Origin of the sequence: Lentibacillus populi, assembly GCA_014642895.1 — a bacterium.
GTDB lineage: Bacteria > Bacillota > Bacilli > Bacillales > Amphibacillaceae > Lentibacillus_C > Lentibacillus_C populi.
On the sequence record BMJD01000002.1, the window covers coordinates 1 to 57,671 of the forward strand.

General features: G+C 40.2%; 57 protein-coding genes and 1 pseudogene. 51 read left to right on the forward strand and 7 right to left on the reverse strand.

All coding sequences use genetic code 11. From position 1 onward, the window contains the following. Positions 1–89: 89 nt before the first annotated feature. Positions 90–854, reverse strand: coding sequence for a class I SAM-dependent methyltransferase (locus tag IEX12_RS01860; protein WP_188724597.1), 765 nt, complete (start codon positions 852–854; stop codon positions 90–92). A gap of 117 nt (positions 855–971) precedes the next feature. Here IEX12_RS01860 and IEX12_RS01865 point away from each other — a divergent pair, with 117 nt between their 5' ends. Both IEX12_RS01865 and IEX12_RS01870 read left to right on the forward strand, forming a co-directional pair. Beyond that, entirely contained in the window at positions 972–1,832 is an 861-nt protein-coding gene (locus tag IEX12_RS01865; protein ID WP_088050117.1) for a LysR family transcriptional regulator, read from the forward strand. Positions 1,833–2,222: 390 nt separating this feature from the next. Further along, complete coding sequence (locus IEX12_RS01870) at positions 2,223–2,645, forward strand: organic hydroperoxide resistance protein (protein ID WP_088050118.1); 423 nt, start codon at positions 2,223–2,225, stop codon at positions 2,643–2,645. 153 nt (positions 2,646–2,798) lie between these two features. Here the strand turns inward: IEX12_RS01870 and IEX12_RS01875 are convergent, their stop codons facing one another. Beyond that, a complete protein-coding gene (locus IEX12_RS01875; RefSeq protein WP_088050119.1) occupies positions 2,799–4,514 on the reverse strand; it encodes an Rqc2 family fibronectin-binding protein in 1,716 nt (571 codons plus the stop codon). Positions 4,515–4,642: 128 nt separating this feature from the next. On the opposite strand from IEX12_RS01875, the gene IEX12_RS01880 reads away from it, so the two are divergent. The 15 genes from IEX12_RS01880 to spoVM all read left to right on the forward strand — a co-directional run bounded on the left by IEX12_RS01880 (position 4,643) and on the right by spoVM (position 20,980). After that, on the forward strand, positions 4,643–7,294 hold the full coding sequence (locus IEX12_RS01880) for a calcium-translocating P-type ATPase, SERCA-type (protein ID WP_088050120.1): 2,652 nt from the start codon (positions 4,643–4,645) through the stop codon (positions 7,292–7,294). A gap of 102 nt (positions 7,295–7,396) precedes the next feature. Next, the gene (locus IEX12_RS01885) at positions 7,397–8,278 is read left to right on the forward strand and encodes a YicC/YloC family endoribonuclease (protein ID WP_088050121.1); all 882 of its coding nucleotides are present in this window, start codon (positions 7,397–7,399) and stop codon (positions 8,276–8,278) included. A gap of 315 nt (positions 8,279–8,593) precedes the next feature. After that, a complete protein-coding gene (gene remA, locus IEX12_RS01890; RefSeq protein WP_088050122.1) occupies positions 8,594–8,854 on the forward strand; it encodes an extracellular matrix/biofilm regulator RemA in 261 nt (86 codons plus the stop codon). Between the two features lie 18 nt (positions 8,855–8,872). After that, a complete protein-coding gene (gene gmk / locus IEX12_RS01895; RefSeq protein ID WP_088050123.1) occupies positions 8,873–9,493 on the forward strand; it encodes a guanylate kinase in 621 nt (206 codons plus the stop codon). Next, positions 9,490–9,684 carry a DNA-directed RNA polymerase subunit omega gene (gene rpoZ, locus IEX12_RS01900; RefSeq protein ID WP_088050124.1) on the forward strand — a complete coding sequence of 65 codons (195 nt, stop codon included), beginning with the start codon at positions 9,490–9,492 and terminating at the stop codon, positions 9,682–9,684. Before gmk ends, rpoZ begins: the two co-directional genes overlap by 4 nt. Before the next feature lie 137 nt (positions 9,685–9,821). Further along, complete coding sequence (gene coaBC / locus IEX12_RS01905; RefSeq protein WP_088050981.1) at positions 9,822–11,030, forward strand: bifunctional phosphopantothenoylcysteine decarboxylase/phosphopantothenate--cysteine ligase CoaBC; 1,209 nt, start codon at positions 9,822–9,824, stop codon at positions 11,028–11,030. Beyond that, on the forward strand, positions 11,027–13,435 hold the full coding sequence (priA, locus tag IEX12_RS01910; protein ID WP_155554498.1) for a primosomal protein N': 2,409 nt from the start codon (positions 11,027–11,029) through the stop codon (positions 13,433–13,435). Before coaBC ends, priA begins: the two co-directional genes overlap by 4 nt. A gap of 16 nt (positions 13,436–13,451) precedes the next feature. After that, positions 13,452–14,390, forward strand: a complete 939-nt coding sequence (gene fmt / locus IEX12_RS01915) for a methionyl-tRNA formyltransferase (protein ID WP_155554497.1) — start codon at positions 13,452–13,454, stop codon at positions 14,388–14,390. A gap of 5 nt (positions 14,391–14,395) precedes the next feature. Continuing rightward, on the forward strand, positions 14,396–15,742 hold the full coding sequence (gene rsmB / locus IEX12_RS01920; protein ID WP_155554496.1) for a 16S rRNA (cytosine(967)-C(5))-methyltransferase RsmB: 1,347 nt from the start codon (positions 14,396–14,398) through the stop codon (positions 15,740–15,742). An 88-nt stretch (positions 15,743–15,830) separates the two neighbouring features. Further along, complete coding sequence (locus IEX12_RS01925) at positions 15,831–16,592, forward strand: Stp1/IreP family PP2C-type Ser/Thr phosphatase (RefSeq protein ID WP_088050128.1); 762 nt, start codon at positions 15,831–15,833, stop codon at positions 16,590–16,592. Beyond that, complete coding sequence (pknB, locus tag IEX12_RS01930) at positions 16,586–18,637, forward strand: Stk1 family PASTA domain-containing Ser/Thr kinase (RefSeq protein WP_088050129.1); 2,052 nt, start codon at positions 16,586–16,588, stop codon at positions 18,635–18,637. Before IEX12_RS01925 ends, pknB begins: the two co-directional genes overlap by 7 nt. Continuing rightward, positions 18,638–19,519, forward strand: a complete 882-nt coding sequence (gene rsgA / locus IEX12_RS01935; RefSeq protein WP_088050130.1) for a ribosome small subunit-dependent GTPase A — start codon at positions 18,638–18,640, stop codon at positions 19,517–19,519. It abuts the gene before it with no gap. Between the two features lie 4 nt (positions 19,520–19,523). Then, positions 19,524–20,186, forward strand: a complete 663-nt coding sequence (gene rpe, locus IEX12_RS01940) for a ribulose-phosphate 3-epimerase (RefSeq protein ID WP_088050131.1) — start codon at positions 19,524–19,526, stop codon at positions 20,184–20,186. Between the two features lie 5 nt (positions 20,187–20,191). Then, positions 20,192–20,866, forward strand: a complete 675-nt coding sequence (locus IEX12_RS01945; protein ID WP_088050132.1) for a thiamine diphosphokinase — start codon at positions 20,192–20,194, stop codon at positions 20,864–20,866. Positions 20,867–20,896: 30 nt separating this feature from the next. Next, positions 20,897–20,980: a stage V sporulation protein SpoVM gene (spoVM, locus tag IEX12_RS01950; RefSeq protein WP_088050133.1), complete on the forward strand. Its 84-nt coding sequence runs from the start codon at positions 20,897–20,899 to the stop codon at positions 20,978–20,980. A 152-nt stretch (positions 20,981–21,132) separates the two neighbouring features. Here the strand turns inward: spoVM and rpmB are convergent, their stop codons facing one another. Then, positions 21,133–21,321 carry a 50S ribosomal protein L28 gene (gene rpmB, locus IEX12_RS01955; protein ID WP_088050134.1) on the reverse strand — a complete coding sequence of 63 codons (189 nt, stop codon included), beginning with the start codon at positions 21,319–21,321 and terminating at the stop codon, positions 21,133–21,135. A 256-nt stretch (positions 21,322–21,577) separates the two neighbouring features. On the opposite strand from rpmB, the gene IEX12_RS01960 reads away from it, so the two are divergent. From IEX12_RS01960 to IEX12_RS01970, 3 genes are all read left to right on the forward strand, one after another. Further along, on the forward strand, positions 21,578–21,940 hold the full coding sequence (locus tag IEX12_RS01960) for an Asp23/Gls24 family envelope stress response protein (protein WP_088050136.1): 363 nt from the start codon (positions 21,578–21,580) through the stop codon (positions 21,938–21,940). A 123-nt stretch (positions 21,941–22,063) separates the two neighbouring features. Continuing rightward, on the forward strand, positions 22,064–23,725 hold the full coding sequence (locus IEX12_RS01965; protein ID WP_102415297.1) for a DAK2 domain-containing protein: 1,662 nt from the start codon (positions 22,064–22,066) through the stop codon (positions 23,723–23,725). A gap of 388 nt (positions 23,726–24,113) precedes the next feature. Beyond that, positions 24,114–24,428, forward strand: coding sequence for a hypothetical protein (locus tag IEX12_RS01970; protein WP_088050138.1), 315 nt, complete (start codon positions 24,114–24,116; stop codon positions 24,426–24,428). Between the two features lie 41 nt (positions 24,429–24,469). On the opposite strand, the gene IEX12_RS01975 is transcribed toward IEX12_RS01970, so the two are convergent. Further along, a complete protein-coding gene (locus IEX12_RS01975) occupies positions 24,470–25,756 on the reverse strand; it encodes an NCS2 family permease (protein WP_088050139.1) in 1,287 nt (428 codons plus the stop codon). Positions 25,757–25,892: 136 nt separating this feature from the next. Between IEX12_RS01975 and sdaAB the strand changes: the two genes are divergently transcribed. The 17 genes from sdaAB to IEX12_RS02060 all read left to right on the forward strand — a co-directional run bounded on the left by sdaAB (position 25,893) and on the right by IEX12_RS02060 (position 42,199). Continuing rightward, positions 25,893–26,555 carry an L-serine ammonia-lyase, iron-sulfur-dependent subunit beta gene (gene sdaAB, locus IEX12_RS01980; RefSeq protein ID WP_155554495.1) on the forward strand — a complete coding sequence of 221 codons (663 nt, stop codon included), beginning with the start codon at positions 25,893–25,895 and terminating at the stop codon, positions 26,553–26,555. A 24-nt stretch (positions 26,556–26,579) separates the two neighbouring features. Further along, the gene (sdaAA, locus tag IEX12_RS01985; protein ID WP_088050141.1) at positions 26,580–27,467 is read left to right on the forward strand and encodes an L-serine ammonia-lyase, iron-sulfur-dependent, subunit alpha; all 888 of its coding nucleotides are present in this window, start codon (positions 26,580–26,582) and stop codon (positions 27,465–27,467) included. A 6-nt stretch (positions 27,468–27,473) separates the two neighbouring features. Then, complete coding sequence (gene recG, locus IEX12_RS01990) at positions 27,474–29,507, forward strand: ATP-dependent DNA helicase RecG (RefSeq protein WP_188724598.1); 2,034 nt, start codon at positions 27,474–27,476, stop codon at positions 29,505–29,507. A gap of 167 nt (positions 29,508–29,674) precedes the next feature. Further along, on the forward strand, positions 29,675–30,235 hold the full coding sequence (fapR, locus tag IEX12_RS01995; RefSeq protein WP_088050143.1) for a transcription factor FapR: 561 nt from the start codon (positions 29,675–29,677) through the stop codon (positions 30,233–30,235). A gap of 48 nt (positions 30,236–30,283) precedes the next feature. Continuing rightward, positions 30,284–31,291, forward strand: a complete 1,008-nt coding sequence (plsX, locus tag IEX12_RS02000) for a phosphate acyltransferase PlsX (protein WP_188724599.1) — start codon at positions 30,284–30,286, stop codon at positions 31,289–31,291. Continuing rightward, positions 31,288–32,223, forward strand: coding sequence for an ACP S-malonyltransferase (gene fabD / locus IEX12_RS02005; protein WP_188724600.1), 936 nt, complete (start codon positions 31,288–31,290; stop codon positions 32,221–32,223). The genes plsX and fabD overlap by 4 nt, the downstream gene beginning before the upstream one ends. Positions 32,224–32,228: 5 nt before the next feature. Continuing rightward, positions 32,229–32,969, forward strand: coding sequence for a 3-oxoacyl-[acyl-carrier-protein] reductase (gene fabG, locus IEX12_RS02010; RefSeq protein ID WP_188724601.1), 741 nt, complete (start codon positions 32,229–32,231; stop codon positions 32,967–32,969). A gap of 180 nt (positions 32,970–33,149) precedes the next feature. Next, positions 33,150–33,386, forward strand: coding sequence for an acyl carrier protein (acpP, locus tag IEX12_RS02015; RefSeq protein ID WP_088050147.1), 237 nt, complete (start codon positions 33,150–33,152; stop codon positions 33,384–33,386). 96 nt (positions 33,387–33,482) lie between these two features. Beyond that, positions 33,483–34,166, forward strand: coding sequence for a ribonuclease III (gene rnc, locus IEX12_RS02020; protein WP_188724602.1), 684 nt, complete (start codon positions 33,483–33,485; stop codon positions 34,164–34,166). Positions 34,167–34,900: 734 nt separating this feature from the next. Further along, complete coding sequence (locus IEX12_RS02025; RefSeq protein WP_188724603.1) at positions 34,901–36,115, forward strand: radical SAM/SPASM domain-containing protein; 1,215 nt, start codon at positions 34,901–34,903, stop codon at positions 36,113–36,115. Further along, positions 36,108–37,046, forward strand: a complete 939-nt coding sequence (locus IEX12_RS02030) for a S41 family peptidase (protein ID WP_155554963.1) — start codon at positions 36,108–36,110, stop codon at positions 37,044–37,046. The genes IEX12_RS02025 and IEX12_RS02030 overlap by 8 nt, the downstream gene beginning before the upstream one ends. Further along, entirely contained in the window at positions 37,043–38,629 is a 1,587-nt protein-coding gene (locus IEX12_RS02035; protein ID WP_155554962.1) for an ATP-binding cassette domain-containing protein, read from the forward strand. The genes IEX12_RS02030 and IEX12_RS02035 overlap by 4 nt, the downstream gene beginning before the upstream one ends. 67 nt (positions 38,630–38,696) lie before the next feature. Next, complete coding sequence (locus IEX12_RS02040) at positions 38,697–39,482, forward strand: helix-turn-helix transcriptional regulator (protein ID WP_102415290.1); 786 nt, start codon at positions 38,697–38,699, stop codon at positions 39,480–39,482. A gap of 62 nt (positions 39,483–39,544) precedes the next feature. After that, a complete protein-coding gene (locus tag IEX12_RS02045; protein WP_159457765.1) occupies positions 39,545–39,904 on the forward strand; it encodes a VOC family protein in 360 nt (119 codons plus the stop codon). Between the two features lie 191 nt (positions 39,905–40,095). After that, positions 40,096–40,584, forward strand: a complete 489-nt coding sequence (locus tag IEX12_RS02050) for an SRPBCC family protein (RefSeq protein WP_088050152.1) — start codon at positions 40,096–40,098, stop codon at positions 40,582–40,584. 435 nt (positions 40,585–41,019) lie between these two features. Continuing rightward, positions 41,020–41,730: a hypothetical protein gene (locus IEX12_RS02055; protein WP_230856119.1), complete on the forward strand. Its 711-nt coding sequence runs from the start codon at positions 41,020–41,022 to the stop codon at positions 41,728–41,730. Between the two features lie 277 nt (positions 41,731–42,007). Next, positions 42,008–42,199, forward strand: a complete 192-nt coding sequence (locus IEX12_RS02060; RefSeq protein WP_140392716.1) for a hypothetical protein — start codon at positions 42,008–42,010, stop codon at positions 42,197–42,199. Between the two features lie 185 nt (positions 42,200–42,384). Here the strand turns inward: IEX12_RS02060 and IEX12_RS02065 are convergent, their stop codons facing one another. Then, positions 42,385–42,549 carry a hypothetical protein gene (locus tag IEX12_RS02065; RefSeq protein ID WP_155554961.1) on the reverse strand — a complete coding sequence of 55 codons (165 nt, stop codon included), beginning with the start codon at positions 42,547–42,549 and terminating at the stop codon, positions 42,385–42,387. Here IEX12_RS02065 and IEX12_RS23235 point away from each other — a divergent pair. The 3 genes and pseudogenes from IEX12_RS23235 to IEX12_RS02075 form a co-directional block, all read left to right on the forward strand. Beyond that, a pseudogene (locus tag IEX12_RS23235) lies at positions 42,522–42,690 on the forward strand (GNAT family N-acetyltransferase); the annotation flags it as partial. The gene IEX12_RS02065 and the pseudogene IEX12_RS23235 overlap by 28 nt on opposite strands. 251 nt (positions 42,691–42,941) lie before the next feature. Next, positions 42,942–44,639: an alpha/beta hydrolase gene (locus tag IEX12_RS02070; RefSeq protein ID WP_102416326.1), complete on the forward strand. Its 1,698-nt coding sequence runs from the start codon at positions 42,942–42,944 to the stop codon at positions 44,637–44,639. A gap of 614 nt (positions 44,640–45,253) precedes the next feature. After that, on the forward strand, positions 45,254–45,796 hold the full coding sequence (locus IEX12_RS02075; RefSeq protein ID WP_088050157.1) for a GNAT family N-acetyltransferase: 543 nt from the start codon (positions 45,254–45,256) through the stop codon (positions 45,794–45,796). 301 nt (positions 45,797–46,097) lie between these two features. Here IEX12_RS02075 and IEX12_RS02080 read toward each other — a convergent pair whose 3' ends face one another. Both IEX12_RS02080 and IEX12_RS02085 read right to left on the reverse strand, forming a co-directional pair. Then, positions 46,098–47,123: a DUF3231 family protein gene (locus IEX12_RS02080; RefSeq protein ID WP_235000392.1), complete on the reverse strand. Its 1,026-nt coding sequence runs from the start codon at positions 47,121–47,123 to the stop codon at positions 46,098–46,100. Positions 47,124–47,338: 215 nt separating this feature from the next. Then, the gene (locus tag IEX12_RS02085; protein WP_088050159.1) at positions 47,339–47,563 is read right to left on the reverse strand and encodes a DUF1128 domain-containing protein; all 225 of its coding nucleotides are present in this window, start codon (positions 47,561–47,563) and stop codon (positions 47,339–47,341) included. 244 nt (positions 47,564–47,807) lie between these two features. Between IEX12_RS02085 and smc the strand changes: the two genes are divergently transcribed. The 11 genes from smc (at position 47,808) to rplS (ending at position 57,480) form a co-directional block, all read left to right on the forward strand. Further along, positions 47,808–51,374, forward strand: a complete 3,567-nt coding sequence (gene smc / locus IEX12_RS02090) for a chromosome segregation protein SMC (protein WP_188724604.1) — start codon at positions 47,808–47,810, stop codon at positions 51,372–51,374. Positions 51,375–51,489: 115 nt separating this feature from the next. Beyond that, positions 51,490–52,485 carry a signal recognition particle-docking protein FtsY gene (gene ftsY, locus IEX12_RS02095; protein ID WP_088050161.1) on the forward strand — a complete coding sequence of 332 codons (996 nt, stop codon included), beginning with the start codon at positions 51,490–51,492 and terminating at the stop codon, positions 52,483–52,485. A gap of 49 nt (positions 52,486–52,534) precedes the next feature. Then, complete coding sequence (locus IEX12_RS02100; RefSeq protein WP_102415284.1) at positions 52,535–52,864, forward strand: putative DNA-binding protein; 330 nt, start codon at positions 52,535–52,537, stop codon at positions 52,862–52,864. A gap of 13 nt (positions 52,865–52,877) precedes the next feature. Further along, positions 52,878–54,221 (forward strand): signal recognition particle protein, encoded by a 1,344-nt coding sequence (gene ffh, locus IEX12_RS02105; RefSeq protein ID WP_102415283.1) that lies wholly within the window; start codon positions 52,878–52,880, stop codon positions 54,219–54,221. Positions 54,222–54,403: 182 nt separating this feature from the next. Beyond that, positions 54,404–54,673 carry a 30S ribosomal protein S16 gene (gene rpsP, locus IEX12_RS02110; protein ID WP_088050164.1) on the forward strand — a complete coding sequence of 90 codons (270 nt, stop codon included), beginning with the start codon at positions 54,404–54,406 and terminating at the stop codon, positions 54,671–54,673. Between the two features lie 17 nt (positions 54,674–54,690). Continuing rightward, positions 54,691–54,918 carry a KH domain-containing protein gene (locus IEX12_RS02115; protein ID WP_088050165.1) on the forward strand — a complete coding sequence of 76 codons (228 nt, stop codon included), beginning with the start codon at positions 54,691–54,693 and terminating at the stop codon, positions 54,916–54,918. A gap of 71 nt (positions 54,919–54,989) precedes the next feature. Next, positions 54,990–55,379, forward strand: a complete 390-nt coding sequence (locus IEX12_RS02120; RefSeq protein WP_088050166.1) for a YlqD family protein — start codon at positions 54,990–54,992, stop codon at positions 55,377–55,379. A 12-nt stretch (positions 55,380–55,391) separates the two neighbouring features. Further along, entirely contained in the window at positions 55,392–55,907 is a 516-nt protein-coding gene (rimM, locus tag IEX12_RS02125; RefSeq protein ID WP_088050167.1) for a ribosome maturation factor RimM, read from the forward strand. Then, complete coding sequence (gene trmD, locus IEX12_RS02130; RefSeq protein WP_088050168.1) at positions 55,907–56,647, forward strand: tRNA (guanosine(37)-N1)-methyltransferase TrmD; 741 nt, start codon at positions 55,907–55,909, stop codon at positions 56,645–56,647. Before rimM ends, trmD begins: the two co-directional genes overlap by 1 nt. Positions 56,648–56,767: 120 nt before the next feature. Further along, positions 56,768–56,974, forward strand: coding sequence for a hypothetical protein (locus IEX12_RS02135; RefSeq protein ID WP_088050169.1), 207 nt, complete (start codon positions 56,768–56,770; stop codon positions 56,972–56,974). Positions 56,975–57,135: 161 nt separating this feature from the next. Continuing rightward, positions 57,136–57,480 (forward strand): 50S ribosomal protein L19, encoded by a 345-nt coding sequence (gene rplS / locus IEX12_RS02140; protein ID WP_088050170.1) that lies wholly within the window; start codon positions 57,136–57,138, stop codon positions 57,478–57,480. Positions 57,481–57,671: the final 191 nt, after the last annotated feature.

Sequence of the window (57,671 nt, forward strand, 5' to 3'; positions counted from 1 at the left end):
AGAGGAATTGCCCTCAAGTCTGGCTTAGTAAGGTGGAAAACCCTGAAACCCGAGGACAAGAAGGCAATATCTAACTCCTGTTTTCTACTCTACTTCTGGCGAAACAAAACCATCCATTCATCGATCGCAAATGATTGCACATGAGCTTCTTTTCGTTCAACCTGAAAATATTCTTGAATTTCTTCTGCAGCATTCAGTAAATACTTTTCTACCCTGTCCATTTCTGTATCTGAATCCAAGGTTCGTGCTACCCATTCTCGAAACGGCAATCGTTTCTTCCTGCGTTTCTCCTTAACAATCTGTAAACATTGTCTGTTAAAAATGGTTGTCCATTCAGCAATTGTCCGTGATCGTACATGGCTGTAATCCCGCATTTTCTCTAATGTATTGTTAAACTGATCAAGGGATGTATTTTCTGGTGCAATATTATCGATGAAAAGAAATTGTCCGTCTGGCCTTAACACGCGGGCGACTTCTGCAACAAACTTGTCCGGATCCGGAAAGTGGTGTGCCGCGATTCTGCACGTAACAATATCGAACATGTCATTAGCAAACGGCAAATCCTCAGCATCAGCAACGGTAAACGTTATATTTTCACAGGATTGTAAATGCTTTGCCGTATTCCGCAACATCTCTTCTGTCAGATCAGTAGCAATAACTTCGTTTACGTGTGCTGCCAATTGTTTTGCAACATGTCCGCCACCTGTAGCAATATCAAGTGCTATCATGTCTGGGGCAAGCTTTAGCCACTCGATCATGTTAACTAAATCATTCCCGTTTGCATGTGTAGAACTGTTGATATAGGCGTCTTTGTTTTTTGAAAATACCTGTTTTACATAATCCTTTTCACGCATGTGGCTCTCCTCCAGTATATTTTGTTACCTTAATCATATGCTTTCTAATGCAATAAGTAAAATACTAGTTTATAATCAAAAGTAATAATAAATACTTATTCAACGGAGGACATCTACATGAAGATCGATGATTATGCCTTATTACTTAAATTGCATGAGATTGGAACGATTCGCGGGACGGCAAAGGCCATTCTAATTTCACAGCCTGCAGTTACCCAGCGGCTTAAATATATCGAGGAATATTTCGGTCAAACGATTTTTATCCGTACATCTAAAAGTTTGGTTCTGACCCCTGCCGGTGAAATCATTATCGAGCATGCGAAAGGTGTTATGGAACGGGAGGAAGTGTTGAAAAATCAACTGGCACAATCAAGTGACGATGTACAAGGAACGATCTCAATTGCTTGTTCGTCCCTGATCAGTCAGCGTTTTTTGCCGGCTATTTTAGCACAATTCACCCGTGCCTATCCTAAAGTTGCAATTGACCTTGTGACAGGTTTAAGTGAGGATATCAAGCGTGATCACAAGAATTACCATGTATGTATTATTCGTGGCGAAACATTTAAGGAATCAACGTGCAAACGATTGTTTGACGATCCATTATACATTTTCGATACAGAGCCTTTTCCTGACAATAAATTGAAAGAACGTCCATTGATTTCGTTTAAAAGTGATGATAGTATGCACGAGTCTGTTGACAACTGGCTTTATTATCATCAGGATCAAATCAAACCATTAAAGACGATCACAGTGGATCAGATTGAGACATGTAAACAGTTTATGAAAGAAGGATTAGGGATGGCTGTACTGCCTGAAAGCGTCTCAGATAAAATGATGGATGAATATCCCCATATCCCGTTGAAATTAAATGGAGAAAGTGTAACGCGGGATACCTGGATATGCTACCAGGAAGGCGTACGGAAATTACCTCAGGTTGATCGGTTCATTCAAACTATTATTGATAAAACATTTCTTTAGTTTGATAGGGTTGTCTTGTTGTGTGACTGAACATGGGCGAAATCAATAGTAAAAGCGGGATCATCAATAGAAATCGAGAGAACATCAATAATAAAAGCGGGAACATCAACAGAAATTGAGAGAACATCAACAGTAAAAGCGGAATCATCAATAGAAATCGAGAGAACATCAACAGTAAAAGCGGAATCATCAATAGAAATCGAGAGAACATCAACAGTAAAAGCGGAAACATCAACAGAAATCGAATGGACATCGACAGTAAAAGCAGAAACATCAACACAAATCGAACATCAATAATAAATTCGAAACATCTCTTGCACAACCCAAAGGTTTAACAGCTTGTATTTTGAGGAACAAATAACTATAAACATGTAAAGGAGTGTTCCAATAATGAGCAATGTACTATTTACCGCAAGCGCAACAGCAAAGAATGGACGTGATGGACATGTGAAGTCTGATGATGGTTTAATTGATTTAAAATTGGTAAATCCGGCAAAAAACAAAGAAGATAAAGGGTCGAACCCGGAGCAGCTATTTGCAGCAGCATATTCCGCTTGTTTTGACGGAGCGCTGAATCTTGTTGCATCCAAGCAAAATAAGAAAATTGATTCAGAGACAAACGCGGAGGTCAGTTTTTGCAAAGATCCGGCAGATAATGGATTTAAAATTGCGGTTACGTTAAATATTAAGATAAAAGGTGTTAACCCTGAAGATGCTCAGCAGCTAGCGGAAGATGCGCATCAAGCTTGTCCGTATTCAAAAGCTACTAGAGGAAACATAGAGGTCACCTTAAATCCTGAAGCTGTTGAATAAAGAATGACATGCTGTGGCGCTGCAGGTAGCGCACTCTAATTAGGAGCGGGCTTAAACTCCAAAGTTCCGCGTTCACTGGCTTGGACTGCGTGCTTGTTCAGGCTGGATCCATTCAACAAATACCAAAAGAAAAACGGATGATCTTGGTGAGGATCATCCGTTTTTCTTTTTACGCAATTTCTCAACAATTGCTTTATCTGGTGTGACAAAAAGTGTTTTCTGATTATCATAGGTAACATAACCAGGCTTAGCACCGTTTGGTTTCTTGACATGGCGAATCGTTGTATAATCAACTGGCACGGAAGATGATTGCTGTGATTTACTGAAATAAGCAGCTATTTGTGCCGCCTCCAGCAATGTCTCTTCACTTGGTGTGCGGCTGCGGATAATAACGTGTGACCCGGGTATATCCTTCGTGTGCAGCCAAATGTCATCACGGTGTGCGACCCTGGTTGTAACATATTCATTCTGCTTATTGTTTTTCCCGACAAGAATTTCTGTACCGTCAGAAGATACATATTCTTCCGGTTGAGGTTTACCTTGCTTTTTCTGTTTTCTCTGCTGCCGTTGTTTTTTTAAGTAGCCCTCGTCACGAAGCTCATCACGTATTTCCTCTATATCCGCTTCACGGGCGGTGTCAAGTTGCTGCAACAACTGATCTAAATAGGCAATTTCCTCATTTGTTTTGACCATTTCCTTTTCCACCATACGTTTGGAGGTTTTCAGCTTTTGGTACGTTTTAAAAAAGCTTTGGGCATTTTCACTCGGTGTCTTGTTCGGATTAAGATCGATTATTAAACTGTTTTGTTCCGGGTCGTAATAATCAATGACGGAAACGGATGCATCCCCAGGTTTTACCATGTGCATGTTCGCTGTCAATAATTCCCCGAGCCGCTGAAATTTTTCAGCACCTTCAGCCTTTTTCATTGTTTTCGCATGCTTTTTCAGCTTGCGTTCATTTTTGTCTTTTTCATTTTTGATAAATCGGTATAAGTCCTTTGCCTGTTGTTTGACCCGGTCACGCTCAGCCTTTCCCGAAAAAAATGTATCGAGCATGGAATTGGTTGTCGAAAATAATTCTTCTTTACCCTGGAAGGACGTGATCGGAAGTACATGAAAGTCTTCTTTTTTCCCTTGATAAATTGCCGGTGTATAGTTGTTTGTTTTGAGCAATTCCTGAATAGCAATAAACTTTTCCTTATATATTTTTGCCGAACCTAGTCTTGCCTGATGAACGATTTCGCTGGCAATGAGTGGGGAAAAGCCGACAAGTGTTTGCACAATTTGCTTCTCTAGTTTACCAGTATTAAAATCGAGTTTTTTGATAAAATTTTCCCCGTCAATTTCAAGGGGATTTGCTTTATTTTGTTCAGGTGGTAGCTTATACGTCTGTCCAGGCAGAATAGTTCGATAGCGATTTTGCGCGGCCGAGACGTGTTTCAAGCTATCGATGATATGCCCTTTTTCCTTATCAACCAGCATGACATTACTGTGTTTGCCCATTAATTCAATAACCAAGGACTTACGTGTTAGATCACCGATTTCATTGCGCGTCTTTATCGTGAAGGTTACAATCCGTTCCATGCCATATTGGTTAATGGCTTCGATCGTCGCTCCCGACAGGTGTTTGCGGAGCAGCATACAAAACATCGGCGGTTCTTTCGGATTTTTGTAATCATCATCGGTCAGGTGAAATCGTGCATATGTCGGATGTATCGATAATAATAATGTATGGTTTATACCTTGGCTGCGAACCGTTAAAACAAGTTCCGTCATCGTAGGTTGATAAATTTTTGTTATTTTTCCTGGTATAATTTTTGCGTTTAGCTCGTCCGTTACTGCCCTTGTAACAATTCCATCAAATGGCATACGATCACCTCTTTAATGCAATTATAGCATTTTTCCGGTCAAGTCTGCATAGAAATGAATAATGGTTTTACATGTACAAGCATTGTGCAGTGTAAAAATGAGTGCAGGTGAATGTGGAGGAATGCGGTATGAAATGGTATCAATTGGACGTAGATCAAGTAGCGGAAAAATTAAATGTGACAATGGATAACGGTTTGCCTGTCAAGCAAGTAGCCGATCGTCGCAAAAAATTCGGTGCCAATGTACTGGAAGAGGAAAAAAGCACGCCACGGTGGCTACTGTTTCTTAAACAATTCCAAGATTTCATGGTAATTGTGTTACTTGCGGCAACATTGATTGCTGGACTATTAGGTGAGTTTGTCGACGCCATCGCGATTATGGTAATTGTCCTTGTCAATGGTTTTATCGGCTATTTCCAAGAGCAAAAGGCGGAAAAATCACTAGCCAAATTAAAGGAATTATCTGCACCAATTGCAACCGTCCTGCGTGATCGTGAATGGATAAAAGTGCCGTCACAAGAGATTGTTGTCGGTGATGTTATCCGGCTTTCAAGCGGTGACAGGATTCCAGCTGATGTTCGAATTATCAAATCAATTGGCATGGAGGCAGAGGAGTCAGCATTAACTGGGGAATCACTGCCGGTTATGAAGCATACGAACGGGATTTCCAGGGATCATGTAGACCCGCAGGACCAAAGCAATATGGCATTTATGGGAACGCTAATAACAAGAGGATCTGCAACGGGGATTGTTGTTGGGACGGGCATGAATACGGTAATGGGACAAATCGCTTCCTTGATGGTGAAAACGAAAAAAATAACAACCCCATTGGAAAATAAGCTTGCAGAACTCGGAAAAATCCTCATTTTTGTTGCATTGGCTTTAACGGCATTAGTAGTCGTTGTAGGTGTTTATCAGGGGCACCCAGTTTATAATATGTTTTTGGCCGGTGTATCTCTAGCAGTTGCGGCAATTCCGGAAGGGCTGCCGGCGATAGTAACAGTTGCCTTATCATTAGGTGTGCAGCGGATGATCCGGAAAAAGGCAATCGTCCGGAAGCTCTCAGCTGTTGAGACATTAGGATGTGCGTCCGTTATTTGTTCCGATAAAACAGGGACGATGACGGAAAATCAAATGACCGTTAAAGAAATTTACTTGAATGGCAAGCATTTATATGTTACTGGTGACGGCTATGATATTCGTGGTGATTATTTTCTCAATAAAACAAAGGTCAACGAAACATTCCCAAATTTGCAATCCATGCTGTTATATGGCATGCTGTGCAATCACGCTGAATTACATGTTAAAAAAGGGAAATATTATGTTGACGGGGATCCGACTGACGGCGCGTTGCTGGTTGCGGCTCGAAAAATCGGTTTAAAGCCGGAGCACAACGAATACCGTATTGTGAAAGAAATTCCGTTTGATTCCGATCGCAAACGCATGAGTGTCATTATCGAGGATAACAATAAACGGCGCTTTGTGGTTACAAAGGGCGCACCCGATGTTTTACTGCCGAGATCTTCGTTTTTCATGGGTGAAGACGGCAGGAAATTGCTGAAAAAAGAAGATAAAAGCCATATTGATCATGCTATCAATCAAATGGCCGAAAAAGCATTGCGGACAATTGCCATTGCTATGAAGCCTTTGTCCAAGCAGGATGCACTGGACACTACGTTTATCGAAAATGATTTGACGTTTATTGGTCTGTACGGGATGATTGATCCGCCGCGCAAGGAAGTAAGAGCGGCAATTGCAGAATGCAGAAATGCAGGAATCAAGACGGTCATGATAACAGGCGATCATGTCAAAACGGCAAGGGCGATCGCTGAAAATTTACAACTGCTGCCTGAGAACGGTCTAGTATTGGATGGAAATCAATTAAATCAAATGTCAACGGATGAATTACGGGAAGTGATCGACCAGGTTTATGTTTTTGCCAGGGTAACCCCGGAACATAAATTAAAGATTGTCAATGCATTTCAGGAAAAAGGGCATATTGTAGCAATGACCGGTGACGGGGTAAATGATGCCCCGGCAATTAAGGCAAGTGATATCGGAATTAGCATGGGACAAAGTGGTACAGATGTAACGAAAGAAGCTTCGTCGCTCGTATTAATGGATGATAATTTTGCAACAATAAAAGCTGCGATAAATGAAGGGCGAAACATTTATGAAAATATTCGCAAATTCATTCGTTATTTGCTGGCATCCAACGTTGGTGAAATTCTCGTAATGTTGTTTGCGATGCTGCTGGCGTTACCATTACCGCTTGTACCTGTACAAATATTATGGGTAAACCTGGTCACAGATGGGCTGCCGGCGATGGCGCTAGGACTTGATAAGCCGGAGGAAGATGTGATGCGGCGGGCACCACGCAGCCCAAGGGAAGGTGTGTTTGCCAGAGGACTTGGGTTTAAAATTGTCAGCAGGGGTATAGTAATCGGCCTTGTGACGTTGCTTGCCTTTATGCTGACCTATCAGAATGATCCGGATAATCTTGTCTATGGGCAAACGATCGCTTTTACAACATTGGTCATGGCTCAGCTTATTCATGTATTTGATTGCCGCAGTGAACATTCGGTCTTTACCCGGAATCCATTTGAAAATATGTATTTGGTTTTAGCCGTCATTTCGTCCTTATTGCTGCTCCTCGTTGTTATCTATTTTGAACCATTACAAGTTGTCTTCCATACGACATTTTTGAGTTTGCGAGATTGGCTGCTTATCATTGTCTTTAGTTCATTACCGACGGTTTTGTTTGGCTTTACAAAAAAATAGAATTTATCACAGCTTCTGCTATTTTATTTGCGGAAGCTTTTCATTTTTCCCTGATCACTGCTATAATTAGAGAGTTAAACGAATGTAATGGATGTGGTAAGTATGGTAAGAAGCATGACGGGGTATGGAAGAGATGTGGTCCATATCGGGAAAACAACGGTAACTGTTGAAATCAAAAGTGTTAACCATCGTTTCCTTGATTTTAATATCAAGATTCCGCACACCCTTTTACTTTTGGAAGAGAAAATAAAAGAAATTGTTCGCTCCTTTTTTAACCGGGGACGAATTGAATTGTATATAAGTGTGGATGGGGAAGGTTTTGCGCAAAACATACTCGAAACCGATTGGAAATTGCTGGATCAATATATGGGCCAGCTTCAGCAAGTGAAGGAACGCTACCAGTTAACTGGCGAAATTCCAATGAGTACGCTTTTATCAATTCCCGAATTGTTTTCGGTCCGGCAGACTGCAGAACAGTCTGAGTTAGAGCTTGATATGGTTATAAAAAGTATTGAAGCTGCCTGTGTACAAGTTAAACAAATGCGTGAGAATGAGGGAGAAAAGCTGCTTACAGATATAGTTGCCCGCATGAACATCATCAGGGAATTGGTTTCCTCTTTAAAAACACGCAGAGAACACGTCATCGATGAATATCGGGAACGAATCAGTGCGCGCATAGAGGATCATTTGGATGGGGCAATGGATATAGATAAAAGCCGTTTGTACCAGGAAATCGCCCTGTTGGCGGAAAAAGGGGATATTACCGAGGAAATTACAAGATTAGGAAGCCATATCGATCAATTTTTTACAACAATTGAAAAGGATGGGCAAGTCGGCCGGAGACTGGATTTCATCCTGCAGGAAATGCATCGTGAAACAAATACAATCGGCTCCAAATCTACAGATCCCAAAATAAGCGAATGGGTTGTATCGATAAAAAGTGAATTGGAGAAAATGAAAGAACAAGTGCAAAATATAGAGTAATCGCTTGTTTTTGCATTTCTTTTTTCCTATACATATAATAGATAGTAGTAATAGTGGTGTTCAAATGTCGCTGAATCTGAGTCTTGAAGGTCGAGGCGGCGCAGCTGCTGAGTACAGGAAGTGCTGACTTCTGCTGTTAGGGCGGTTTTAGCAGAAGATTCTTTACCGCAAACGCCTTAGTTCACCGCTTTTTATTTGGTGACTTCTTGAACATCCTCTATAAGTGTAGACGGAATGCAGTAGTCATGGGTAGCGCCCGGTACGTCAGATCCTCATCCGAATCGGACGCTGCTTGAATTTTAAGGGGGAACCAGTTTGAGTTTACGACTAATTAACATTGGATTTGGCAATGTTGTTTCTGCTAATAGAATTATTTCTATTGTTTCACCAGAATCAGCGCCAATAAAACGGATTATTACCGTTGCACGTGATAATAATAAGTTAGTAGATGCAACGTACGGACGTCGGACAAGAGCTGTCATCATTACCGACAGTGATCACGTCGTGTTATCTGCAGTTCAGCCGGAAACAGTAGGGCAGCGCGTATTAAGCCATGAAGAAGATTCGGATGAATAAAACGGGAGGTTAGCTGTTTTGATAGAAGAGAAAGGGATTTTATTTGTTCTTTCCGGTCCCTCAGGTGTTGGGAAGGGTACAGTGAGAAAAGAGCTGTTTCAACATGATACAGCATTAAGATATTCGATCTCGATGACAACCAGGGAGAAAAGGCAAGGTGAAACAGATGGTGTCGATTATTTTTATAAAACAAATGAAGAATTTGAATCATTAATTGCCCAAAACAAGTTATTGGAATATGCTAAATATGTCAATAATTATTATGGTACACCACGGGATTATGTGGAAAAGACATTAGCAGAAGGGCATGATGTTTTCCTGGAAATTGAAGTGCAAGGCGCATTACAGGTTAAGGAAAACTTCCCGGAAGGTGTGTTCATCTTTTTATTCCCGCCAAGCTTGGAGGAATTAAAGAACCGGATCGTGAATCGTGGCACGGAAACGGAAGAATTAGTGTTAAACCGGCTAAAAGCAGCGAGAGACGAAATTGAAATGATGGATGCCTATGATTATGTTGTCGTAAATGATCAGATCAAACATGCAGTAGCCAAGGTGAAATCGATCATTCAAAGTGAACACTGTAAACGGGAACGGATTGCGAAACAATATAAGCAGCTATTGGAGGATGATATAAAATGATGTTAGAGCCATCAATTGACGCACTACAGGGAAAGATTAAATCAAAATATACACTTGTTACTTTATCGGCAAGACGTGCAAGAGAGATGCGCCATGCAAAAAACTGTCAGGTGGAAAATCCAAAATCTGAAAAATATGTCGGCATGGCACTTGAAGAAATTCTGGCAGAAAAATTATTTGTTAAGGAATAATCCTCTCAGACAACTCGGGTCCAATACCCTCGCATTATTTTGGCGAGGGTATTATTATTTGTTTTATACTTGCTTGATTATGTATGATTGAAATGAGTTATACAATGCAGATCGAAACCGGAAAGGCGGTAATAGAAATGCTACAGAATAAAAATATTCTATTAGGGGTTTCTGGCGGGATAGCGGTGTACAAGGCCTGTGCATTAACGAGCAAATTAACACAGGCGGGTGCAAATGTAAAGGTAATGATGACGGAGAACGCAACCAAATTTGTATCACCATTAACATTTCAGGCTTTATCCAGAAATCCTGTATATACGGATACATTTGATGAAAAAGATGTTAGAAAAATTGCTCATATCGATGTCGCAGACTGGGCAGATATTGTAATCATAGCCCCAGCTACAGCAAACATCATTGGAAAACTTGCCAATGGGATTGCCGATGATATGCTATCGACAACACTATTAGCTACACAGGCCAGTGTTTATATTGCCCCTGCTATGAATGTCCATATGTATGCCCACCCGGCTGTTATGCAAAATATGCAGCGCCTGGAAAAATGGGGCTACCACTTTATCGAACCCGGATCAGGGTATTTAGCGTGCGGCTATGTTGGGAAGGGACGATTAGAAGAACCAGAAAGTATTATCGAAACAGTCAAAACCCATCAAGACAAAAATAAGATCCTTGCCGGAAAAAAGGTGCTGATTTCAGCAGGACCAACACGCGAACAAATTGACCCGGTGCGATTTTTTACCAATCATTCATCAGGGAAAATGGGTTTTGCTCTTGCTGAGGCAGCAGCTGACCTTGGTGCCGAGGTTACCCTTGTTGCCGGACCAACCGATATGGAATTAGTGAATAAGCAGATCAAGCGTATTAATATTACAACTGCTGAGGAAATGTATCATGCAATGCATCACAATTTTCTAACGAGTGATATTGTCATTAAGGCAGCAGCTGTTGCGGATTACCGCCCAAAACAGGTCTATGAGGAGAAAATGAAAAAACAGGATGGTGTCTGGAAAATCGAAATGGAAAGGACAAAAGATATTTTGCAATCACTTGGAGAGGCAAAAACGGGTCAATTTTTAGTCGGGTTTGCTGCTGAAACGGAAAATGCTCTGGAATATGGAATGAAGAAATTGCAAAAGAAACGCTTGGATGCAGTTGTAATTAATGACGTATCGACGGCTGGCGCCGGGTTCGGCGGTGATACGAATATTGCCACATACTTGAACAAACACATGGAGAAAGAGGAAATTGCCTTATCATCAAAACGGGATATGGCGGATAAGATTATGATGTTGATTGACCGGGATATGAAGGATGAGTCCAAGTGAATATAGCTAAAGTAATTGTTGATGTGCAAGCCCGTTCGATTAATCAAACCTTTGATTATCTTATTCCAGACCGATTTCTTGACGTGTTGCAAAACGGTATGCGGGTGATCGTTCCGTTTGGTCCGAGGAAAATAATGGGTTATGTTGTCGGCCGAGTTTCAGAATCGGCTTATGATGAATTAAAAGAAATTATCGACATTCTCGATTTAACCCCCGCCTTAACAGAGGAGCTGCTTGAACTCGGGAAGTGGCTGGCGGATGAAACACTAAGTCTTTATATTACAACGTATCAGGCTATGCTGCCGCAAGTATTGAAATCACAATATAAAAAGGAGCTTGTCCGCCTGACAGATGCCAAGCTGGCAGATGATTTAGAGGTTTTATTTGCCGGCCGTGATTACGTGCCATATGAGGAATTGAACAATCGGCAGATCCGGTATTCCCACGTTCAAAAAGCAATCCAGGTTGGGGATATTATGATTAACTATCTCGTTAAATCTAAAATCACCAAAAAATATACCACCATAGTAAAGCCTAACAAGGATGCTTATTTACTTGAAGAAGCGATCCAGGATTTAGCAAAAAATGCAGCGAAACAACGGGAAATACTAACCTTTTTCATTGAAAATCCAGAGGCAATAGAACAAACGAAGCTGTTAAAAAACTTACAGACCACACAGCAGACAATTAAAAAATTAGTTGATAAAGGGCTGCTTGTTTCAACGAGGATGGAGGTTTTTCGTAATCCTTATGACGACGACCAGGTTGTTAAGACAACAGCACTAAAGCTTACAGAACAGCAGGAGCAAGCGATTAGTCCGATCAAACGGAAAATTGCCGAAAACCAGCACGACGTATTTTTGCTACATGGTGTGACTGGCAGCGGCAAGACAGAAATTTATTTACAAGCGATTCAGGACGTCATCGAAAAAGGGCAGGAGGCAATTGTCCTCGTTCCGGAAATTTCCTTGACTCCGCAAATGGTTCATCGCTTTAAAGGGCGGTTTGGTTCAAATGTTGCGGTGTTACATAGTGCCTTATCAAGTGGGGAAAAATATGATGAATGGCGGAAGGTTCAGCGAAAAGAAGTACAGGTTGTCGTTGGGGCCAGGTCGGCAGTTTTTGCCCCGTTCGAGAATATCGGGATTATTATTATTGACGAAGAACACGAAACAAGTTACAAACAGGAGGACCAGCCCCGGTATCATGCCAGAGATGTAGCCATTTATCGCGGCGAAAAGCATCAATGTCCGGTTATCCTTGGGAGTGCGACACCTGCACTAGAATCATACGCTCGTGCCCAAAAAGGCGTTTACCAACTAGCTACATTAACAAAAAGGACAAATAATAAAGGGATGCCTGATGTTCAGATAGTCGATATGCGAAAAGAACTTCACGCCGGCAATCGTACGATGTTTTCACGCAGATTAAAGAAACAAATCGAACAATGCATTGCGAAAAAAGAACAGGTTGTTTTGCTGTTGAACAGGCGAGGCTATTCAACATTTGTGATGTGCCGGGAATGTGGACATGTAAAAGAATGCCCACATTGCGATATTGCCTTGACATACCATAAAAATAGCAATCAATTAAAATGTCATTATTGTTCTTATGAGGAAAGCGTTCCTTTACATTGCCCGGAATGCAACAGTGATTTAATCCGTTACTTTGGTACCGGAACACAGCGTGTAGAGGAAGCTTTAACACAGCTAATCCCGGAAGCAAGGGTTGTCCGAATGGATGTCGATACGACAAGGCGAAAAGGCGCTCATGAAAAACTATTAAAGCAATTTGCCAATCAAGAAGCAGATATTTTATTAGGAACGCAAATGATCGCAAAAGGACTTGATTTTGAAAATGTCACCCTTGTTGGTGTATTGACCGCTGACTCGATGCTGCACTTGCCGGATTTTCGCTCTTCGGAAAAAACCTTCCAGCTGCTGACGCAAGTAAGCGGCAGGGCTGGCCGGCATGAATTGCCAGGTGAGGTGATTGTCCAGACGTATACTCCTGACCATTATAGTATCGAACTAGCAAGCACCTATGATTATGCACAATTTTATCGGACCGAGATGAACACACGTAAGACGTTTCAATACCCGCCATATGTTTTTTTGGCATTATTGACGGTTTCCCATCGGAATCAGGTAAAAGCTGTCCAGACAACACAAAAAATCGTGCAATTGCTGCTGAATCATGTAAACGATAAAACGGTAGTCCTTGGTCCGACACCATCACCAGTCACACGCATGAAAGATAGATATCGTTACCAATGCATGGTAAAATACAAGCAGGAACCACAGTTACGGAACCTGATCAGGAAAATTGTCCAGCAATTTGATGATGATGTGCGAAAGGATGACCTGCTGATTACAGTGGACATGCAGCCATATCAATTGATGTAGGAAGTAGGGATAGTATATGAAACGAATCGTATTTATGGGGACACCAGACTTTTCTGTCCCGATATTGGAGAACCTCGTCAAGGCCGGATATGAAGTGGTGTTAGTCGTCACCCAGCCCGATCGGCCCAAGGGAAGGAAGAAGATACTGACAGCTCCTCCAGTGAAACAGACAGCAGACAAGTTAAACATACCGGTTTTCCAGCCGGAAAAATTGAAAAATGATTACCAGCCTATTATCGATTATCAACCAGACTTAATTGTAACGGCCGCATATGGGCAAATCCTGCCATCGGAACTGTTGAACGTTCCCGAATATGGCTGTATCAACGTCCATGCTTCTCTATTACCGGAGCTCCGTGGTGGTGCACCAATCCATTACGCCATTTTACAGGGTAAAAAAGAAACTGGTGTGACGATCATGTATATGGTAGAAAAACTTGATGCCGGTGATATTTTGACGCAAGTGAAGGTGCCAATTGCCGACGATGACAACGTTGGCATCTTGCATGAAAAATTAGCGAGCGCTGGTGCTGATTTATTATTGGATACATTACCAAAACTGGCTACACATTCGATTACACCTCAAAAACAAAATGATCAGGAAGCAACATTCGCCGCAAATATTAAACGGGAGCAGGAGAAAATTGACTGGGCAAACAGCAATATCGCGATTTACAATCAAATCAGGGGACTAAACCCTTGGCCTGTTGCATTTACAACTTATAATGGCAGTAGGATGAAAATATGGTGGGGAGAACCCGATAACACGACATATCAGGGAACACCCGGAGAAATTGTCCGCGTTAGTGACGAAGGGTTTACCGTTATTTGCGGGAATGGACAAGGGATAACGATTAAAGAAATCCAGCCTGCTGGTAAAAAGCGAATGACGGTTTACGATTATTTGCGTGGCGCGTCAGACCGAATCAAATCTGGTACAAAATTGGGTGATTGATCAACATGAGTAACTACCGATTAAGAAAAACGATCCTGGATATATTGGAAAGAATGGAAAAAGACGGATCCTATAGTCACTTGTTAATTGACCATGAGCTTAAAACAGGCAAAATAAAGGCTAAAGATGAAGGTCTGCTAACAGAAATTGTTTATGGCACATTCCAGAGAAAACTTACATTGGATTATTATTTGGACGCATTTATTGAGTCAAGGAAAAAAATCGCTCCATGGGTACGAATGTTGCTTCGGATGTCCGTTTATCAAATGGTTTTCCTCGACAAAGTACCCGATCATGCGATTATTCACGAAGCGGTAGAGATTGCCAAAACGAGAGGGAACAAAGGGATCGCCTCATTAGTAAACGGTGTGCTTCGCAGTATCCAGCGAAAAGGTGTTCCAGACACAGCTAATATTAAGAACTCGGCTGAGCGGATCGCCATTGAAACAAGTCATCCGGAGTGGCTTGTAAACAGGTGGATTGCCATGTACGGGGAGCAAATAACCCGTGAGATGTGTGAAGCAAACGTAACCCGCAAAGCCCTAACTGTACGGGTTCAGCCATTAAAAATTTCCCGGCAGGAAGTGATCCGCCTATTAACAGCACAAGGACTGGAAGTAAGGCCATCCGTTTTTTCCAGTCAGGGGATCGTTATTGATAAGGGAAATGTTTTAAAAACGGATTTGTTTAAAGAAGGTATTGTTACTATCCAGGATCAAAGCTCCATGCTTGTTGCGGAAATGTTGGCAATAAAACCGGGGATGGAGGTACTTGACGCTTGCAGTGCTCCGGGAGGAAAGGCAACACATATTGCTGAAAAAATGCAAAATAAAGGAATGCTCTATGCTTATGACCTTCATGCAAAGAAAGCTAAATTAATCAGTCAAAAAGCAAGAGACCTGGACTTGACGATTATCGTTGCTAACGAAGCAGATGCGAGAAAATTGCAGGAATTGCACGAAATCGAAAGCTTTGACCGTATCTTGGTTGATGCCCCATGTTCTGGGCTGGGTGTAATCCGTGGCAAACCAGAGATTAAATACAATAAAAATGCTACAGATATTAAGCGGTTGGCAGAAATTCAGCTGGAAATACTGTTGCATGTTGCACCGTTATTGAAAAAAGACGGGTTACTGATTTACAGTACATGTACAGTTGAGCAAACGGAAAATGAAGGTGTCGTAAAAAGCTTCCTGCAACAGCAACCTGATTTTATCATCGATCAGCGCTTTTTTACGGAATTACCGGCGGGCTTTGAGCATTCTCCGGGAAGAACGGAGAATGGATTGCAGATTTTCCCGCAAACCTTTCAAACTGACGGCTTCTTCCTTACCCGTTTCCGAAAAAAATGAAGAAAAATATTCTATTACAGGTTATTTCGTGTCATAATGTAGGTAATAAATGGTGAGGTAACTATTGGGGCCAAAGGGGTGAATCAATTTGCAAGGACAATTTCTGACCGATCGTGGCAGAGTCCGGGACCATAATGAAGATTCCGGGGGTATCTATTATAATCGTAATGGGCAATTTCTGGCTGCTCTTGCCGATGGAATGGGTGGACATCGGGCTGGTGATGTAGCCAGTCAAATGGCTGTCGCACACATACAGGAAAAATGGGAGGAAAGTAACCAGCTTTCATCACCAGATGAAATCGAGTCTTTTTTATCTGAGGCTATTGAGGAAATGAACAAAGCAATATATGACCATGCGGTGAAAAATGAGGCATGTCAAGGAATGGGTACGACCATCGTGATTACGATCTGTACACAGGATTTTTTTACGGTAGCTCATGTTGGTGACAGTCGCTGCTATCTTGTAAATGATAATGAGTTTAAGCAGATTACCGAAGACCATTCCCTCGTAAATGTTCTTGTTAAATCCGGTCAAATTTCGCATGAAGAGGCACAGAATCATCCTAGGAAAAATGTTGTTCTAAAAGCTGTTGGAACAGAAGAACATGTCGAATCAGATGTTCGCAGCCTTGGCTGGGACAAGCATGATCAATTATTATTATGTTCCGATGGCCTGACAGATAAATTACCGGATGATAAATTGTCCGAGCTCATGCGGTTGGAGAATAGCCTGAAGGAAAAAGGACAGAAGATGATTGATTTGGCCAATGAATTAGGCGGCGAGGATAATATCTCGGTTATCCTCATCCAGCATGATCGTTCCAGGGAAGAGGGTGAAACTGCGTGCTGAATGGTCACCTGTTATATGAACGATATCGTATCGAGGGAACAATTGGCGGCGGTGGCATGGCGAATGTATATTTGGCAAGAGATATTATCTTGGACCGTGACGTTGCCATCAAGGTTTTGCGTTTGGAATATGCAAATGATGAAGAATTTATTGCCAGGTTTCACCGGGAAGCTCAATCAGCTACAAGTCTTTCACATCCAAATATTGTAAGTATTTACGACGTTGGGGAAGAAGATCACATTTTATTTATGGTAATGGAATATGTAGATGGCATGACTTTAAAGGAATACATACAGAAATACGGCCCTATTGAAGTCCAGGAATCATTGGATATTATGAAACAAATCAGTTCGGCAATTGCTCACGCACATGCAAATGATATTGTGCATCGTGATATAAAGCCGCAAAATATTCTGATGGATACATATGGACAAGTAAAAGTGACTGATTTCGGAATTGCGGTTGCATTAAGTGCGACGTCATTAACGCAAACCAATTCGATTTTAGGCTCGGTTCATTATTTATCACCTGAACAGGCACGTGGGGGCATGGCAACGAAAAAATCGGATATCTATTCGCTAGGAATCGTCCTGTTCGAGCTTTTAACCGGACGTCTGCCTTTTTCCGGTCAGTCACCAGTATCCATCGCATTAAAGCATTTACAAAATGATACACCATCTGTCAGGAGGTTTAACCAGGATATCCCGCAAAGCGTTGAAAATATTGTCCTGAAAGCAACAGCAAAAGATCCGTTTCATCGGTATGACACGGTATACGATATGGAAGACGCACTTGAAACAGCCTTGGACCCCAGCCGGATAAACGAGGAAAAATATGTACCACCAGTTGAAGCGGGGGAAGAAACGAAGGCTATTCCAATCATTACCGATAATCAAATGGGGGATACAGTTAATCAGGATACGATTGTGCATCAGACAAATGGCAGTACAAAGCCATATAACGGGAACGAAGCAGATGAAGCCACTGAAAAGCCGGCAAAAAACAAGAAAAAGGAGCTAAAGAAAAAAAAGAATGGTAAAAAAAAGAATGGCAAAAAAAAGAAGAAGAAGTGGATCATTATTGCTGTCATTTTATTTATTTTACTTGCGGCTGGTGCAGCAGCATTGTTTATTGTTCCGAGTTTATTGCAGCCTAAGGAAGTGGATGTACCTGATGTTGCGGATATGGAATATGAGGATGCAGTAAATAAGCTGGAAGAATTCAATTTGAAGCATAAAAAGGAAATGATGTATTCAGAGGATGTTGAGGAAGGCATCGTTGTCAAAACAGATCCTCGTGCAGGAAATACGGTTAAGGAAGAAACCAGTGTCACGGTTTTTGTCAGTCAAGGCAAAGAAAAGGTGACATTTGCAGATCATGTCGGCGAGGATTTCAGTCAGGTAAAACGGTTGCTGGAAGAGGAAGGGTATGAGGTTATTGGTTATGAGAAACACTCGGATCAACCAGTAGGAGAAATAATTACGCAAATTCAGCCGACACCGGATTCGGAAGTTGTTCCAAGTGAAACACGAGTCATTTTCGAATATAGTAATGGCCCGGATCTGGTTTCCTTAAATAATTTAAAGGGGATGACGGAGGACGAGGCTAAAGCTTACCTGGATGAACAAAATTTAACGATGAATGTTTTAGAAGAACATTCCGATTCTGTACCTGAAGGAGAAGTGATCAAGCAGGATCCGGAACCAGGGACAAAACTGGGAGAAGGCTCGACAGTTGATGTCCATATCTCAACCGGGCCGAAAGAGAAGCCACCGGCATCAAAAAAGGTGACCTTTACTGTTCCGTATAATCCTGATCAGCCAACAGACGAAGATTCGGGTAAAGTGAAGGAACAAACAGTAAAAATATATATTGCTGATATGAACCGGTCTATTTCAGAAGTTGCGGAGCAGGAAACGATCACGAAGGATACAGAATTTACTATTACATTAACGATAGCACCGGATGACAAGGCAGAATATAAAGTGATCAGGGATAACGAGGTTGTTATAAATAAGACAGTTTCCTATGAAGAGGGTGACTAAATGGCAAATGGCAGGATTATCAAAGCGTTAAGCGGGTTTTATTATGTTCAGACACAAGACGGAATTTACCAATGCCGAGGACGTGGGGTTTTTCGCAACAAGAAGATTACCCCGCTTGTCGGGGATTTTGTATCGTTCGATGTAGGTAATCCCGATGAAGGGTATATTCAGGAAATTAAACCGAGAGAAAATGAGCTGAAACGCCCGCCTATTGCCAATATTGATCAGGCAATTATTGTTAGTTCTGCTGTTATGCCGGATTTCAATCCGTTACTGTTGGACCGGTTTCTAGCACTCATTGAAGCAAAAGGAATAAAACCGGTTATCTTTATTACGAAAATGGATGCCGTTGATGAAAATGAAAGAATCGAAATGCAACGTTATCAAAGGGATTACCAGCAGATAGGTTATCCAGTTGAATTGCTGTCAGCAAAACAACCAGATGATTTGGGGCGATTAGAAGTATATTTTACCGGAAAAGTAACCGTTATTGCCGGACAATCGGGGGTTGGAAAGTCATCATTAATTAATGCGTTAAAGCCCTCCCTTTTACTAAAAACAGCAGATATTTCCAAAAGCTTGGGACGTGGAAAACATACGACAAGACATGTTGAGTTAATCAACGTCCATGACGGGTTGGTTGCTGACACCCCGGGGTTCAGTTCGCTTGACTTTAGTGAAATAGACCTTGCTGAACTGGCTGACTGCTTTCCGGAATTTCGTGTGCGGAAAGAAAACTGTAAATTTCGGGGCTGCATGCATTATCGAGAACCAAAATGCGCGGTGAAGCAAGCCGTTGAAACTGGCGAGATCACAAGGTTTCGCTATGAACATTATTTAAATTTTTACGAAGAGATTAATTCGAGAAAGGCGAGGTACTAATTCAATGACTAAAATTGCACCTTCGATATTATCAGCAGATTTTGCAAAGCTGGGACAAGAAATTATTGATGTGGAAAAAGGTGGAGCCGATTATATTCATGTGGATGTGATGGATGGCCATTTTGTTCCAAATATAACCATTGGTCCGCTCATCGTTGAAGCAATTAAACCAATCACATCGCTACCATTAGACGTTCATTTGATGATTAACAATCCGGATACGTATATTTCCAGTTTTGCAAAAGCAGGGGCGTCCATTATTACCGTCCATCAGGAAGCGTGTGTACACTTGCATCGAACTATCCAATTAATTAAGGATCAGGGTGTAAAGGCTGGTGTTGTCATTAACCCGGCAACCCCAGCTGAAATGATTAAAACAATCCTCCCTGATGTTGATTTGGTATTACTGATGACGGTAAATCCTGGCTTTGGCGGTCAATCCTTTATTCAAGCCGTTACCGAGAAAATCAGACAAGTTGCCGTATGGCGCGAAGCACTAGGGCTTACCTTCGAGATCGAGGTCGACGGCGGGGTTAATACGGATACCGCAAAGCTTTGTACAGAAGCTGGTGCGGATGTGTTAGTAGCAGGCAGTGCGGTGTTTACCAAGGATGATCGGCATCAGGCAATACGAAGAATCCGTCAAGCAGCGAACGGAATGGAGTAATTGGCATGACAACTGTTGCAATCGTAGGCAATGGATCACTTGACCTGCTTCCTGAATTGTCGTTATATATGGATGAAATAGATGTATGGATTGGCGCTGATCGCGGTGCATTAACATTAATAGAGAACCATATTACCCCTGATTATGCACTTGGTGATTTTGATTCCATCAGTCAGGAAGAAAAAGCGATCGTTAAACAACACGCATATTTATTCGAGGAGCATCCGGTTGAGAAAAATTCGACCGACCTGGAGCTGGCGCTTCGGATAGCATATGAATGGAAACCGGTCAGCATCTATTTATTTGGCGTAACTGGCGGCAGACTCGATCATGAAATCATTAATATTCAAACACTTTATTCGATTGCAAAAAGAGGCATGCAAGGATTTATTGTTGATAAAGATAACTGGCTGACAATGGTAGAACCGGGAACACACACAGTAACCAATGATATAAACTATCCCAATCTATCGTTTGTCCCTTTTACCCAACAAGTACGGGGGCTGTCGCTGGAGGGTTTCTATTATCCGCTTGTCAATCAGAACCTTTCTTGGGGATCGACACGCTGTATATCTAACAAGCTTCTTTTAAAAAATGGTACTTTTTCCTTTAATGAAGGCATACTATTACTAATAAAGAGTCGTGACGCCATAAATGAAACGATTCCAATTAAGAAATAGGCTTTGTTCGTTATTAGAGGAGGGGACTCATTGAAATTTTATACGATTAAACTCCCAAGATTTATTGGTGGATTAGTTCGAGTCTGCATCGGTGTTTTTAAAAAAGATAAATAGAAAAGAGGTTTGCTTTTGTCAATCCAGTTGGCAGAAGCTTCTTTTTTTAAAACTGGACTTGCCTAAAGGCTACTTTTCTAAACGGGTTTTAAGCAAAGAGAAAAAGCATCCAACTACCGGATGCTTTTTTGAACTAAAGATAAAGCTGTATATTATACGCGCTCTACTTTACCTGATTTTAGGGCACGTGCAGAAACATAAACACGTTTAGGTTTGCCGTCTACCATAATACGAACTTTTTGTACATTAGCTTTCCAATTACGCTTGTTGGAATTCATAGCGTGAGAACGTTGGTTTCCACTGCGAGTTTGACGTCCAGTAACAACACACTTTCTAGCCATGCAAATCCCTCCCTACTGTTTACATGTGTCATTTAATACTTATTTAATTTATCACAAGTACTGGGATAATGCAATTTATTTTTTGATGCAAAGCACTGATGCTTGGACTGGTGTTAGTCTCTAAAAGCGACTTGACAGATCATCGGGTTTCGTTCATTGTTAATAGTGGTTAGTTGGGATAATATGTTTTCTTTCAAAAGTTGGGTAAATGTAGTAAACTAACCTTGAAAAGGCCGTTATTCAGAGGAGGATGATTATGTCCATTGAGCTTAACACAAATGATGGTCATGTGACAATTACAAACGATGTTATTGCAACGATTGCCGGAGGAACTGCAATCGAGTGCTATGGAATTGTAGGAATGGCTTCCAAAAGTCAAATCAAAGATGGTATTGCCGAAATTCTCCGGAAAGAGAACTTTTCAAGAGGTATCATAGTCAGACAAGATGGTGATCGTCTTCATATTGATATGTATATAATTGTAAGCTATGGTACCAAAATATCGGAAGTAGCACATAATGTTCAATCCCAGGTAAAGTATACACTAAATCAAACATTAGGATTAACGATCGACTCCGTCAATATTTATATCCAAGGAGTTCGTGTGGCCAAAGATTAACCCGTAAGCGAGCTTGTGTAAGCCATCAGGTAACGCATGTCTAATTGAACCGTAATGGACGGCGACGGTGGTAATACGCGAAATAGCAGGGTATTTTTGGTTGATGAAGGAGGAAAGCATGTTATGGTACGAGCGTTAGATGGCAAGACGTTTGCACAAATGGTACGCTTGGGAGCACACCATTTAACGAATAATGCGAAAAAAATTGATGCATTAAATGTATTCCCGGTTCCTGATGGGGATACCGGGACAAATATGAATTTATCAATGACTTCAGGTGCTGGTGAAGTGAAAAAGGTGAAATCGGGACATATATCGGAAGTTGCCAATGCTTTCGCTAAAGGTTTATTAATGGGCGCCAGAGGAAACTCGGGTGTTATTTTATCGCAATTATTTCGTGGCTTCGCAAAAGGTATTGAAAATAAACAGACGCTCTCGGCAGTGGATTTGGCAAATGCATTTGAAAGTGGTGTAAAAACAGCTTATAAAGCAGTTATGAAACCTGTTGAAGGGACGATTTTGACGGTGGCAAAGGATGCAGCGTCTGTAGCTGTTAAACAAGCAAAGAAAGAAAAGGACATCGTCGTATTGATGGAAAACGTATTAACCGAGGCCAAAGCGTCCTTAAAGCGTACACCAAACTTATTACCAGTATTAAAAGAGGTTGGTGTCGTTGATTCAGGTGGACAAGGTCTTGTGACAATTTATGAAGGGTTTCTTGCTTCCTTGAAAGGTGAAGAACTACCAGCTTACGATGTTAGTGAAGAAAAAATGGATGAAATGGTTAACGCGGAGCACCATAAGCTTGCCCAGGACTTCATGGATACATCTGATATTGAATTCGGCTATTGCACGGAATTTATGGTTAAATTTGATCAAGAAAAAACAGCGAAAAATCCTTTTAACGAAGAAGCATTTCGCAATGAACTGAGTGAACACGGGGATTCACTCTTAGTTGTAGCAGATGATGAAATTGTTAAGGTCCATGTTCATGCTGAATACCCTGGAAATGTATTAACCATTGGTCAGCAATACGGCAGCTTGACTAATATGAAAATTGAGAACATGCGTGAACAGCATACAGCAATAGTTGGCGAAAAAGAAAAGAAATCGACTCCGGCAGCAAAGGAAGAATATGCGATTGTGACGGTCGCAATGGGAAGCGGAATCAAAACACTGCTTGAAAGTCTTGGTGCCACCGTAGTTATTGAGGGTGGGCAAACGATGAACCCAAGTACTCAGGATATTACCGATGCGATTAACCAGGCCAACGCCAAAAATATTTTGATTTTGCCAAACAACAAAAATATTGTCATGGCAGCCGAACAAGCTGGAGAAATAGCCGAAGGAAACGTTCAAGTGGTACCAACGAAAACTATTCCACAGGGTATAGGCGCTATTTTGGCATTCCATCCAGAGCGAGACATAAAAGCGAATAAGAAAATGATGGAAGAAGCTGGCGAACAAGTAAAAACGGGGCAGGTTACATACGCTGTTCGTGACACGAAAATAGACGGTATTGCTATTGAAAAAGGCAGTTTCATGGGAATTGCCGATGGTAAAATTAAAGCGACAAATAAAGATAAAACAGAAACGGTAAAATTATTACTGAAAGAAATGATTACCGAAGACGATGAAATTCTTACCATTCTTCAGGGCGAGGATGTCAGCGATGCTGATCTGGAATCATTAGTGAATTACATCGAAGCGACATATGAAGATATAGAAGTCGAAGTTCATAACGGAAACCAGCCGATTTATTCGTATATTTTGTCGGTTGAATAAGTATAGGTTAAGCAGGCCATGCTGCGATTTTCGCAGTACGGCCTTTTTTGTCATCTAGGAAATTATAAAATTTTGCGGCTGTGGATAACTTAATAACCGGATAAGCCACGTCCTGCTCCAGCGCCCAGCGGCTAGTGTGCAACACCCGCCTCCGTACGATAAGTCAACATCGACTCGGGTAGGAAGGAAGGCCGACTAAAAACGGACTTTGCGTCCAACGTCGGCATACCCCTTTTGCAGGGGCATGTTTCCTTTATCTCCTACGGTAGGAATGTTCGGTTAAAACCGCTGCTTTGCGCAGCAACACCGAACCACCCTGCTTGGCAGGGCGCAGTCCATACGCCGCTAAACGGGCGCTTGCGCCTTTGTCCTCTGAGACGCGTAACAAATGGGAAAGTTGCTGAACGAAAGCGAGATGTCGCTGATCGAAGGCGGAAACCCGCTGATCGAAAGTGAAAATTCGCTGATCAAAAGTAGAACCCCGCTGATCGAAAGCGAAAACCCGCTGATCAAAAATAGAACCCCGCTGAACGAAAGTGAAAAACCGCTGATCAAAAGTAGAACCCCGCTGATCAAAAGCGAAAAACCGCCGATCGAAAGCAGAAACCCGCTGATTGAAAGTGAAAATTCGCCGATCGAAAGCAGAAACCCGCCGATCGAAGGTGCAAAATTGTTGTTCATTGAGCAAGCGCTGCCGACATAAAGAAAAAAGGCCGCCCCTAAAGGAAGGCCTTTTACATAACTTTACATTCCGGCAATCTTCATCACAAAGTCAACCATAAACAGTGCTGAAATGACGATTAATGCTGCTGATAATTCTTTTTGTTTCCCTAATGCTAGTTTGACGATCGGGTAGGCGATAAATCCAAAGGCCATTCCATCTGCAATACTATACGTGAATGGAATCATCACCGTAACCAGAAATGCTGGAAGGGCTTCTGATAAATCATCAAGCCTGATATGGCGGATATTTTGTGCCATTAATACGCCAACAATAATCAGAATTGGACTAATAGCTGTATTTGGAATCATCGATATCCATGGAATGATAAAGATGGTAGCTAAAAAGAAAATACTTGCGGTTATCGCTACTTTACCCGTTTTTCCCTTTGAAGCTATTACAGCCGCGTTTTCCGCTGCTGAAACCGTTGGCGATGTTCCGAAAAATGCTGATAGCAATGATGAAAAAGCCGTCACCTGATATGCTTTGTCATAGCTATCGTTTCGCTTGAGCATTTCTAGCTGGCCGTGTAATAATCCCATATTTTCAAAGACCATAATCATGGTCAATGGAAAAACCGCGAGCCAAAAAGAAAACTCATCAATTGCTGAAAAGGAAGGAACAAATAATAATTCATCCGGTCGCATAGCAACTGCTCTTTTTCCTGTCTCAAGAATACCAAAGAAATAAGCGAGCAATGTTCCGCCGATCATCGTGATCAGAAAGTTTGCCGGGATATTTTTAATAAATAAAAATATCGCTAAAAATAGTGTTAACAAACTAACGATGACAGTTGCAGACGTGAAATCACCCAAAGCAACAATCGTATGCTCACCGCTTACGACAAGACCGCTTTTCTCCAGTCCGATTAAGATTAGAAAAAAGCCTAATCCAACCGTAATCGCATGTTTTAACGATTCCGGTATTGCTTCCTTCAATAATAAACCTAATCGACTGAATGCTGTAATCAGGAAAATCACAGCAGCTACCAATACAACCGCCAAGCCTTCCTGAAAACTTAGCCCGGTTCCTTCGACAATGGAATAGGCAAACAGTACATTGATCCCCATCCCCGGGACTACCAGCAATGGAAGCTTCGTAAAAATTCCCATTATGAATGTTCCGGCAAAACTGGCTAAAATCGTTGCCATCATGCCACTTTCAAGGGAAATGCCCGCCTCGCTGAGAATCGATCCATTAACGACAACAATGTAAACGGTAGTAAGATAACCTATCAATCCAGCAAGAATTTCTCTCAGCCATTCTCCGTTAGCAGTTTCTAACTTCGTGTGGCCATTGTTAAAAGGCATGTTATCTCCTCTTAATTCCTTCTATCCCTCTCCCGCCCGATTATAAAAATATAATCCACAAATGAATATTATAGATGTTTTTGTTATAATTGACAATAGGCATAGAATACTCAGGAAGAAAAGAGGGTGTTACGTCATGAAATATAATTCCGTATTTGATATCATTGGTCCGGTCATGATCGGTCCATCTAGTTCACATACAGCAGGAGCTGCCCGAATTGGCAAGGCTGCCCGAAATTTATTTGGTGAAGAACCTGCATGGGTTAAAATTTACTTATATGAGTCGTTTGCCAAAACATATAAAGGGCATGGAACGGACTTTGCTTTAGTCGGCGGACTGCTTGGCTTTGACACTGATGATCCAAGGATGAGTAAGGCTCTTGATATAGCAAAGCAAAAAAATATAAAAGTGGAATTCATTGAGGATGACGCCAAGGCCGATCATCCGAATACGGCTAGACTTGTTATCGGTAATAGCTCAGAGGAGTTGGAATTAGTGGGGATTTCCATCGGCGGTGGGAAAGTAGAAATAACAGAATTAAACGGATTTGCATTACGACTGTCCGGCAACCACCCAGCCATTTTAATTATGCATAATGACCGGTTTGGGGCAATTGCGTCGGTAACAAGAATTTTGGCCAAATATGAAATTAATATTGGGCATATGGAAGTAAACCGGAAAGACGTTGGGAAAGAAGCGTTGATGGTTATCGAAGTTGACCAAAATGTTGAGGATCGTATTTTGCAAGAATTAGAAAATGCTGATCATATTATGCAAATCTCGAAAATTGTTTCATAGATGGATGGAGAGAGGAGTTTTCCTATGTTTCGTACAGTTGCAGAATTGGTGGAAATAGCTGAATCAGAAAATATATTGATATCGGAAGTTATGATACGTCAGGAGATGGACGTCAAAAACGTAGCTCGTGAAGCGATCATGAGGGATATGGAAAAAAACCTGAATGTGATGGAAAAGGCTGTCGAAGATGCGCTACAAGGTGTTCAATCAGTTACTGGTTTGACAGGCGGGGATGCCGTGCTAATTCAAAACTACATGAAGGAAAAGACACCGCTTTCAGGAAATCTGCTGCTTGATGCCGTTAGCAAAGCAATGGGAACAAATGAAGTAAACGCAGCGATGGGCACGATTTGTGCAACACCAACTGCTGGAAGTGCCGGTTGTGTACCGGGCACATTGTTTGCGGTAAAAAATCAGCTTAACCCAACACGGGAACAGATGATTCGTTATTTATTTACTGCTGGAGCATTTGGTTTTGTTGTGGCAAATAACGCGTTTATTTCCGGAGCTGCGGGAGGCTGTCAGGCAGAGGTCGGTTCGGCTGGAGCGATGGCATCAGCCGCAATCGTCGAAATGGCTGGCGGGACTGCCCAGCAATCTGCTGAGGCGTTTGCGATGACACTGAAAAATATGCTTGGTCTCGTATGTGATCCTGTTGCAGGATTAGTTGAGGTGCCGTGTGTCAAACGAAATGCCGCGGGTTCAACGCTTGCGATCGTATCAGCTGACATGGCACTTGCTGGCGTAACAAGTCGAATTCCTTGTGATGAAGTCATTGGGGCAATGTACAGGATCGGTAAAACAATGCCATCCGCATTAAGAGAGACGGGTGAGGGTGGTCTGGCAGCTACCCCAACAGGTCAAGCAATTAAAGAGAAAATTTTTGGCATTGCAGCCACAGTGAAAGAGTGATAGAAATTGCTGAATGATTCCGTAGATTCGATTAAGGGCGTAGGCGGCAAATTCACTGAAGACTTAGCCGCACTTCACATTTATACTGTAGAAGATTTGTTGTTTTACTTCCCCTATCGTTACGATGTTTTTGAAATAAAACCGCTTCGTGAATTGATTCACGATGACAAGGTTACAATTGAGGGAAAGGTGATCCATCAGCCTTCCCTCACTTTTTATGGGAAACGAAAATCACGGCTTGTTTTTACGCTGGAGGTGGAAAACGTAGCAATTAAAGCCGTCATGTTTAATCGACCTTTTGCCAAAAAGCAAATCGCACCAAATGACATTGTTACATTAACTGGAAAATGGGATGCTCACAGACTGCAAATTACGGTAAGTAATTATAAAAAAGGCCCCGCAGAAAACCATGCTTCTATTCAGCCGCTTTATTCATTAAAAGGTGACGTTACGAATATAAAATTAAAAAAAGCTATTAAACGTGCACTAAATGATTATGCCGATCAAGTGGAAGAGATTTTACCGGAGAGCTATTTAAAGTCCTATAAGCTGCCTAATCGTCTTGACGCACTTATGACCATGCATTTTCCGGCAAACCGCACCGAGTTAAAGCATGCACGAAGACGCTTTACTTATGAGGAATTTCTGTTATTTCAACTGAAAATGCAATTACTACGGAAAATGAAACGAGAAGCGACACATGGAAATGCGCAGCAATATGACTCGAAAAAGCTGGAAGAATTCATTGACCATTTCCCATTTTCGTTAACAGCAGCCCAGCAACGAACACTTACGCAAATTTTGCTAGATATGAAATCCCCTTATCGAATGAACCGATTACTGCAAGGGGATGTAGGCTCAGGAAAAACGGCGGTGGCGGCCATTTGCCTTTATGGAACTGTTACAGCCGGCAGACAAGGTGCTTTAATGGTCCCAACCGAAATCTTGGCAGAGCAGCATTATGAGTCATTGACGGAGCTGTTCGGTGAAAGGGCGAAGATTGTATTGTTAACCGGGTCGGTGAAAGGAAAAAAACGTAAGGAAATCCTGGAAGCAATTGAAGCATCTACGGTAGATATTGTCATTGGCACCCATGCTTTAATACAGGACGATGTATTTTTTGCCGACTTGGGACTGGTAATTGTTGATGAACAGCATCGTTTTGGTGTTGAACAACGACGAACATTACGTGATAAGGGACTTCATCCGGATGTGTTATTTATGACAGCGACCCCAATCCCAAGAACACTTGCAATAACTGCTTTTGGAGATATGGATGTCTCGGTTATTGATGAAATGCCGTCCGGTAGAAAGGAAATTGAGACATACTGGGCAAAGGAAAATACGCTTGATCGGGTACTCCAATTTATTGAACAACGGATTACCTATGGTGAACAAGCCTATGTGATTTGCCCACTGATTGAAGAGTCCGATAAACTGGACATCCAAAACGCCGTCGATCTTTATGAACAGTTACAAGCGTTCTATCCGCCGTCCATCCATGTTGGACTCATGCATGGCAGGCTTCATTCGGATGAAAAGGAAGATGTCATGAAACGGTTTGCTGCAAATGAGATTCAGGTTCTGGTATCAACAACGGTTGTTGAAGTTGGTGTCAACGTACCAAATGCAACAATTATGGTGATTTATGATGCGGAACGGTTTGGATTGTCACAATTGCACCAGTTAAGGGGGCGTGTTGGACGAAGCGATAAACAAAGCTATTGTATCTTAATTGCCGAACCAAAAGGGGAAGTTGGCAAGGAGCGGATGCGGATCATGACGGAAACGAATAATGGCTTTGCCTTATCTGAGCAGGACTTGAAGCTTCGCGGCCCTGGTGACTTTTTCGGAAAAAAACAAAGTGGTGTACCTGAATTTAAAGTTGCTGACATGATACATGATTATCGGGCGTTGGAGACAGCCCGAAGCGACGCCCAGGAAATAATCGAAGTAAATGCACTGGATAACGATCAAGAATTTGCTAACCTGAAAACAATTCTAGTGAAAGTGGAGACCTTGTTCAATAAACTCGATTAAAAGATTCTTGCATAATTAATAGTGGTATTATATATTACTATTAGTACCAAGTCATAAAGTCAGAGATCAGAGGTCGGAACAGAGGACGGAATTGAAATTCGGAGTGGAAGAAACCGGTAAAGAAGCTTGGCTTTAATCACTCCAAATCATAGCGGATGGTGCCAGATATGAAACGGACGAAAGCTGAACGACAGCGTTTATTAAAAGAGACGATTGAACATACACCATTTATTACAGACGAAGAATTATCACAAATATTTTCTGTAAGCATTCAAACCATTCGATTGGATCGCATGGAGCTAGCTATACCCGAATTACGGGAGCGAATCCGGTCAGTTGCGACGGATCAATGGAACGAGACGGTGAAAGCACTGCCTCTGGATGAAGTTATTGGCGAAGTAATCGATTTGGAATTGGATAAACGAGCGATATCCATATTGAATATTAAGCGTGAGCATGTTTTTTCACGAAATAAAATTGCCCGCGGGCATCATCTGTTTGCCCAGGCAAATTCGCTGGCGGTAGCGGTTATTAATGACGAGCTGGCGTTAACTGCCAAATCAGAACTTAAATTCACACGGCAGGTTACAGAAGGGGAACGTGTTGTAGCAAAAGCAGTAGTTGAAGAGGTGAACGACAATGGGCAAACGACTGTAAGGGTCAATAGCTTTGTCAATAATGAAATAGTGTTTACCGGATTGTTTCATATGTATCGGTCAAATCGATAAGAAAGTGTAAGCATCTGTTTTGTAACGGATAAAAGGGGACAAGTTGAAATGAAAATAGCTATAGACGCCATGGGAGGTGACCATGCACCAAAGGAGATTGTGCTTGGTGCAATGGATGCCATCGCCAGGATCAACGATTTACAAATAGCGTTAATTGGTGATCAGGAAAAAATCAGCCCATTTTTGACGAATGATCGAAATATTAAAGTCATTCATACCGATGAAATCATAACGGGCGAGGATGAACCCGTCCGTGCTGTACGGCGTAAGAAAAATGCATCACTTGTGCTAATGGCAAAGGAAGTAAAGGAACAAAACGCAGATGCTTGTATATCGGCAGGGAATACGGGTGCATTAATGAGTGCGGGGTTATTTGTGGTTGGCCGAATACCCGGGATTGACCGGCCAGCATTAAGTCCGACATTACCAACCATTGATGGAAAAGGATTTTTATTATTGGATGTTGGAGCAAACGTTGATGCCAAAGCACATCACCTTGTCCAATATGCGATAATGGGGTCTATTTATACGCAAAAAGTCCGATCGATTAAAAATCCGACAGTAGGCCTGCTAAATGTTGGGACAGAAGACGGCAAGGGAAACGATCTGACAAAAAAAGCATTTCTTCAGCTGAAGGAAGCCCCGGTGAATTTTATTGGTAACGTGGAAGCACGGGATCTGTTGGACGGAGCAGCCGATGTTGTTGTTACCGATGGATTCAGCGGTAATATTGCCTTAAAAACAATTGAAGGTACTGCACTTGCGATGTTTTCGATGCTGAAACAAACATTTATGTCTTCACTGAAGACAAAACTTGCGGCTAGTATGGTGAAAAACGACTTAAAAGGATTGCAAGGGAAACTGGATTATTCAGAATATGGCGGTGCTGGCTTGTTCGGATTAGCGGCTCCGGTTATTAAAGCCCATGGATCATCCAACCGCCGGGCTATTTTCAATGCGATTAAACAAGCATGTCATATGATAGAACACAATGTAACAGATACTATTAAGCAAGCGATTGTATCAGCTGAAATCGACAAGGGGGAAAATGAATGAAACGTGTAGCATTTATGTTCCCGGGGCAGGGATCACAGACAGTTGGAATGGGGAAAGAATTTTACGATGCCTACCCCGAAATTAAGGAACTATATGAGGAAGCCGACAAAACACTTGATTTCTCACTCTCGGAAATTATGTTTACGGGTCCTAAGGAAACATTAACCTTGACGGAAAATGCGCAGCCGGCGTTATTATTATCAAGTATTGCGATTCATACACTACTTATCAAACAGGAAATCCAACCTGTGATGGCTGTTGGACATAGTCTGGGGGAATATAGTGCATTAGTTGCAGCTGGTGCGCTATCCTTAGAGGATGCACTACCATTGGTTGCTGCACGCGGAAGACTAATGGAAGAAGCTTATCCAGCCGGGAAGGGTGCGATGGCAGCTGTATTGGAAATGGCTCAAGAAGATATTGAAACGGTATTAAACGGCATGCCAACAGACGAAATTGTCGATATTGCTAATTTGAATTGTCCCGGACAAATCGTTATTTCCGGTACGAAAGAAGGAATTGAACAAGCGTCAGCGAAATTAAAGGATAGTGGAGCGAAACGAGTATTGCCATTGAATGTTAGTGGTCCATTTCATTCCCGTTTAATGAAAGCCGCAAATGAACAATTTGCGAAGAAGCTTGACGAAGTAGCCATAACGGAAGCAAGCATTCCGGTCTATGCTAATGTTACGGCGAACCCCGTAACGGATAATGAAAAAATAAAGGATTTGCTCTTGAAGCAGCTTTATTCTCCTGTTCGCTTTGAAGAGTCCATTCAACATATGCTTGATGAAGGAGTTGATGCCTTCGTGGAAGTTGGCAATGGAAAGGTATTAAGCGGGTTAGTGAAGAAAATTAGCCGCCGGACAAAAACGTTTGCTATTCAGGATCAGGAGTCAATGGATGCGTTTATTTCATGGTATAAGGAGTGATACTAATGTTACAGGGAAAAAATGCTCTTGTTACGGGCGCATCACGAGGGATTGGCAGGGCTATCGCCTTGGAATTGGCGAAACAAGGTGCGAATGTTGCCGTTAATTATGCTGGCAGTGAAGCAAAAGCACAGGCGGTTGTAGAAGAAATACAAAAACTTGGCGGCAAAGCATTTAAAGTACAAGCTGATGTTGCCAATGAATCGGAAGTAAAAGACATGGTCAAAAAGGTAATTAGTGAATTTGGGGGTCTGGATATTCTTGTTAATAATGCAGGAATTACCCGTGATAATTTGCTAATGCGTATGAAAGAAGCCGAATTTGATCAAGTTATTAACACGAATTTAAAAGGTGTATTCGTTTGTACAAAGGCAGTTACAAGGCAAATGATGAAGCAGCGCAGCGGGAAAATTGTCAATGTTGCTTCGATCGTCGGCATCAGCGGGAACCCGGGACAAGCTAACTATGTTGCAGCAAAGGCCGGGGTAATTGGACTGACAAAAACAGCCGCAAAAGAATTAGCATCACGGAATATTTTTGTCAATGCCGTTGCACCAGGGTTTATTTCAACTGATATGACGGACGCATTAACCGATGAACAACGCGCCGGTATGCACAACATGATCCCATTAGGCAAATTAGGCGAAGCAGAAGACGTTGCCAAGGTCGTCCGCTTTCTAGCGTCAGACGATGCCAATTACATCACCGGACAAACCATCCATGTCGATGGTGGAATGGTGATGTAGTAATAAAAGCGAAGCGGGCTTGCTCAAGCGGCGTAAAGCATAGACAAGGGACCGTAGAACGGATGGTTTTGCCGTCCGAAGTGTCCATTGTCTATGTCTTGTAGCCGCTAGCCCGCGCGTAGCTAGACAGGGTTCGAGAATGAATCAGTACAGACAATCATTGAAAGGGGGTGAAGGAGTATGGCAGACGTATTTGATCGTGTAAAAGATATTATTGTTGATAAACTTGATGTGGAAGAATCAAAAGTGACGTTGGAAGCATCTTTCAAGGATGATCTTGATGCAGATTCATTAGACGTAGTAGAGCTTGTTATGGAGCTTGAAGATGAATTTGACATGGAAATCGCGGATGAAGAAGCAGAGAAAATTAATACAGTAGGTGATGCTGTTGACTACATAAACAGTACACAATCTTAATTATTGCCTTTTATTTTATCAGTAGGAAGTCTCGCAATGTGCGAGGCTTTCCGTATATTTTTTAACAACCCAAAAGATCGAAGCAGGTGACATAATATGGATGTTGCAAAATTGGAAAAACAACTGGGTATAACATTTCATGATCATGCTTTAGTTAAATTGGCATTTACACATTCATCCTATGTGAATGAGCATCGAAGAGAAGTTTTTTCGGATAACGAACGATTGGAATATTTGGGTGATGCTGTATTGGAATTAGCCGTTTCCCAATATTTATATCGCAATAATACGCAGATGCCTGAGGGGGAAATGACCAAATTACGGGCAGCAATTGTTTGTGAACCGTCACTAAATAATTTTGCCCATGACTTGCATTTTGCTGAGCACCTTATGCTTGGCAAAGGAGAAGAACAAACTGGCGGACGTGAGCGACCAGCCATACTTGCTGATGCATTTGAAGCATTTCTTGGAGCACTGTATTTGGATCAAGGATTTGATGCCGTATTGCATTTTATGAACAAGTTTATCTTTCCGAAAATAGAAAACGGTGCTTTTTCGCATGCGATGGATTATAAAAGTCAGCTGCAGGAGCTGGTTCAGCAATACCGAAATGCCAGTGTGGAATATAACGTTGTAGAAGAGAAGGGACCATCACATGACAAGGAATTTGTCTCAGAAGTCGTGATAAAAGGAAAAACCTCAGGTCGCGGGATCGGTCGTACCAAAAAAGAAGCAGAACAACGCGCGGCAAAGGATGCGTTGGATACGTTTAATAAGTAAGAAAGGTAGAGGCTGTAGTTCACAATGTTGAATTACGGCCTTTTGTGCAATTTGTCTTTCTCGTTGAAAATTGTGTTTTAAACTGACCAACATTAATTTCCTTTAGCTATCCATAAAGGCAAATAAGAAACATTATTGATAGTTGACATTCTGTTAATTATATTAATAACCCCTAACTACAAGTCTATATTTGTAATTACCTCCATTAAATATTTCTTGATAAATAGACCATCTTTACTATTGGAATAGTCCTATCACATTTGATTCTTGAAGTTATTGAAGTTACCACCCTAACTTTTTTAAATTAACGAATAAGAAAAATATTATTGATTATTTTTTCTATTGTGATGTTTGTTACAGACTGTTTATTTACTTGTATGTATATTTAATGTATAAAGACTTGATATCAGAAGGGGGGGTTAATAATGAAATTTAAAAGTAATGTAAAGGAATTACCAAATGATGTATTGGCTGAAATGGAGTCATGTGCATGTTCTTGCGGTGCAAAGATTGGTAGCGGTTCAGGAGTATAATTAATTAAGAATATTATTCAGAAAGGTGATTAATATGGAAAACAAAAATGTAATCGAATTACCAGAAGAAATACTTTATCAAATGGAGTCATGTGCATGTTCTTGTGGGTCTGTTACTGGTAAAGGATCGGGAGTTTAAAATAGTATTAGCTGCTAACCTTTAGGGGTTGGCAGTTAATAAACTATAAGGGGAGAATATTGATGAGGGTTTCTAACGATATTATTACAATTGATGGTTCAGGTAAAAGTTTAATCTATAATCATGAATGGAATAAAGCTGTTATTGTAAATGATAGAACTAAAAACCATTTACTAAATGATAGGACCAATAACATTAAGGAAAACTTGTCATATTTAAGCGAAGAAGAGATCAGAGCATTAGAGAACAGTGGTATAATATACAACGATAATGATGGAATATATGAACAAAACAAATACAAATACACATTGATGAAAAGAAATGCTGATGTAAATATTAAAACTGTTTATTTCCATATAACCCAAAGATGCAATCTAAAATGTTCCTATTGTTATAATATGGAAAACCTAAATAAACCTGACAAACTCACAACTAACGACATTAAAAGTATAATAAATCAATTAAAAAGCCTAAGTGTGCAAACAATAATATTTACAGGTGGAGAAGTATTGCTTCGCAGGGATATAGTTGAATTATGCGAACATGTAAAATTAAACAATATGAAGTGTCAAGTACTGTCCAATGGGGTTTTGTTGCATAAGAGGAAGGAACTTTTAAAGTTTGTTGATAAATTTATAATTAGTTTGGATACAATGCATGAAGAAAATAATCTAAGAACAGGTTTAAACATACCTCGCTTGCTTGACAATCTAAGGAATATACCTGATCAATACAAAAGTAAATTTATTGTTAGGTCAGTTGTTTCAAAAACCGGAGAAAGTGATTGGAAGGAGGTAGCCAATTATGTTGAAAATCATGTAGGGATGAAGCATTTGGTTACACCCTTTATTCCAAATAGTCATGAAGATATAAAATATATGGCAGACCTCGATTCTTTACCAACAAATGATGATGACTGCAATTTAAGTGGAAATGTTTGTGGAGCATCTTATCAAATAGTAGCGATCGATTCAAATGGAGATATATACCCTTGTCAATGTTTGATTAAAGATAAGTTATTAATAGCTAATATTATGGAAAATGAATGGTTATCAAAACTTAAGTCATCCAGTGTGACCACTGGTTTTCAAAACAGAACTGTTCTGGATATAGAAGGTTGTGCTACATGTGAGGTAAAATATCTTTGTGGTGGGGGCTGTAGGGCCATATCTGAAAATGTATATGGAAATTTAGAAAGTCGAGTCGAATTTTTATGTGAATTTCAAAAGAAAATAGCCTATAATAAATTAAAAGGTTTATTAAAAACATATGGATAAGGTATGGTTTAAACAAATTATAGCAGAAAATTATATTTTCAATTTCAAAAATGTAGATGAGGAAGATGAAATATATAATATATTCTTCCAAAACGATAAATATCTTAAGATAAGTTATGACAAGGACTTTTGGAATATATTTGATTTATTAGGAATGAAATATAGGTTAGTTAATAAAGAAATTGTAATAACAAAAAATGATTCGGTATATAAATCTTTGGATAGAGGAACACACATATATAGAATTAATAATATGTCTCCCTGGAAAGGATTAATTATTAAAAAACCGAAATATAAAATACAATATTATAAGTTTGATAGTAATAGGAATAAAATATATAATAGCAGAATAATTGAGAATGTTTCAACTGTAGTCAACCCCAGAACAACAAATTTTATAAGACAGGTGCAAAACACACTTTATATAAAATTAAAGTCATTTAATAACATAGATCAATTTGATTTCATGGGATTGGAACCTTCCGATGAAATAATAGTTGATTTAAGGGATAATATGGGTGGCCTAACAAAGGAGGCTATATTATTCCTTGATTTTTTCTTCAAAAAAAACACCGTGCTTTTTTATCTAAAATCTAAGAAAAATATTTTTAAGATAACCTCTAAGACTCCTGCAGCAGTTAAATATAAGAAAATTTATATATTTGTAAATAGGAATACTTTTAGTTCATCTGAGATTGTTGTAAATGTGATAAAAAGAAAATTAGATAATGTTATTATCGTTGGTGATCGAACAGGTGGGAAGAATGTAACAACGAGAATATTTAAATATAAAAATTTTTATTTGAAAATCCCTTGCTTTATTTATTCGGTGGAACAAGATTTCGATCCAATTAACGGTAAGGTGACCCCCGATTATTTTATTTCAGAAAAAACAATGAATAGATTTTTAAAAAAGAGGGTAAATATATGAAACATTTTTTACTAACTAAAAAAACGTATATCCTTGTTTCCATCATCCTAACAGTATTTATGGCGATCATAACGATGGCCATTCCTTTGTTATTGGTTAATATATTCAACGATAGTTTTGACGTAAATTACACGAATTTCATGTACCTGATTATTTTTATGTTTGTCACTTATATCATTCAAATTGCCCTCGTCATTTTCCGGGAAAACTTTGCTGAAGTATTTAATGGAAACTATGCAAAGGGCTTGTATCAGAAAATGTACAACATGAAATATGATAAGCTATTAAGCCTAGAAACAACCTATATTGTGGAACGAATTGGTCAAGCAGTCGACGCTTTATATATGTTTATTTCCAACAGCTTTGTCAGCATTGTCAGTAATAGCATCATTATCCTGATATCGCTCATCATTCTGGGATCCATTGATATTTATTTAGCACTTATCTTATTTTTGTTGTTGCCGCTGAACTATCTTGGGTACAAAGCTATCAATAAAAGGCTGCATGCGAAAAGTATGGCAATGCAAGAAGAAACTGCGGCAGGGTATAAGGAGATTATTTCGGTATTTAAAAATATCGATCACATAAAGCAAGAGGAATCATTTGCTAATATAGAAAATCTCATTAGTCACTCGCTTGATAAAATTTATAAAAGCCGTTCTTCCGTAAATAAATTTGGTCAGAGTACAAGTTTAATCATTAAATTAATTAACAACTTTGTACAAAATCTTATGTTTCTATGGCTAGGATTTATGGTCATGGCGAACGAAAGCCTAATTAGCGATCTAGTCATTGTCAGTATCATTTTTCCAATCTATTTTACTGCCATTCAATCGTTAACTAATGTCAATCTTGAAGTTAGAGATTTACAAGTAAGCAGGGAATTTATTAAAAATGAGCTCGAAGGTAATATAGAAGACGATTCCGATGTCATGTTAGACGAAATAAAAGAAATTGCTTTTCACGATGTGAGCTACCACATTGGAGATCATCGCTATCATTTCCCTATTCACGAAGCCTTTAAAAAGGGAGACATTGTTTTTGTGAAAGGGACATCAGGCGTTGGGAAAAGTTCATTGATGAAACTCTTATTAAAATATCGTGTGGGTAACGGTATACAAATCAATCAGCAGGACATCAACACATATAACAATTCCGCTTTAAGAGGTAAAATCTTTTATTTATCACAGGATTTCACGTTATTGCCAATGTCCATAAAGGATAATATTTTATTTGGCAAAGATGGGACAAAGGTTGATTGGGAAACGCTAAAGACATCTGATTTATTAACAAGTGTTTTGGAAAGTAAAACATTGGATAGCGATATTTATGAATTTGGTACAAACTTGTCCGGTGGTGAAAAACAACGAATTATGATCAGTAAATTATTGATTGAAGAATTTGATGTCGTCATATTAGATGAGGTTACAAGTAATATTGATAAAGATTCGTCGGAATTAATATTAAACACGTTATTGCATAATAGCGGCGACAAAATTAGTTTTATTATATCGCATGACCCGATGATTAGGTTGTTTTGTAATCGGGAATTGGTTGTGACATCGGATAAGAAAAAAGTTTAATAAAATAAAGTTGCTAGGTGATCGTTCCTGCGCATCATAAATGTTGTAAATAAAGGATTTGATGAAGATGATAAATACCGATGATCAAATAAATGCCGGTATAAAAGCAATTGAATACATGAAAAAACATATTGATAAAGAAATCACATCGAAGGATTTGGCCGGTTTTGCCGGCTATAGCCCTTACCATTTTTCAAGAGTTTTTAAAGAAGTTACGGGTGTTTCTCCCCGTTACTATTTGTCAGCATTACGTATAGAAACAGGTAAAGAAATTCTTGTAAACGCTTCCTATTCCTCTGTATTAAAAACAATCTTAGCTGTAGGGTTTAGGAGTTTTGGGACTTTTAGTACTCGGTTCAAACAATTTGTTGGATTGTCGCCGAAACAATTTCAGATAAGTACGAATCATTTACATCAATTTATTAACCAATATCAATACCGGGATAAGTGTGCACAAAAACAGATGAATCCACCATTCATCACGATCCATCTTGAAGTTCCCGTTGATTTTAAAGGGATTATTTTTGTCGGACTATTTCCCCGACCAATACCAGATCAAAAACCTGTATTAGGTAAAGCATTAATGTCCAATCAAACAAACTGCGTGTTATCAAAAATTCCACCTGGAACTTATTACGCATTAGCTGCTGCATTTCCTATCAGTTTGAATCCAAAAGAATATTTTTTGTTGGATAGGGCGTTGCGTGGTAAATTTGAAAACCCGATTGAAATAACATCCGATACAAGAGAGGAACTCCAGATAAAGTTACGACAACCATTGCCATTTGATCCGCCTATTCTTGTTAATTTACCCAAGCTATTATTTGATCAGGAAAAGAATAAAGCAAACTAGAAGAAATTTTTCAGATTCTCTTTTGTTACATTTATAGTATGAAAACAAAGGAGGAATTTGCTGTGCTTAATGAAGTATGTGTGCTTACAGTTAAAGTGGACAATATACGGGCTGCCGTCGATTTCTACACAAATGTATTGGACTTTGCTGTTTCAGAGGAATACGGAGAAAAAATTGTAAGTCTGGTACATAATGAGATACCGATTGTGTTGGAGGAGGTAAAGACAAAAACCACTAGCGCAGAACAAGGTGTTTTGCTGGGTATTCGTTCAGAGGATCTGGATAAAGATTTAGAACAATTGAAGGCAAAAGGAGTGAAGCTGCTTTTTGATGAACCTGAAGCATGTCCTCCTGGGAGGTATATTGTAATAGAAGATCCAGCTGGAAACCAAATTGAGCTTGTAGAGTTTTGTAACGGATAGAAGGTTTTTAACGGAAGGAGAATGGTGAAAATGCACTGATAAAGTGTGTTACTATTAGTTGATAAATAATGTGGAATCGCGGCTTGATTTTTTCTTTGACAGCAAATAATATGTTTGTATTTGAACTATATAAACCTCTCCATAAATGACAAGATAAATTAAAAAATTAATTATGTTAGGAGGAGATTTTTTTGTCTGCTACGTCTGAAAATAAAATTCTCTCAAAAGAGTGTGTAATTAATGCACCTTTGTCATTAACTTGGTATGCATGGACGAAATCTGACCGTGTTTCACAATGGTTTGCTGGAGAAGCCAATGTTGATCCAATGGTGGGAGGGGCATATGAATTATATTTTGAACCAGGTAATACTACTGGAATGAACACAAAGGGCTGTAAAATAGAAAAAATCGTTCCTAATCAAGAGTTGAATTTCACATGGAAGGGACCAGATCAATTTAAAAATTTCATGAACCAAGGAGATTTGACACTGGTTAAAGTGAAATTTGAAAAAATCGGTGAAAATACAACAAAAGTTGAAGTAAATCATGTCGGTTGGAAAAATGATAAGAATTGGGATGAGGCTATTAAATGGCATGAAATGGCTTGGTCAGGTGTCCTCAATAGCTTAAAATCTGCCTTAGAAAAAGGCGAAGGGAATTTATGTTGTCAACCTGAATAAAAAATCTATTTACAAAACATTACAGATTTTCAACAATCGGGAGCCATTTAATAGAACAACATAAAGTAGTAAATGATCAAACTTTTTGTAAAAACAAACTTTAAACTGCAGGAAAAGGATCCATTTTGATCAATCTTTGTTCGAAACGGATTCTTTTAATTTTGATGGGATTTTGCATTCTCCTTAAAATCAATAATGAATACTCAATTTGTTGATTAGCTTTATTATTTCTTCATCGTCAACGGGTCAATGTATACTAGCACATGCTGAGAGTCTTATGGCAATCGTTACGATGGCCATCCCCTTACTGTAGGACGATTGTTTAACTGTTGAGTGAAATAAAATTGGGTAAACTTAAAGAAGTCGTAACTTTTAAAATAAAGTTGTATGCTATTAAGCAACAGGGCCATGAATCCTTAAGGAGGTGAGTGAGGGGTGTCAGAAGTTATTCATTGCATCGTAGAGTATAACGAGGACGGATATTTAATTTTTGTAGGGAATTACCCTGGGGCATATGTTAGAGGAAAGACAAAAGAAGAGGCTTTGAGGAAAATGCCCGATGAGATACAATCCTATTTTATGTGGGCGCGCGGAAGAAACACAAATCTTAGCCTGTCTGTCAAAGTCATGCAGGAAAAGAAGTCAGAATTGCAAATCAGTGATGCGGATTCAGATGTTTTATTTGAAAGTGAAAAAGATCCTCTGTCGAGAGAAGAATATTTCGATTTGAAATCGCTTGCTTTAAAATCTGCGAAGGATTTTAAAACATTATATGACTCCATTCCGGATAAGGATATCACGAATAGGAAACCACGTAAAACTTTTCACGGCAGAGTACCTTTGACTGCGAATGAAATACTAACGCATACAAATAATGTGACGAGTTATTACATTAGAGAAATAGGAACATTGGTTGAAAATAATCCGGATATTTATGAAAATCGCCTTGTTGGTTTAAAATGTGTGGAAACATTACCAAATTATCTAGAAAATCAGATCTTCAAGGGAAGTTATGATGAACTTTGGACGTTAAGAAAGGTCATGCGTCGTTTTATTTGGCATGATCGCATCCATGCAAAAGCTATGTATCGTATGGGAGTAGCTATTTGGGGAAAAGATGTCATTGCGAATCCTTATTTCTTTTGATCTTTCCCTTTTAGGCAAGTTTGTGGAAAATCGTAACCGAATTCCTTCGCTAAAGATAAGGCGCTTTTATCTTTCAAAATCCTTAACATCGTAAATCTGCACTTTCCTGACGTTACCCATTGATAGATGCATTAGCAATAAGTGGTGAACCCAGTGGTAGCCGTTGGTAAAAAACATGCTAGAAGTGGTACATTCTTATTTCTGTAATCATATAGGCTGAAAGAAGAAAAATCAGGGAGATGCCTATGTTAACGGCTAAAATAATGTGAATATTCTTATGCGTACAGGTCGATTAGATGCTGCAAAAGAAATATTGGATATTCAATGGGATGGTATAGCTGAAAATGAATATTGGATTACCATTCCAGAAGAGTTTAATATCACATTAGTGCAGAGAATGAATATGCTGTTGATGTTCTTATGTACAGGCCGGTATAACAACACAAGAATGGGTAAGAGGTTACGTTAGCGACTAGGTCAAATGAAGATCCGAAATCAGTTAAGTTAGCAAATAAAGTAATCGAGGATTATCAACCAGAACTGGTGAAGATATGATAAACGCTCTAAAGGACATAGTTGAACCCGATGCCCCCAAACGTGTTCAGTTAGAATAACTGTTTGTTCTGCTAATAGATTTACATCAGGTTCCTTTCTTTATTCCTGCCTTGCACTATATTCTTCAATCAAACGGGTAATATCAGTAAGTGTATAAACGTTTGCGACGATATCAACAATAAAATCCTGCTCCTTGATAACATCCATTGTCCACGTATGGCCATTTAGTTTTAAACAACCTTTTCCAAGTTGTACGCGGATCAATACACGCTGCGTTTACCGGCTATTTTTTAGATAAAACCCATAATGCAGAGATACACTACGGAAGCAGTCTAATTACTCGTGAACTATGCGTTTGCTGCGCTTAAGATGCACCGAATCGAGGCTGGAGTTATGCCGCGTAACAATAATAGAGAATAAGGAAAAACACTTCATTATTAAAGTGGGACGCAGCAACTTGGAAATAAGGGAAGCGGAAATAAATATGAAACACTTATTTTATTGAGGCAAAAGTAGAGATATTTGAAACTTTCTGTTTGCGAGGACGTAGATTTATACAGAGTCATAGATTGAAAGATCAATAAGGAGGGCTTTTGTTGAAAAATTTAATAGGAAACGGGTTTCTGATATTAGGGTTGGTACTACTTACCCTTAGTATGCCAACGACTGCATTAGGAAGTGAAGCGGTTTCTCAGCCAAGTCATTCAGCAACCAAGCTGGTAGGTGCTGATTTGGTCGGTCCCAATCTACTAAACAATATAGGTAAGAACAGTATAAACTCGTCTGGGAATGATCAGGTCATTGATACCAGTGAATATAAAAATCACTTCATACAGAATGCGATTCAATTTATTCGGAACATGCAATCGGGCGACTATTATCATGCCTTGAAATTAACTTCCAGTGATTTACAGAAAAGGATTACGGAACAGTGGCTGGAAATCTACTGGAATACTTATTTGCAGCAAATCAATTCGGGTTCATTCATTGGTTTTAGTTCGGCCAAGGTGAAGGGATCCAATGAGGTACATACAAATGTTGAGCTTGGCCTAAAGTTTGAACAAGCCACGGTTCCAATGATCATCAGGCTTGACCCGTCAGGAAACGTAGATGATTTACTTGCGACTGTACAAATAGGTGAGGTTGCAGAGGATCCTGCATATAGTGATCCGGATGCCTTCACAGAAAAGGAAGTGGTGGTTGGAAAAGGAACATTTGCCCTGCCTGGGACACTATCTATTCCTAAAGGAGAGGGGCCCTTTCCGGTAGTGGTTCTCGTTCAGGGTTCAGGTGCATCCGATCGTGACGAACGGGCATATGCATTAAAGCCATTTCGTGATTTGGCACACGGTCTTGCCTCAAAAGGGATTGCCGTTTTACGTTATAATAAACGCACTTTCGAACATACATTGAAAACAACAGCAGACCCCAATCACACTGTGGATAAAGAAACAACCGATGATGCCATGCTTGCGACTCATTTGCTCGAAAAGCAGCAAAAAATAGACGATGATCAAATTTTCATTCTAGGTCATAGCCAAGGAGGGATGATGGTTCCGCAAATCATCAATAAAGACAAAAGAAATAACATCGAAGGAGCGATCGTCATGGCAGGGCCTGCAAGAACGATCCAGGATGTGGTTCTCGATCAACTGGATTATCTACATTCCCTTGGTCAGATGCCGCTTGAACTATATGAGTTTATGAAAGGGCAATATGAACTGTTAAATGATCCTGATTTCACCGGGGAAAATCCTCCCGAGGATTTTCAACTGGGTCAGCCCATGTTTTGGGATTCGATAAATGATATTAAAGCTGCTGAGATGGCAAGGGAACAAACCAAACCGCTGCTGATTATTCAGGGTGAAGAGGATTACCAGGTACAAGCAGACATGGAAATTCCCATTTGGAAAAAAGAACTCTCCCATCGCAACAATGTAGAATATCGGCTTTATCCAAAGCTCAACCACTTTTTTACGGAAGGTGAAGAGGGAATGAGCGCCCCGGAAGAATATTTTATCCCGGAGAACATTCCTGAATATGTTATTCGGGATATAGCGGAGTGGGTAAAATTCAATCCACAGCAATTAACCAGTGCAGCTGATATGAAGACGCTTGTTGAACGGTTTGAAGCAGAAGGAGAATTTACCAACCACGGTGCCGCCCGTGCCTTAAAGGTTCACCTGTCCGCCGTTAGCCAATTTGAAGAACAAGGATCAGCGGAAAAGGTTGTCAAGCACATGAAAGGATTTATACTTCTGCTTAATCATCAGAAAAAAGCGGATTTGATATCCCAGAAAGCTTATAACGCCCTGAAGTCGGATGCGAATCAATTGATAAAGAAATGGCAATAAAATCTATAAACGGGTAACAGAAACCTTTTAGAAGTGGAGCGAAAAGCCTTTTTATGCGGCTTTTTAGAGGCAGCAAAAAAATGAAACTGTATGAGAAAAAGCAGATAAAGAAGCTAAGGGACAGGTTCTAAGCTAAAAGATTTATGAGGTAGCAAAGGGACTTTTATTAGCTGCTTCTAAATTGCACAGTAGTATTATCTTAAATTTTACTATCAATTTTATCTCAGATCTAATAGATGCTAGTATTATTGTTCCAATTCTGACGAGCGTGGTAGCCTTTGTCATCATCTATTTAGACTATTATGTAATACGTACAATAAAATTGTGAATAAAAAAAGAAACGTCTCTCGAATGATCGGGAGACGCTTTCTAGATTCTTCCTTATTTTCAATAATCGTCTGAGTCCATTAATATCCATCTTTCATAAATCTAACACCAATTTTGCAGATCAATCTTCTAATACGATCGGGCGTGATTGTGGAGTAAAGGATGCGCTTTTTTTAATTGAGGATGTCTTTAACCGGATACAATTCTCAGATAAAAAATAGTGTTTTTAAAGGAATTGAAAGTAGTTTAACGAATTTATAAGTATGTAAGAATTTACCGGAGGGATTATTATCAAAGGAAATCATATTTATCTAAAAGAATTGGTCACAGAGGATGCGGAATCATTACTTCAATTACAACTAGACAACAGAACATTTTTCGAGAAATTTTCAACGGAACGGGACAGTGATTTTTACACAATTGAAGCACAAGTCAAACGAATACAAGCGTATAAGGAGAATAGAGATCAAGATAGTGATTATAATTTTGGGATTTTTAAAAATGATGATAATCGGTTAGTTGGAACAATCAATCTTTTCCAAGTGACGCGCGGCTCAGTACAAGCTGCATTTATCGGCTACTTTTTAGATCAAGCACATAATGGTAAAGGTTATACCACAGAAGCTGTGCAATTACTTGTGAACTATGCGTTTGCTACGCTTAAGCTGCATCGAATTGAGGCTGGAGTGATGCCACATAACATTGGGTCTATCCGGGTACTGGAGAAATCGGGTTTTCACAAAGAAGGAATTGCGAAAAAGAATGTGAAGATCAATGGGAGATGGGAGGATCATCAGGTATTGGCTATTATTAATCCGTTAGACGAATAAATACAGATTTGAAAGGGACTTACGTGTTAGTGTGTTACTACTAGTTAAAAATGATATGAAACGTACTTATAACGCTTAAACAGCGTAATCTTGTCCCTTTCCTTATCCTAGGTCACCAACATTTGGATGCCATAGTTTGCTTAATTGGCTGGTTCTTCTGCTCATACGGATCATGGAAATAGGATGAAGAGGGCAGGATAAAATATATATTGGAAGCAAGTAGCCATCGCGATAGGATAGCACTTACTATTATGGTCCTTATGATAGTTCAAAAAAATTGGGACATGGAACCTGTCCCTTTTTAGTCTCGCTTTTTCGCCAAATCATTTCGATCAGCTGCCTTTGGTGGTTGTTCCATCCAGCCATTGTCAATCGCAATATTAGCACCATCCTCAACATATAGTGCGACATCCTTTAAAAACTTCGCATACATTCCGCCAATATCACGTCTTCCGTTGAGTGATGCTGCATTAGCATAGGATCTGATTTTCATGGAAAACATGTCTATTTTATGCGTAATCATTAATTTATCTGAAAAAGGCGCGACAGTAGTAGTACTTACAAGGTCATCGAGTAATGTCGGAGATGGCAAATTATTCTTGTGCAGCTGCTGCGCAGAGGTTTCTATATGTCTGTTGGAAAGCTCCTTACCTCTTAAAAGGAATTTCTTAACTTGTTCATCTTTGGCAACTTGACTAAATCCGATTAATAGTGCCTTGCTAGCTATATTATTTTCAATGTTATCGTAAAGATGGGCGATTTCCAGAGCATGAAGTGAACGAACATTTCCAAAAAAGCCATTTAAATAATCTTGTTTTTTGATAAAATCAATCTGGTCTGGAACAGGGATTGATGGAGGAATTGGTAAAAAGCCTTTCTTTAATAGTACATCATTAACCTCTTTTATAAGGTCTGCGGTGGAATCAAAGGCATTAATAAAGAATTCTCTAATATCGTTTCTTATCATAATAGGTATAGCAATCGCATAAATGCTCATACCGGATTTACTCGTATATTTTAAATAATGCAGATAAAATTCGTCGGAAAAAAGCCTGGGAGCATCCAAATTCACGTCGTCTTCTGTTAGACCAATTGGTACAGGGAAGTTTGCTCGAGTAAATATTGCTGCAACCTTTTCAAGCAGCGTCTCACTCAGGTTCAGTGCGTTTTCTATCACCTTTTCGATATCCTTATCCTCAACATGTTGAAGATAATAACGAAGAACACACTTGGCCATGGTATTTCCTTGATAAACTACCCACAATTTACCCATTTCCGTTGATGTTAAATTTTCATATGTGCTGTTTGATTTAATTTCTGGTTTCATGATAATTATCCTCCTCATATAGGATAAACTTAGGTTTATCCGTTTTGACAAATTTTATCCATATTAGAATATAATTAGCGGAGGTAGTCATTAGGAATAATCTTATGAAAGACATAAAAAAGCATCACTTATTCATGCAAGTGATGCACTGCTAATTATTTATGAGTCTAATAGAAACAAATTCCAGTCTTCTTTTACATTACATTCTCATTTGTTCACCCTTTCCGAACAGCCCGCAATTCATCAATAAAAGCCTGCGTTTCCGATGCACTTAACCGCCCTTTTTGTTTAACCATATCATACATGAATTTCAAGTCCTCGAATTTATCCAAATCATAATCTTCGGGATCCATTATGGAACGGTTCACCACACCAAGCATTTCAGCCAATTCGTCCAGGATTACTTTTAAATTTTCTGCAGTTGGATTTTCCAAACCCACATGAACACCCCCATTTCATAAAATATAGTAAAAAATAATGCCAAATATGTAGGAAAGCAGTCTTGCTCTTCTTTTGTTCCTCCCTTTATGATAAAATAAATGCGGTAAAAAGCCAAAGACAATTTTGTTTGGTGCACGGTGAGAAGTCGAAGTTTAAAGAGGTTAAGATATAAAAAATAGCGATATTGCTGATCGCTGTTAATCTGACTCTTACTTCCGGCTTCCGCAAGATAGGAGAATGGTTATGTATTTAAAACGGTTGGAAAGTGTTGGCTTTAAATCATTTGCGGAGCGGATTAATGTTGACTTTGTTCCTGGTGTTACGGCAGTGGTTGGACCGAATGGAAGCGGCAAAAGTAATATTACCGATGCACTGCGCTGGGTTCTTGGGGAACAATCGGCCAAATCATTACGCGGCTCTAAAATGGAAGATATCATTTTTCAGGGGAGTGACACAAGAAAACCGTTAAATGTCGCAGAGGTTACATTAGTATTGGATAACACGGATCAAACATTGCCGCTTGATTATGAAGAGGTTAGTGTAATGCGCCGTGTTTATCGTTCAGGAGACAGTGAATTTTATATTAATAAACAATCCTGCCGTTTAAAAGATATTGTTGATTTATTTATGGATTCTGGGCTTGGACGAGAAGCTTTTTCGATTATTAGTCAGGGGAAAGTGGAAGAAATTTTAAGCTCGAAAGCGGAAGAACGCCGGACTATCTTTGAAGAGGCAGCAGGAGTTTTAAAATATAAGCAGCGGAAAAAGAAAGCGGAATATAAATTAGCGGAAACACAGGAAAATTTAAATCGGGTAGAAGATATTATTCATGAAATTGAATCACAGATTGATCCACTACAGCAGCAAGCTGAAACTGCGCAGGAATATCTGAAACAGAAGGAACAATTAAAAGAACAGGAAATTTCGCTGTTAATTGCGGAAATTGAACAGCTCCATGGGGAATGGAAAACATTGCTGGCTGAAATTGAAACGGAAAAAATGTGGGAAATTGAACTGAAAACGACAATCCAGCAGAAGGAAGCAAAGGTGGAAGAAGAAAGGCAATTTATTCAGGATCTCGATGAACGAATTGAATTGTTTCAATCATCCCTGTTATCGATTACCCAGGAACTGGAACAATTTGCAGGGAAAAAGCAAGTGTTAAATGAACGGACCAAGCATTTTTCCGAAAACAAGGCTGAATTAGAATCACAGCAACAGGAAGCAACGGCACGTATAGAACAGTTAGAACAGGAGTTAGCCACGGAAAAAAAGCAACTGCATGAGCTGACGGAACAGCGTCGGGAAACGAAACAAAAGGCCGAACAGCTGGAAAAAAAACTGACAATGGATAAAGAAAATATTAGCGAGCAAATTGAAGAATTAAAAGCGGACTATATTGAGTATTTGAACGACCAGGCAGCTAAACGGAATGAAAAGCATTCGATCGAGCAGCAGCTTGAGCAAATCACTGTAAAAAAAGATCGACAGGCAGAAAAGTTTAGTGATCTTTTAGCAGCCAGGGAAAATTTGGATGAACAACAGACGCAAATAAATCAATCCCTTGCCAAGCAGCAGCAACGTTATCAGGAAAAAGAAGCGTCCATTAAACAGTTGAAAACGGAACTGGAGCAGCATCGCACCGATTTTCAAGAATCCCAAACCAAGCTTTATCAAGGTTATCAATATATCGAAAAACTGAAATCAAAAAAGGAAATGCTCGAAGAAATGAAAGAGGATTTTCAAGGCTTTTTTTATGGTGTGAAAGCCGTCTTAAAAGCACGGGAGGAACAAAAGCTTGAGAGAATTGATGGGGCAGTAATTGAACTGGTTGATGTACCAAAACAATACATAACCGCTATTGAGACAGCTCTGGGCGGTCAGGCGCAGCATATTGTCGTAGCGGATGATGCTGCAGCAAGGAAGGCGATTGCCTGGCTAAAACAGACAAATAGCGGTCGTGCCACCTTTTTGCCGCTGGCTTCCATTCAGCCAAGATATGTCACAAGGGATATTTTGGCTAAAGCGGAAAGTCATCAAGGATACGTAGGAATTGCTGCTGATTTAGTTACCTGTAACGAAAAGTACCAAAAAGCAATCAATCATTTAATGGGGCAGACAATTGTTGCCAAAACATTAAAGGATGCAAATGACATTGCCAAAATGGCTGCCCGGAAGGTTAGGGTGGTAACACTGGATGGGGATGTCGTTAATCCTGGCGGTTCCATGTCAGGCGGGGCGAAAAAGAAAACGAATCAGTCGTTGTTTACCCGGGATAAGGACTTGCAGGAGATAACCGCGAAACTTGCTGATTTTCAGGAGCGGGCCATTTCGTTTGAACAAGGTGTAAACGAAGAGAAGCACACAATCGAACAAAAGGAAGTAGAACTGGAATCCCAGCAAGAGAATTTAGTAGAGGAACAGAATGCATTTCAGCAAATGCAGTCAAAATTAAAAGAAATCGAACTAAAGCAAGCATCATTAAATGAAAATTTAACCATGTATGACCAGGATAAGCAGCAATTTGATGCGGATTTAGAGCAGCTTAAGCAACGGGCGATACAATTGTCTAATGAGCTGAATGAACTTAACGACCAATTGACAGCAGTTCAGCAGAAAATTGCTGACTTAACCGAACGGGATTTACTGTTTAAGGAAAATCAGGAACAGTTGCAGCAGGATTATCACGCATATCAGGTAATGCTTGCGGAGCAAGAGGAACGCCTGAAAAGTCAGCGCGAAAAAACTGCTGAACGACAGCAGCAATTGACAGAACTAGAAGAGCAACATAAACTTTTAACAATGAAATTGACGGAATTAATTGATCTCAAGGAAAATGATGTAACAGAAGAAGAAATTGACGAACATATTCAGGTTAAACAGGGCGAAAAGGAACAAATTACGAATAAGATTCAGGAAATGCGTGCCGACCGTTCAAAGCGGACACAACTTGTTCAAGATCAAGAACGGGAACTGAAGGAAGAAAATAAACAGCATCAGGCATTGGTAGAGGTAATTCAAACTAAAGAGGTAAAAGCAAACCGGCTGGATGTTGATCTGGAAAATAGGCTTACAAAACTGCAAACCGATTATACGCTGACTTACGAGCGAGCGAAACAGACGTATGAGAAAGCCCCAGATACAGAAGCTGTGAAGCGAAATGTCGAAGCGCTGAAACAATCGATCGAGCGGCTGGGTACCGTTAATCTAGGTGCAATTGAAGAATATGAGCGTGTCTCTGAGCGTTATGCTTTTTTATCGGAACAGCAAACTGACCTGGTAGAAGCGAAACAAACATTGCATAACGTTATTGCCGAGATGGATGAAGAGATGGAAAATCGCTTCTCATCAACCTTTTCACAAATAAAAGAAGAATTTACAATTGTCTTTAAGGAACTATTTGGCGGTGGACGTGCTGAACTAAAATTAACCGATCCGAAAAATCTGCTGGATACTGGTGTTGATATTATTGCTGAACCACCAGGTAAAAAACTGCAGCACCTAGGGTTGCTATCCGGTGGAGAACGCGCGTTAACGGCGATTGCGTTATTATTCGCCATTTTACGCGTACGACCGGTGCCATTTTGTGTGCTTGATGAAGTCGAAGCGGCACTAGATGAGGCAAATGTAGTCCGCTTTGCCAAATATGTAAAAATGTACAGTAAAGAAACACAATTTATTGTGATTACCCACCGTAAAGGTACAATGGAAGAGGCAGATGTATTGTATGGGGTGACCATGCAGGAATCTGGTGTTTCACGGTTGGTCTCTGTTCGCCTGGAGGACACACAGGAATTAATGACGTCATAAGAAGGAAAAACGGAAGCGCCCCGGTTAGCCGCTTGGCGCAACGCGGCCTATCCTGATAATGAATATGGCTCCTTAGTTTATATACGCTATTCCAGTAAAAAAGGAAGTGGATAATATGGGTTTCATGGATAAACTGAAAAATAAATTTCAACAAAAAGATTCCGAGGAAGTGTCAGCGAAATATAAAGAAGGGATGAAGAAAACACGTAATTCTTTTTCGGGAAAAATCAATGATTTGATTGCTCGCTACCGCAAAGTCGATGAGGATTTTTTTGAAGAGCTGGAGGAGGTTTTAATTTCAGCTGATGTTGGTGTGACAGCAGTAATGGATTTGATTGACGAACTGAAAATGGAAGTGAAACGCCGAAATATTAAAGATACGAAGGAAGTAAAAGAAGTTATTTCCGAAAAACTGGTCGAAATCTATTACGGTGACGACGATGAGGAAATCGAGGTATTGAATCTCCAGGAAAATGAATTAACCGTTATATTGGTTGTCGGTGTAAATGGTGTTGGTAAAACTACATCAATTGGAAAACTCGCCCATCAGTTAAAACAGGAGGGTAACAAAGTAATTTTAGCAGCGGGTGACACATTCCGGGCCGGTGCTATTGAACAGCTGGAGGTATGGGGTGAACGTGCTGGCGTTGATGTCATTAAACAAAACGCTGGCAGTGATCCGGCAGCCGTGATTTTTGATGGAATAAAGGCGGCAAAGTCCCGGGGTGCGGATGTATTGATCTGTGACACAGCTGGCAGGCTGCAAAATAAAGTCAATCTAATGAATGAGCTTGCCAAGGTGAAGCGGGTTATCGAAAAGGAAATTCCTGGTGCACCACACGAAGTATTACTTGTGTTAGATGCAACTACAGGTCAAAATGCCATGAGTCAGGCTAAAACGTTTTCCGAAGCAACAAACGTTTCCGGAATTGTGTTAACGAAGCTAGATGGTACGGCCAAAGGCGGCATTGTGCTGGCAATCCGCAATGAACTTCATATTCCAGTGAAATTTGTCGGGCTCGGCGAACAGGTGAATGATCTGCAAGTATTTGATGCCAATGCGTTTGTCTATGGTTTATTTGCTGATCTGCTTGAAGAGGACAGCGAATAATGGTAGTATAAATTTGTAAAGGGATTCCACTTAACAAGGGGTGTTCGGATTGCTGGAAAAGACGACACGAGTCAATTATTTATTTGATTTTTATCAAGCACTATTAACCCCTAAGCAGCGGAGCTATATGGAAATGTACTATCTGGAGGATTATTCGCTCGGTGAGATATCGGAATTATCGCAAGTATCGAGACAGGCTGTTTATGATAATATTAAACGTACTGAAATGATGCTTGAAACCTATGAAAAAAAACTGCATTTATACGAGAAATTCCAGAAACGTGCTGCTCTCCTGGAAAAATTGGAGCAAGCAGCAGAAGCTACTAAAACAAGCAACGCAATTTTAACGATGATCGAACAATTAAAAGAATTAGATTAGGGGGACACCTTCTATGGCGTTTGAAGGACTTTCCGACCGTTTACAAAGTACAATTAAAAAAATAACAGGTAAGGGTAAGGTGAGTGAACAAGACGTTAAAGAAATGACACGTGAAGTTCGTCTCGCATTACTTGAGGCCGATGTAAACTTTAAGGTAGTAAAGGATTTAATCAAGCGGATTAAGGAACGTGCGGTAGGTCAGGAAGTGATGGAAAGCCTGACACCCGGCCAGCAGGTCATTAAAGTCGTAAAAGAAGAATTGACCGATTTGATGGGCGGTGAACAAAGCAAGATCGCGGTTGCTGATAAATCCCCAACTGTTATTATGATGGTTGGTCTGCAAGGTGCTGGTAAAACAACAACGACTGGAAAGCTTGCTAATTTACTGCGAAAGAAACATAATCGCAATCCGCTTTTAGTGGCTTGTGACGTTTATCGGCCGGCGGCAATCAAACAGCTGGAAACGTTAGGAACTCAATTAAACATGCCGGTATTTTCAATGGGGACAGATGCAAATCCGGTTGACATTGCCGGGAAAGCGATTGAACAGGCAAAAGAAGAACATAACGATTATGTCATCATTGATACAGCCGGACGTTTGCACGTAGACCATGAACTGATGAATGAATTGCAGCAAATAAAAACAACAGTCCGGCCAGATGAGATTTTCCTTGTTGTGGATGCGATGACCGGACAAGATGCGGTAAATGTTGCGGAAAGCTTTAATGAACAACTGGATATTTCCGGTGTAGTACTGACAAAGCTCGATGGCGATACCCGCGGTGGTGCTGCTTTGTCGATTAAGGCTGTAACCGATAAGCCGATTAAGTTTGCCGGAATGGGCGAAAAGCTCGATCAACTAGAAGCCTTCCATCCAGAACGAATGGCGTCTCGAATTCTTGGTATGGGTGACGTCTTAACCTTAATCGAAAAAGCACAAACAACTGTCGATGAAAAGCAGGCAAAAGCATTAGAAGAAAAAATGCGTTCCATGTCCTTTACCTTTGATGACTTTTTGGAACAAATGGGACAAGTAAAGAAAATGGGGCCACTAGAAGACCTTTTGTCCATGATGCCCGGCGCAGGAAAAATGAAAGGGCTGAAAAATGCCCAGATTGATGAAAGCCAGCTGACGAAGGTTGAAGCAATCATTCAATCCATGACGAAAAAGGAGCGGCAGGAACCTGAAATTATGAATGCAAGTCGTAAAAAACGGATTGCCAAGGGTTCTGGCACAACGGTATCACAGGTCAACCGTCTGCTTAAACAATTTAGTGAAATGAAGAAAATGATGAAGCAGATGACCAACATGCAAAAAGGGAAAAAAGGCAAGGGAATGAAGTTTCCTTTTATGTAAGCACAAAAGCGGAAGCGCCCGGTTAGCCGCTGGGCGAGAGAGCTGGACGTGGCTCTTTCCGCTGACGAAATAACCCCGGCCTTTAGCGTATATTTGTGTTGTAATGGAAAAACACTTTACAGACAAACCAGTTTCTGATAGAATCTAAACTTGTGATAAACATTTAATTGGAGGTGCAAAACATGGCTGTTAAAATTCGCTTGAAACGTATGGGATCAAAACGAAATCCTTTTTACCGCATTGTGGTAGCTGATTCGCGTTCTCCTCGTGACGGACGTCAAATCGAACAGATCGGAACATATAATCCGGTAGCTAACCCGGTTGAAGTTAAGATTGATGAGGAAAAAGCGCTTAGCTGGATGACAAACGGTGCAAAACCTAGTGATACAGTGCGTAACCTTTTTTCAAAACAAGGCATCATGAAGAAATTCCACGACCAAAAAAACCAATAGTAAGGTAGTGTGATATCATGAAAGCCCTAATCGAATCAATTGTAACCCCACTTGTCGATCATCCCGACGATGTTGCTGTAACGGAGACAGAAGAAGAAACGAAGATTGTTTACCATCTAACCGTAAATCAGGAGGACGTCGGGAAGGTAATCGGTAAAAACGGACGTATTGCAAAAGCAATCCGTACCGTTGTATATGCAGCGCAAAAGGATACAAACAAACGAATTTATTTGGATATTATGTAAAGGGAGAGGGAATACCTTTCCCTTTTTACACATGACTGTTTTAGATCGTTTTATGAGAGCGAGGAACAGGTATGAAAATAATCAAAAAGGTATTAATCAAACAAATTGTCACAGAGAAGAGCAAGGAAAAATTGCAAATGAATTTTCATCACCATAAAATGCGACTTGAACAAGAGTGTCAACAACTGTTGTTTGAACAACGTAAATTGCAAAACAAGACAGGGGTATCTAAACAAGAAGTGACCAGCCGTTTTCAGCAGGAAATTAAAAATCGGAAAGAGAAAATGAAGCTGCTTGATTTTAAAATGGAGCAGCTGGACATGCTGGAAATCGGCAGTGAAATCGTTGAAAAGGAAGTTGAAGCTCTTGTTGAGGTAGATGTTGGAACGCATTGGAATGAGATTATGGAAGATAGGGCAATTGTCATTAAAGATGATGTTGTCATCCGGATTGATGAATAGCAGGTGAAAAGTATGACAGAAAACATGTACAACGTTGGAAAAATTGTAAATACACATGGAATCCGCGGTGAGGTGAAGGTACTCCGAATCAGCGACTTTGCAGAACGTTTTGCAATTGGTGAAACGTTATACGTTGTAAAAGAGAGAGAAGAACCCTTTCCATTAATTATTGATGGCCATCGAATGCATCAAGGTTTTGACCTTGTTCACTTCCAGGATTATGATAACATAAACGACGTTGAGCAATTTAAAGGTGCACAATTAAAAATTTCTGAAGAACAGTTGACGGAGCTGGAAGAAGATGAATACTATTACCATGAAATTATCGGCTGTGATGTGTATACCAATGACGAGGAAAAAATTGGAAAGATAAGCGAGATTCTGGCACCCGGGGCGAATGATGTCTGGATCGTGAAACAGTCAACCGGGAAAGATCTGCTTATACCGTATATCGAGGATGTTGTAAAAGAAGTGGATATCACGAATAAGAAAGTTATCATCGAGCCAATGGAAGGACTGCTTGACTGATGCATATCGACGTATTGACGCTTTTTCCTGAGATGGTTTCTGGTGTCTTTAATGCTTCCATTTTGCAAAAAGCCCAGGAAAAAAATAAGTTCAGCTACAATCTGATCAATTTTCGCGACTACACGGAAAATAAGCATAGCAAAGTAGATGACTACCCATATGGCGGCGGAGCAGGAATGGTTTTGGCTCCGCAGCCGATATTTGATGCTGTTTCGGCTGTTACGAAGGACAAGTCAAAACCTCGAATTATCCTCATGTGTCCACAGGGAGAGCCATATAATCAGAAGAAAGCGGAAGAATTGGCTAAGGAGGAACATCTAGTTTTCATTTGTGGCCATTATGAAGGCTATGATGAACGAATAAGGGACCATCTTGTAACAGATGAAATTTCGATTGGTGATTATGTCCTAACCGGTGGGGAACTTGGGGCAATGGTAGTTATTGATAGTGTTGTCAGGCTGCTGCCGGATGTGCTGGGTAACAAGGAATCAGCTCCAGAGGATTCCTTTTCAACCGGATTACTGGAGCACCCGCATTATACCCGTCCAGCAGATTTCCGCGGCATGAAGGTTCCAGACATCTTGCTCTCCGGTGATCATGGGAAAATTGCACAATGGCGCAGGAAGGAATCGTTACGACGGACATATGAACGGCGGAGAGATTTGATTGAGCGGGAGAATTTATCGGAAAAAGATTTGATCTTGTTGGATGAAATTCAGAATAAGTATGATAGAAGATAGACAATGATTTTATCAGCTTGGATATTATGTTAGGAATCGCGATATTATTGGAAGAATGAATAGCTATAATAAATCCTAAATTTTGAATGCAGGCAACTTGGATTTGGGGAGGAAGGTTCTTTGAAAAAATTTTTATTATATCTTTTAGCCGTTCTTTTAATAACTATTATCGTAAGCTTCCTATTAGGTTACTTCACATTTGGCATGATCGTTGGGTTTATTTTCATGGTAGTTGCTATTGGTGCCGCAAATGTGTATCAATTGAATAACCGGGAGTATATCCATCACAAAATTCATGGAAACAATGACAGAAAGAAAAAATGGTAAATGCATCGTAAAGTATTGAATTTAACCGGAAAACAGTTGAACTCACTTCACTGTTATGGTATATTAATTGTTGTGCTTAAGTGTACGGCTTAAGGGCTATAAACGATGTTCCGCTGTCACCTGGTGAGATATGAGCATTGGTTTGGAAGGAGTGAAGTAGGATGCAAAAATTAATCGAAGACATCACAAAAGATCAGCTTCGCACAGATCATCCTGATTTCCGCGCGGGTGACACTGTAAAAGTTCACGTTAAAGTTGTTGAAGGAACGCGCGAACGTATTCAGGTGTTTGAAGGCGTCGTTATTAAGCGTCAAAACGGTGGAATCAGCGAAACGTTTACAGTAAGAAAAATCTCTTATGGTGTAGGTGTTGAACGTACATTCCCAGTGCATTCACCTCGAATTGCGAAAATCGAAGTTTCCCGTCGTGGTATCGTACGTCGTGCTAAACTATACTATCTTCGTAATCTACGCGGTAAAGCAGCACGAATTAAAGAACGTCGATAAATTCAAAAGTGGAAGTGCCCGGTTAGGGGCGTATGGACTGGACTGAACCGTAGGAGATAAAGGAAACACGGTGAGCTGGAAGCGAACCGATGTTGACTTATCGTACGGAGGTGAAGGAAGTCCACTAGCCCCTGGGCGCTGGAACTGGACGTGGCTTTTGCTGCCAGTAGAAAGTTGAATGAATTAAGAAA

Coding starts and splice junctions, on each gene's coding strand:
- IEX12_RS02030 (WP_155554963.1), top strand. CDS start 36,108: ATGGATAAGGTATGGTTTAAACAAATTATAGCAGAAAATTATATTTTC.
- IEX12_RS01860 (WP_188724597.1), bottom strand. CDS start 854: ATGCGTGAAAAGGATTATGTAAAACAGGTATTTTCAAAAAACAAAGAC.
- IEX12_RS02040 (WP_102415290.1), top strand. CDS start 38,697: ATGATAAATACCGATGATCAAATAAATGCCGGTATAAAAGCAATTGAA.
- rsmB (WP_155554496.1), top strand. CDS start 14,396: ATGAGTAACTACCGATTAAGAAAAACGATCCTGGATATATTGGAAAGA.
- rpoZ (WP_088050124.1), top strand. CDS start 9,490: ATGATGTTAGAGCCATCAATTGACGCACTACAGGGAAAGATTAAATCA.
- IEX12_RS01880 (WP_088050120.1), top strand. CDS start 4,643: ATGAAATGGTATCAATTGGACGTAGATCAAGTAGCGGAAAAATTAAAT.
- sdaAA (WP_088050141.1), top strand. CDS start 26,580: ATGTTTCGTACAGTTGCAGAATTGGTGGAAATAGCTGAATCAGAAAAT.
- IEX12_RS02080 (WP_235000392.1), bottom strand. CDS start 47,123: ATGAAACCAGAAATTAAATCAAACAGCACATATGAAAATTTAACATCA.
- rpsP (WP_088050164.1), top strand. CDS start 54,404: ATGGCTGTTAAAATTCGCTTGAAACGTATGGGATCAAAACGAAATCCT.
- rpmB (WP_088050134.1), bottom strand. CDS start 21,321: ATGGCTAGAAAGTGTGTTGTTACTGGACGTCAAACTCGCAGTGGAAAC.
- IEX12_RS02070 (WP_102416326.1), top strand. CDS start 42,942: ATGCCAACGACTGCATTAGGAAGTGAAGCGGTTTCTCAGCCAAGTCAT.
- rsgA (WP_088050130.1), top strand. CDS start 18,638: ATGGCAAATGGCAGGATTATCAAAGCGTTAAGCGGGTTTTATTATGTT.
- fmt (WP_155554497.1), top strand. CDS start 13,452: ATGAAACGAATCGTATTTATGGGGACACCAGACTTTTCTGTCCCGATA.
- sdaAB (WP_155554495.1), top strand. CDS start 25,893: ATGAAATATAATTCCGTATTTGATATCATTGGTCCGGTCATGATCGGT.
- plsX (WP_188724599.1), top strand. CDS start 30,284: ATGAAAATAGCTATAGACGCCATGGGAGGTGACCATGCACCAAAGGAG.
- rnc (WP_188724602.1), top strand. CDS start 33,483: ATGGATGTTGCAAAATTGGAAAAACAACTGGGTATAACATTTCATGAT.
- IEX12_RS01960 (WP_088050136.1), top strand. CDS start 21,578: ATGTCCATTGAGCTTAACACAAATGATGGTCATGTGACAATTACAAAC.
- IEX12_RS02115 (WP_088050165.1), top strand. CDS start 54,691: ATGAAAGCCCTAATCGAATCAATTGTAACCCCACTTGTCGATCATCCC.
- trmD (WP_088050168.1), top strand. CDS start 55,907: ATGCATATCGACGTATTGACGCTTTTTCCTGAGATGGTTTCTGGTGTC.
- IEX12_RS02035 (WP_155554962.1), top strand. CDS start 37,043: ATGAAACATTTTTTACTAACTAAAAAAACGTATATCCTTGTTTCCATC.
- fabG (WP_188724601.1), top strand. CDS start 32,229: ATGTTACAGGGAAAAAATGCTCTTGTTACGGGCGCATCACGAGGGATT.
- fabD (WP_188724600.1), top strand. CDS start 31,288: ATGAAACGTGTAGCATTTATGTTCCCGGGGCAGGGATCACAGACAGTT.
- rimM (WP_088050167.1), top strand. CDS start 55,392: ATGACAGAAAACATGTACAACGTTGGAAAAATTGTAAATACACATGGA.
- IEX12_RS02120 (WP_088050166.1), top strand. CDS start 54,990: ATGAAAATAATCAAAAAGGTATTAATCAAACAAATTGTCACAGAGAAG.
- IEX12_RS01970 (WP_088050138.1), top strand. CDS start 24,114: ATGGGAAAGTTGCTGAACGAAAGCGAGATGTCGCTGATCGAAGGCGGA.
- IEX12_RS01975 (WP_088050139.1), bottom strand. CDS start 25,756: ATGCCTTTTAACAATGGCCACACGAAGTTAGAAACTGCTAACGGAGAA.
- acpP (WP_088050147.1), top strand. CDS start 33,150: ATGGCAGACGTATTTGATCGTGTAAAAGATATTATTGTTGATAAACTT.
- IEX12_RS02060 (WP_140392716.1), top strand. CDS start 42,008: ATGCGTACAGGTCGATTAGATGCTGCAAAAGAAATATTGGATATTCAA.
- coaBC (WP_088050981.1), top strand. CDS start 9,822: ATGCTACAGAATAAAAATATTCTATTAGGGGTTTCTGGCGGGATAGCG.
- fapR (WP_088050143.1), top strand. CDS start 29,675: ATGAAACGGACGAAAGCTGAACGACAGCGTTTATTAAAAGAGACGATT.
- ftsY (WP_088050161.1), top strand. CDS start 51,490: ATGGGTTTCATGGATAAACTGAAAAATAAATTTCAACAAAAAGATTCC.
- IEX12_RS01870 (WP_088050118.1), top strand. CDS start 2,223: ATGAGCAATGTACTATTTACCGCAAGCGCAACAGCAAAGAATGGACGT.
- IEX12_RS01865 (WP_088050117.1), top strand. CDS start 972: ATGAAGATCGATGATTATGCCTTATTACTTAAATTGCATGAGATTGGA.
- ffh (WP_102415283.1), top strand. CDS start 52,878: ATGGCGTTTGAAGGACTTTCCGACCGTTTACAAAGTACAATTAAAAAA.
- IEX12_RS01965 (WP_102415297.1), top strand. CDS start 22,064: ATGGTACGAGCGTTAGATGGCAAGACGTTTGCACAAATGGTACGCTTG.
- IEX12_RS02025 (WP_188724603.1), top strand. CDS start 34,901: ATGAGGGTTTCTAACGATATTATTACAATTGATGGTTCAGGTAAAAGT.
- IEX12_RS01875 (WP_088050119.1), bottom strand. CDS start 4,514: ATGCCATTTGATGGAATTGTTACAAGGGCAGTAACGGACGAGCTAAAC.
- IEX12_RS01945 (WP_088050132.1), top strand. CDS start 20,192: ATGACAACTGTTGCAATCGTAGGCAATGGATCACTTGACCTGCTTCCT.
- rplS (WP_088050170.1), top strand. CDS start 57,136: ATGCAAAAATTAATCGAAGACATCACAAAAGATCAGCTTCGCACAGAT.
- smc (WP_188724604.1), top strand. CDS start 47,808: ATGTATTTAAAACGGTTGGAAAGTGTTGGCTTTAAATCATTTGCGGAG.
- IEX12_RS01885 (WP_088050121.1), top strand. CDS start 7,397: ATGGTAAGAAGCATGACGGGGTATGGAAGAGATGTGGTCCATATCGGG.
- rpe (WP_088050131.1), top strand. CDS start 19,524: ATGACTAAAATTGCACCTTCGATATTATCAGCAGATTTTGCAAAGCTG.